This is a genomic window from Micromonospora sp. BRA006-A, from assembly GCF_033433935.1.
Classification (GTDB): Bacteria; Actinomycetota; Actinomycetes; order Mycobacteriales; family Micromonosporaceae; genus Micromonospora; species Micromonospora aurantiaca.
Map to the genome: position 1 here is coordinate 4719799 of NZ_JANCLW010000001.1, position 57671 is coordinate 4777469.

Consider the following 57671-nt stretch of genomic DNA (forward strand, 5'->3'; position numbering starts at 1 on the left):
CCGCCGGGGCGTTCCGGGCCGGCCGGCGGCGACGTCACGCTGCACGAGGTCGGCTGCACCGCCGAGCTGCGGCAGGTCACCGAGCTGGCCGACGGCGGCTTCGACATCGTCACGGTCGGGCGGCGGCGCTTCCGGGTCGCCGGGGTGGACGACTCCGCCGAGCCCTACCTCACCGCCGAGGTGGAGTGGCTGCCCGAGCCGGACGGCCCGGACGAGGTCTCCGACCTGCTGGCGGCCCGGGTGATCTCGGTGTTCCGGCGATATCTCGGCCTGATCCGGCCGGACCAGCAGGAGATCACCGAGCAGCTGCCGGAGGATCCGACGGTCCTGTCGCACCTGGTCGCCGCGACCGCCGCGCTGACCGTCGCCGACCGGCAGCGGCTGCTCGCCGCCGACGACACGGCCGGGCGGCTGCGCGCCGAGCTGCGTCTGCTCAACCGGGAGACGGCGTTGCTGCGGCAGGTGCGCGCGGTACCGGTGCCGCTCAGCGAGCTGGCTGGTCCCCCGGCGCCGAACTGAACCCGGGCGGGGGCGGGGGCGGCGGCCAGGCCGCGTCGGGCTCCGGCTCCGGCCGCAGCGACGGCCACCGCGACCAGCCCGCCAGCAGCGTGTACGTGACGGCGGCGCCGAACGCGGCGAGCAGCAGGTTCCCGTGCGGCACCGGAAGCGGGCCGTACCAGTCGACGCCGCCGGCACGCAGGTCGACGGGCTTGGTGAAGGCGGTGCCCGGCGGCGCGGTCTCCACCAGCCGCTGGAACGTCGACAGCCCGATCCGGCGGCCGACCTGCCAGGCCACCACCGCCGCGCCGAGACCGCCCAGCGTCACCGCGAGCAGGCCGGCCGGGCCGCGCCGGCGTCGCAGCAGCACCCACAGGGCGATCGCGGCGAGCACGCCGAAGCCGAGCGTCAGGAGGCTGAACCAGCCGTCCGCGGCGATCGGCTGCTCCGGCTGCGTGGTCGCGTAGACCGTGCCGGCGGCGGTCTGCCGGACCGGGGTGGCGGGCGCCGCCCACGCCCACAGCAGGCCCAGCGGCGCGCCGAGCGCGGTGAGCAGCGCGATCACGCCGAGCGTGGTGAGCAGCGGGCGGCCGGACCGGGTGGCGCCGGCGCCGGGTAGCTCCGCCACCACGCCGGGGTATCCGGCGAGCGGGTCGGCGCCCGGCGCGGTGACCGGCGTGCCGGCGGGTACCGGCAGGCCGCCGGGCCAGCCGGGCGGCTGAGCGTGCTCGGGCCACACGTCGCCGCCGGGCCGCGAAGCGTCGCCGGGCCGCGGGGCCTCGCCCGGCCGCGGGGCGTCGCCGGTACGCGCGTCGGTGCCGTCGGTGCGCTCGCGCGCCCGCTCGGGCTCAGGGGTGTCCGGACTCACCCGTTGATCCTCTCAGGCCCGGGCACGGTGCGGGGCGGTGGTCGCCGCTCAGCGCGCGAACGGTTCCAGCATCACCGCTGCCGCCTTGAGCCAGGCGTTGCGGGTCTCGGCCTGGAGCTGGTGGTACTCGATCGAGGAGCCGGTCTCCAGCGCCGGGTCGTAGGGCACCACGGCGACCGCCCGGGTCCGGGTGGCGAAGTGCCGTTCCAGGTCGTCCTGCAACGAGGTACGCCCCGGCGTGGGACAGGAGATCAGCGTGACCGCGTTGTCGGCCAGCTCGCCCATGCCCACCTCGTGCAGCAGGTCGAGCATCCAGTCCGCGCTGAACGCCGCGTCCTCGCGCGGCACGGTGGTCACCACGAGCTGGTCGGCGGCCTGCATGACGGTGCGCCAGTTCGGGCTCTCCACGTTGTTGCCGGTGTCCACGCAGACCACCTCGTGGGTGCGGCGCAGCAGCTCCAGCACCCGCTTGACGGTGAACTGGTCGAGCCGCTGGGCGAAGCGCGGGCTCTCCTCGCCGGCCAGCACGTCGTACGAGCCGTCGGAGGCGTGCCGCAGGTAGTCGTCGAGGTGCGACAGCAGCGTGTTGCCCTCGAGGATCTCGATCTGCGCCAGGTCGTGGATCAGGTGCCGGATGGTACGGGCGTGCCGGGCGCTGCCGGCCCGCAGACCGAGCGTGCCGCGCAGCTCGTTGTCGTCCCAGGCGAGCACGCCGCGCCCGCGCACGCTGCCCACCGTCGCGGCGGCGAGCACCGTCGCGGTGGTCTTGTGCACCCCGCCCTTGGGGTTGGCGAAGGCGAGCACCCGCGGGGTGCCCAGCTCGCGGCGCAGCACGCTGGTCGCCCGTTCCAGTTCCGGGTCCGTCTCCGGGGCACGCCACTGCACCTGGGCCGCGTCGACCCGGCCGGAGCGGCCCTCCAGCGGGCGGCGGGGCGCGGGCACCACCGGCTCCGGGGCGGGCGGCGTGTCCGGCCGGTAGCGGCCCCGGTCGAGCAGCGCGTAGCGGGACTCCGGCGGGGGCGGCGCGGGCCGGTAGCCGCCGTCCAGAAGGGAGTACCGGGACTCGGCCGGCGCCTCGGCCCGGCCGCGCGGCTCCGGACGGGCCGGGTCGGGCCGCCAGGACGGCTCCGGGCGCGGCTCGGCGGTGAGGGGCTGCTCGGGCGCGAACGACGGGTCGGGGCGCCAGGACGGGTCGGGCGGGTAGGGCTGCCCGGCGCGCCAGGACGGCTCCGGATCGCTGCGGTACGCCGGTTCGGCCCGGTAGGCGGGCTCGCCGTCGTGCCGGGGATCGGCGCGGAAGGCCGGATCGACCCGGAACGTGGCCTCGGCCCGGTAACCGGGCTCGGCGCCGTACGACCCGTCGGGGGCGCGGCCGACGGCGGTGGCGCGCCCGGTCCACCCGGCGCCCGCGCCACGACGGGGCAGCGGGTCGGGCGGCGGCGCCGGTTGCTCCTCGACGTGCCGGTCGGTGTCGGCGTGCTCCGCGCCGCGACCGCCGAGCCGGGCCCGGTCGAGCAGCGCCCGCCACCGCGGTGCCGGCTCGCCCTGCCGACCCCAGCCGGTCTCGCTGCCGTCCAAGGATTCGCCCTCCCCCAGCCCATCGATCTCCGCCTGACAGGCTACGAACGAAACCCTATTCGGACCACTCCCCGCGCCGCACATCGCCCGGTGGTCCGCCGCACCATGGGATCGGCCGGGTCGCCGCGTACCCCGATGTCTCAGGAGGTGGGAGCGGGATTGGGCGTCCCGGAGCCGGCGGCGGGCGCGGGGGCGCTGGGTGAAGGTCCGCTCACCGTCCGTGCGGCTTCCGACGAATCGCCCATTCCGCCTGCCTCGGCCGGTCCGGTGTCGGCCGGCGGCCGGACCACGTCCCGCTGTTCGGGCAGCGGCGGGGTGAACACGGTCCGGTCCAGGCGGCGCACCTCCGGCGCCGGGTCCACCACCCGGACGCCCGGACGCACGGTGAGCGCGCGCAGGGCGTCCGGCGCGGCACTCACGACCGCGGCATAGACGCAGGCGCAGCCGGTCCGGTAGGCCTCCGCCTCGCGGGCGGCGACCTCCGCGCCGCTGTCGTACACCCGGCGCAGGTCCGGATCGGCGGTGGTCGCGGCGGCGCGGGAGCGGTAGTCAGCGGCCTCCCGGTCCTTGCGCGTCGCGACACCGGCCATGCCGGCCACCACGTCCTGCGGCAGCCGCAGCGCCGCGATCCGGACGATCTCGGTCTGCCGGCCGCGCAGCGGCACCCGGGTCACCACCGCCGAGGCCCGCGTGCCGTCCAGCGCGGCCGCGGCACGCGCCGGGGTCAGATAGCCGTCGAACGACACCAGCGCGTAGCCGTCCGGCGCGTCGAGGCGGGCCAGTTCGTCCCCGGCGGCGCGCAGGTACGCCGGGATGCTCGCACCGTCGGTCACGCCGACCCTCGTCACCTCGCCCACGGTGCGGTCGCTCACCGGGCGGTCCCGCCGCTGCGCCACGGCCACCACCAGCACCACGAGTGCGCAGGCCAGCGCGACCCAGGTCAGCGCGGCGGACCGGGACCGGCGCGGCGGCGCGGGATCGTCGCTCACGTCAGTCGCGCAGGATCTCCAGCGCCCGGGCCAGGTCGTCCGGGTACTCGCTGACGAACGTCACCTCGTCGCCGGTGCCCGGGTGCGCGAAGCTCAGCGAGCGGGCGTGCAGCCACTGCCGGGACAGCCCCAGCCGGGCCGACAGCGTGGGGTCCGCGCCGTAGGTCAGATCGCCCACGCAGGGGTGCCGCATGCTGGAGAAGTGCACCCGGATCTGGTGCGTACGCCCGGTCTCCAGCCGCACGTCGAGCAGGCTGGCGGCGGGGAACGCCTCGAGCGTGTCGTAGTGGGTGATGCTCGGCTTGCCGCCGGAGACCACCGCCCAGCGGTAGTCGTGGTGCGGGTGCCTGTCGATCGGCGCGTCGATGGTGCCGCGCAGCGGGTCCGGGTGGCCCTGCACCACGGCGTGGTAGCGCTTCTCCACCTCGCGGTACTTGAACGCGCGCTTCAACGCGGTGTACGCGCGCTCGCTCTTGGCCACCGCCATGATCCCGGTGGTGCCCACGTCGAGCCGGTGCACCACGCCCTGCCGTTCGGCGGCGCCGCTGGTGGAGATCCGGTGACCGATGCCGGCCAGCCCGCCGATCACCGTGGGGCCGGTCCAGCCCGGGCTCGGGTGCGCCGCCACCCCGACCGGCTTGTCCACCACCACGATGTCGTCGTCGGCGTACACCACGGTCAGACCGGGCACGGCCTGCGGCACCACTGCCGGCGGCGCGGCCGGCGCGGGCAGCGTGACCTCCAGCCACGAGCCCGCCTTGACCTTGTGCGAGTTGGGCCGGGCCACGCCGTCGACGAGCGCGTCCCCGGCGTCGATCAGGCCGGCGGCGGCGGTGCGGGAGAGCCCGAACAGCCGGGACACGGCCTGGTCCAGGCGCATGCCGTCGAGGCCGTCGGGCACGGGCAGGGAACGGGTGTCGCCGCCGGCGGCGAAGGCGGAGGTCACGCGCTCTCCCGCTGCTCGGCCGGGGCGGTGTCGTCGCGCTTCTCGTCGCGCAGCCGGGAGCCGTCGCGCTGCCGGCCGGTCAGCTCCAGGAAGACCGCGAGCACCACGCCACACACCAGCGAGCTGTCGGCCAGGTTGAACACCGGCCAGACCTGGCCGTACGGGTCGAACAGGCTGATCATGTCCACCACGTGGCCGACGAAGTGGCCGGGCGCGCGGAAGATCCGGTCGATCAGGTTGCCCAGCGCGCCGCCCAGCACCAGGCCCAGCGACACCGCCCACGGCAGCGAGCGCAGCCGCAGCGCCATCCAGGTGATCCACCCGATCACCACGAACGTGATGATCGGGAAGACCCAGGTGTGGTCGGAGCCGATGCTCCAGGCCGCGCCGCTGTTGCGGGTGAGGCTGAAGTAGACGGTGCCGCCGAGCAGCGACACCGGCTCCCGGCCGGTCAGCTCGGCGAGCGCGAGCTGCTTCGTGCCGAGATCCGCCAGCAGCGAGAACAGGGACACGCCGAGCAGCAGGCCGACGGCCTTACGGCGGGGCGCGCCGGCGCCCGACTCGGTGGTGCCGGCCCCGGCGGGCGGTGCTGCGGTCATCTGCTCCCCATCGACGCTCGCGAGACGGTGCGGTCACCGTCTGCCGTACGGCCGCCGGGGAGCGGTGATCAGCGCCGCTCCTCCAGCTGCTTGCACGTCACGCAGAGGGTGGCCGACGGGAACGCGGCGAGCCGCTCCACCGGGATCGGGTTGCCGCACCGCTCGCACCAGCCGTAGCCACCCTCGTCGAGGCGCTCCAGCGCGCGCTCGACCTGCGTGATCCGTTCCTTGATGCTGTTGGCGAGAGAGATCTCCTGCTCCCGCTCGAACGTCTTGGTGCCCGTGTCGGCCTGGTCGTCCCCGGCCGAGTCGGTCAGCCGCTCGCGCTGCAGCTCGGTGATCTCGCTCAGCGTCTGATCGTACTCGGCGTTCAGCTCGTCCCGCCGTGCCGCCAGGGCGGCCCGGATCTTCTCGGTCTCCGCCGCGCTGCGGGTGGCCTTCGCCACCGGTTTGCGACCGGCGGTCCTGGTGTCGGCTGGCTTCGCCATCGTCAGCTCCCTCAGCCGCGTGGAGCGGCGGTCAGCGGTGCGTGGGCGGGGACGCCGGCGTCGGCGTCGTCCGCGTACGGAAGGGTGCACGGCGAGCGGGCCCGCCGTGCACTCCGGAGGTTGGCAAGAATACGGAACGTACAGGCGTCCGACAACGTGCCGCACCGTCGTCCCACGTATCCGCCCCGGACTGCCATCAATCGGGGCAAAAGGAACGGTAGCAGATCAGCCGGCCGTCTCCTCGCCGTACTCCCCGAACCACCTCGCCAACCGGCCCCGGCGGCTCACCGCCCGCAGCCGCCGCTCGGTCTCGTCCCGTACTCCGGCGGTGGCGACGATGAGCAGGCTGTCCCCGACCTTGAGCCGGGTGTCAGCGCCCGGCACGAAACCGACCCCGTCACGCAGCACCAGCGTCACCGCGGCGCCGACCGGCAGCCGCAGCTCGTCCACGTGCACCCCGGCCAGCCGCGACCCGGCCGGCACCTCCAGCTGGAGCAGGTCGGCCCGCATCCGTTCCAGCGGAGCCGTCTCCAGCAGGATCTCGCTCGCCTCGGCCGGCGCGGTCACACCCAGCCGCCGGGCCGCCGGCGCCAGCGTCCCGGCCTGGAGCAACGTGAAGATCACCACCAGGACGAAGACGGCGTCGAACAGGCGGTCCGCCCCCGGCACGTGCAGCGACAGCGGGATGGTCGCCAGCACGACCGGCACCGCGCCACGCAGCCCGGCCCAGGACAGGAACACCTGCTCGCGCAGGTTCACCCGGAACGGCAGCGCGGAGACCGCCACCGACAGCGGCCGGGCGAGCAGCAGCAGCGCCAGTCCGGTGATCACGGCCGGCAGCACCGCCGAGTCCAGCCGGCTCGGCGAGACCAGCAGCCCGAGCAGCACGAACAGGCCGATCTGGGCCAGCCAGGCCAGCCCGTCGGCGAACCCGAGGATCGCCTGGCGGTGCGGCAGCCGGGAGTTGCCGAGCAGCACGCCCGCGACGTACACGGCGAGGAAGCCGGAGGCGTGCAGCACCGAGCCGGCCGCGTACGCCAGCACGGTGAAGCCGACCACCGCGATCGGGTACAGGCCGGCCGACGGCAGCGCGGCCCGGCGCAGCGCGTACCGGCCGGCCAGCCCGGCGCCGACCCCGACCGCCGCGCCGGCGCTCAACTCGTAGCCGAGCAGCAGCACCTCGTACCACCAGGGGTGGGCGGCCTCGACCCCGGCGCGGGACAGCAGCAGCACCAGCAGCACGACCGGGGCGTCGTTCACCCCGGACTCGGCCTCCAGCGCGGCCACCAGCCGGGGCGGCAGGCGCAGCCGGCGCAGCGTGGCGAACACGGCCGCCGCGTCGGTGGAGGAGAGCACCGCGCCGTAGAGCAGCGACAGCCGCCAGTCCAGGCCGAGCAGCAGGTGCACCACCACGCCGACGACCACGATGCTGACCACGACACCGACCGTGGACAGCGCCGCGGCCAGGCCGAGCACCGGCCGCAACGTGGTCCACCGCGCGGTCAGGCCGCCCTCCGCGATGATCACGATGAGCGCGCAGAAGCCCAGCACCCGGGTCAGCTCGACGTCGTCGAACCGGATGCCCAGGCCGGCCTCGCCGAGCAGCACGCCGAGCGCCAGGTAGACCAGCAGACTCGGTACGCCGAGCCGGGTGGAGAACCGCACCGCGCCCACTGCTACGAGCAGCACGGCGGCGCCCACGAGCAGCGCGACGTCGAGCCCCGGGGTCATCGCCGACTGGCCCGACCGGACCTCACGCCGTGCTGCCGTCGCGCAGCCGGCGCAGCACCTCGGGCAGCCCGTCGTGCGGGCGCTCGACCAAGAACAGCTTGTCCCGGCTGGCCGCGCCGGAGCGCAGCGACACGGTCGACGGGCGGACGCCGAGGGCGTCGGCGAGCGCGCGCCGGGCCGCCTCGGTGGCGCGGCCGTCCACCGCCGGCGCGTGCACGGCGACGACGAGCGCGGGACCGTACGGCCCGTCGAACCGCCCGCCCACCCGGGCGCGGGCCGCCCCGGGCTTCACCCGCACCGCGACGGTGAGTGTGTCGTCCGCGATCGTCATGGTCAGCGCGGCCGGGCCTCGGCGAGCAGGGTGGTGGCGGCCTCGCAGTGCGCGCACGGGGTGAAGCCCAGCGCCACCGCCTCGGCGACCGGCAGCGGTTCGTCCTCCCGGCCCACGAGGTGCGGGCAGCCGGGCAGGTGGAAGCGGGGATGGCCGTCGACCACCAGCACGTCACCCGGCAGCCGGACCAGCCGGGCGACGTCACCGGTGGAGAGGTACTCGGCGGGCGGGTCGCCGTCGAACGCCTCGCCCGGCGCGGGCGAGGTGGGCCGGGCGGTCTCCGGCACGCGCGGGCCGGGCGGCGAGTAGGGCGCCGCGTCCGCGACCACCGGGTCCGCGTCCACCGGCGCGGTGTACCGCCCGGCGGGCTCGGCGTCGAACGCGGACGTGGACGGCGCGGCGGCGGGCTCGGCCTCGAACGCGTGTGTGTACGGCCCGGCTTCGGCGTCGAACGCCGGCGGGTACGGCCGGGCCTCGTACGGCCCGGCGGCGGGCTCGTACGGCCCGGTGTCGGACGGCTCGGCCGGCGGCGAGTACGCGGCCGGCGGCGGGGCGTCGTCCGGCTCGGTCACCGGCGATCCGGGCGGTTGCCGCCACCCGGATCCACCGGCGCCGGCCGTGGACGTGTGGTGCGGGACCGGGCTCACCGGCTCGTCCGGGGACGGGACGGTGTGCGCGGTCCGTGGTCGCGGTCCGGTCTCCCGGCCGGCCGTGGCCCTCGCCGCGGCGGCCTGGCGGGCGAACGCGACGAAGGCGACGGCGGACAGCAGGCTGGCCGCGATCGAGACGATGAGCAGGAGGCTCGATCCGCCGGCGAGACCGGCGATCAGCAGCACGACCGCGACGAGGATGAGCAGGATGCTGGCGGCTACCACGGCTCACCCCCGGCCGCGTCGTGTCGGTCTGGGCGGTCGGTGGCCGTCACGGGGACGGCCACCGACGCGGGATCAGCGGCCGGACTCGAGCGAGCCCGCGCGGCCACCGCCGTAGGAGCCGGCGAGGCCGGCCGCGGCGAGACCGTTGCTGCCGGTGGCACGGGTGCCCTCGGCGCGGTTCATCTCCACCTCGAGACCCTGGCCGCGACCGTCGAGGTCACGCAGCTGGCTCTCCAGGTACGCCTTGAGGCGGGTGCGGTACTCGCGCTCGAACTGCTTGAGCTCCTCGATGTGCTTCTGCAGCGCGGTGCGCTTGGCGTCCAGACCGCCCATGGCCTCCTGGTGCCGCTGGCGGGCGTCCCGCTCCAGGGCGTCGGCCTTGGCGCGCGCCTCCCGGGTGACCTCCTCGGCCTTCGAACGGGCCTCGGAGAGCAGCTGGTCGGCCTCGCGACGGGCGTCGGAGACGTGGTCGTCGGCGGTGCGCTGGGCCATCATGAGCACCCGCAGCGCCTGCTGCTCGCCGTCACCGGTCACACCGGCCGGGCCGCCCTGCGCGCGGACCTGCTCCAGCTCGGCCTGCATCGCGCGGGCCGCCTGCTCGGCAGCCGCCTTGTCGCGCTGCACCCGGTCGAGCTGGGCCTTGACGTCGTTGAGCTCCGCCGCGAGGCGGGCGTCACCGCCGGGGCCGGCGGGAGCGCCACCCCGACCGCCGCGCTCCACCTGGGCGCGCAGCTCGTTGTTCTCCTCGATCAGACGGGCCAGCTCACGCTCGACCTCGTCCAGGAAGGCGTCGACCTCCTCCTCGTCATACCCCCGCTTGCCGATCGGCGGCTTTTTGAAGGCGACGTTGTGGACGTCGGCCGGGGTCAGCGGCATCGAAACTCCTCGGGTCAGTTGCGGCCGCGAAAGCGCTCTGGTCAGGCAAACGCGAAGATCAGGCGCCTAAACACGAACTCCATCAGCACGAACAGGATAACCAGGAGCACAAGGGAGGCCAGGTCGATGCTCACGGTACCAATTCGCAGTGGTGGGATCACACGCCTCAACGCTCGCAGGGGCGGATCAGTGACGCTCCACACGACTTCCAGTCCCGCCGACGCTCCCCGTCCCGGTTGCCAGCGGCGACCATAGGCCAGCACCGCCCCGAGAACAAATCGCGCCAACAGGACAATTAGGAAGATGTACAGCAGCAGGTAGAGCACCTGGAACAGGATCGACAACACGGCAGGCGACGTCCCTCGGTCGTGCGGCTCAGCTCAGGCTGAAGAAGCCGCCCTCAGCGATCTTGGCCTTGTCCTCCGCGGTGACCTGGACGTTGGCCGGTGAGAGCAGGAACACCCGGTTGGTCACACGCTCGATCGTACCGCGCAGACCGAACGCGAGCCCGGCGGCGAAGTCGACGAGCCGGCGGGCGTCCGCCTCGTCCATCTCGGTGAGGTTGATGATCACCGGTACGCCGTCCCGGAAGTGCTCGCCGATGGTCCGCGCCTCGCGGTACGTGGTCGGGTGCAGCGTGGTGATCTGGTAGCGCTGCTCGTCCTCCGGCGCCACACGCTCCCGCTCGCGCGGCTGGGCCTGCGGCGCGAGGGCGAGATTGTCCCGGGTGTGGTAGGTCAGGGCACCAGAGGTGTCACCGCCGGAGGACCGGGTGATCGACCGCACGCTGGACCGCTCGGCCCGCTCCGGGCGCTCGGTCTCGGCCCGGTCGACGTCGGCGGCGCGGCTGGAGGCACGCTCGGACAGCCGGCCCCGCTCGCCGAGCCGGCCGCGGGTCGTCGGCGGCTCCTCGGCCTCGTCGTCGTCCTCGTCGGCGAACTCCTCGGCGTACCGGCTCGACCGGTAGCGCGACGAGTCCCGGTAGCCACCCTTGTCGTAGCCACCGTCCTCGTACGCCCGCTCGTCGTCCTCCTCGACGAGACCGAGCCAGACCCCCGCCTTGCGCAGTGCACCCATCCCCGCGCCCTTCCGTCCGCCGTGCGGCACGCGCCCCCGTGCCGTGTCGCTTGATCACGAGTGGACGATCATGCCCACCGGACCGGATCGGCAATCCCCTGACGTGCGGTTCGCGGTCCGCCCGTCACGGCCCCCGGCTACGGGAACGCCGTCCTGAACAACACTGATGTAATTTGCTTCCGTCGTGGTGAGGCTACCGCAGCGCAGGGCGCATTCCGAGCAACGCGCTGCCGACACGGACATGTGTCGCGCCGTGCCCGACCGCGCTCTCCAGGTCGCCGCTCATCCCCGCCGACAGCACCGTCGCGCCCGGATGGTCGGCCCGCAGCGCCGCCGCCACCTCGGCCAGCCGGGCGAACGCCCGGTCCGGCTCCCAGCCCAGCGGCGCCACCGCCATCAGGCCCGCCAGCCGCAGCCCGTCGGCGCCGGCCACCGCCGCGGCCACCGGGTCGAGCCCGCGCTGCGGATCGGCCGCGCCGGGCAGCGCCCCGCCCCGGGCCGGGTCGCCGTCGATGCTCACCTGCACCAGCACGTCCAGCGGCCGGTCCCGGACCGCCCCGGCGGCGGCGTCCAGCGCGGCGGCCAGCCGGACGCTGTCCACCGACTGGACCACGTCGGCGTACCGGACCACCGAGCGCGCCTTGTTGCGCTGCAACTGGCCGATGAAGTGCCAGCGCGGCGCGGCGCCGGCGTCTGCCACCGCCTCCGCCTTCGGCGCCGCCTCCTGGTCGCGGTTCTCCCCGACGTCGGTCACGCCGAGCCCGGCCAGCGCGACCACGTCCGCCGCCGGGTACGTCTTGGTCACCGCGACCAGGGTGACCTCGTCGCGCTGCCGCCCGGCGGCCGCGCAGGCGTCGGCGATGCGGGCCCGCACCCGGGCCAGCCCGGCCGCCAGCTCGGCGCGCCGCTCGGGCCGCACCGCCGTCTGTGACTCCGTCATCGGCGCGGCTCAGGACCCGTTCTTGAGGAAGTCGGGCACGTCGACGTCGTCGAAGAGCACCCGGCGCGACGGCTGCTGCGGCGCCGGCATGGTGGCCGGCGGGCTCACCGGAGCGTTCGGCTGGGCCGGCGGGTTCTGGTTGCTCTTGCGCGGCGGCTCGACCGCCTTGTACGCCGGCGCGCCCCCGTCGAAGCCCGCCGCGATCACTGTCACCCGCACCTCGTCGCCGAGCGCGTCGTCGATGACCGCGCCGAAGATGATGTTCGCGTCCGGGTGGGCCGCGTCGGTGACCAGCTGCGCCGCGTCGTTGATCTCGAACAGGCCGAGGTCCGAACCGCCGGCGATGGACAGCAGCACGCCGCGCGCGCCGTCCATGCTCTGCTCCAGCAGCGGGCTGGAGATGGCCGCCTCGGCCGCCTCGACGGCGCGGTTCTCGCCCCGGGCGCTGCCGATGCCCATGAGCGCGCTGCCGGCGCCGCTCATCACGCTCTTCACGTCGGCGAAGTCCAGGTTGATCAGGCCCGGCGTGGTGATCAGGTCGGTGATGCCCTGGACACCGGAGAGGAGCACCTGGTCGGCGGTGCGGAACGCGTCCATCATGGAGATGTTGCGGTCGCCGAGCGCGAGCAGGCGGTCGTTCGGGATCACGATGAGCGTGTCGCACTGGTTGCGCAGCTCCTCGATGCCCGCCTCGGCCTGGACCTGCCGGCGCTTGCCCTCGAACGAGAACGGCCGGGTGACCACACCGATGGTGAGCGCGCCGAGCTTGCGGGCGATGTTCGCCACGACCGGCGCGCCGCCGGTGCCGGTGCCGCCGCCCTCGCCGCAGGTCACGAACACCATGTCGGCGCCCTTGAGGACCTCTTCGATCTCGTCGCGGTGGTCCTCGGCGGCGTTCTTGCCGACGTCCGGGTTGGCGCCCGCGCCCAGTCCCCGGGTCAGCTCCCGGCCCACGTCGAGCTTGACGTCGGCGTCGCTCATCAGCAACGCCTGCGCGTCGGTGTTGATCGCGATGAACTCGACGCCCTTGAGCCCAACCTCGATCATCCGGTTGACGGCGTTGACGCCGCCGCCCCCGATGCCGACGACCTTGATGACCGCCAGGTAGTTGTGCGGAGGTGTCATCTCCGGTCCTTTCCCTTCGAGATTGGCATGGGCCGACCCCACACGGCTTGGCCGGATCAGCGGCCTCCGACGGGTGAACCCTCACCCTCTACTAGAGGCTTAGAGTTATGTCAACCACTGATCTCTTCGGGGCAACGTATGCGCCGCCGCGCCAGGAGCCAAGGACCTGTTCCGGCGTGTCGCCGACCGAGCGACAGGGGACACATCGCCCGCTCGCTGAGCCGCGGGTCACTCGAACGTGACCACGTCCGGCGCGCTGACGTCGATCCGGTCCGCCTTACGGCTCAGCAGAGCGGTCGCCACCGTCGACTTGTCGGTGCCCCGGGAGGCGTCACCCCAGAACACCTGACGCTCGCCGCGCAGCAGCAGCGTGATCCGGGCCAGCCCGGCCACGTCCACCGCTACCAGCTCCGCGCGCAGCTTCTGCTCCAGCGCGGCGAGCACCGCCAGCCCGGCCCGCGTACCCGGGTCGTCCGGGCCGGGCCGGGCGACCCGGACCTGCGGCAACCCGTCCGGCGCCCGGTCCAGCCGCTGGAACACCACGCCCGAGCCGTCGATCACCACGAAGCCCTCACCCTGCGGCACCGCCGCCACCGGCGTGCGTTCCCGCACCCGGATCACGAGCGTGCCCGGCCACTCCCGTTCCACAGTGGCGTTCGCCACCGGTGGCAACGTGCCGACCTTGCGCGCGGTCGCGTCCAGGTCCACCCGGGCCAGCGGCGCGTTGTCCGGCACCGCTGCGGCGTCGCGGATCTGCACCGGGGTGACCAGCCGCGCGCCGACCACCCGTACCTCACGGACGCCGAACAGGCCGGTGCCCAGCACCGTCCACGCGACCAGGCCCGCGACGACGAGCACCGCGGCGGCGACCGCCCACGGCAGCGCCGCCCGCATCCGCCGCTGCCGGGCCCGGGCCATGAACCGGCGGGTCGACGGCGGCACCGCGTCCGCGTTCGCCCGCACGAGCTGCCAGCGCCGAGCCGGGCTGCGCCGCCCGGCGCCGCCGTCCGGTCCGGGGGTACGGCCGCGGGCCGGACCGGGACTCATCCGGCCGGGGTCGCCGCGCCGTCCGGGTCGACGCCGGCGCCGAGCCCCGTGCCCCCGCCGGAGCGGGCGAGCAGGGCGTCGAGCAACTGGTCACCCATCAGCGAGATCGGCGGCGCGCCCATGGTCACCACCACGTCGCCGGCGCGTGCCCGCCGGGCCACCTCGCCCGGCACGTCGTCCCACGCCTCGACGAACACCTTGCGCTCGGCCGGCAGCGGCACCTCCTGGATCAGCGCTGCCGAACCCTCGCCGGGGCGGCGCGTCTCACCGGGGCCGAAGACCTCCAGCAGCACCACCTCGTCGGCGATGCCCAGCGCGGCGGCGATCTCCGCCTGGTTGTCCCGGGTCCGGTAGAGCCGGTACGGCTGGAACACCACGATCAGCCGGCCGTCGCCGGCCACCTCACGCAGCGTCTGCAACGCCAGCGTCATCGAGGTCGGGTGGTAGGCGTACTCGTCGTAGACCAGCACGCCGTCCGCCGCGCCCTTGCGCTCGAAGCGCCGCCGCACGCCGGGGAACGCGCCGAGCGCGGCCTCCGCCGCGGCCACCGGCAGTTCCAGCAGGTACGCGGCGAGCACCGCGGCGGCGCTGTTGAGCGCCATGTGCCGGCCCGGTACGGGCAGCCGGATCTCGCCCAGCGGCCGGCCCTCGACCTCGGCCTGGAAGCGCACCCCGTGCGCGGACGACACGACCTCGCTCATCCGCAGGTCCGCGTCGGCGGCCTCGCCGTACGTCCAGACCCGGCGGCCCTCGGCGCGCAACGTCTCGGCCAGCCGGCGCCCGCCCGCGTCGTCGGCGCAGGTGATCACGAAGCCGGCCGGGTCGGTGAGCCGGGCGAACTCGGCGAACGCCGCCTCCAGGGTGGCCAGGTCGCCGTAGGTGTTGAGGTGGTCCGCCTCGATGTTCGTGATGATCGACACGAACGGGCGGTAGATGAGGAAGGAGCGGTCGCTCTCGTCCGCCTCGACCACGAAGTGCTCGCCGGTGCCGTGGTGCGCGCCGGAACCCACCTCGGAGATCTCGCCGCCGATCACGAACGACGGGTCGGTGCCGGCCTGCTGGAGCACCATGGTGACCATCGAGGTGGTGGACGTCTTGCCGTGGGTGCCGGCGACCGCCACCGTCCGGCGGCCGGTCATCGCCGCGGCGAGCGCCTCGGAGCGGTGCAGCACCCGCAGCCCGCGCCGGCGCGCCTCGACCATCTCCAGGTGGTCCTGCGGGATCGCCGAGGAGTAGACCACCGTGTCCACCCCGTCGAGGTTGGACGCCTCGTGGCTGGAGTGGATGGTGCCGCCCAGCGCCCGCAGGCCGGCCAGCGACGGCCACTCCCGCAGCTCGCTGCCGGAGACCGGCAGGCCCCGGGTGAGGAACAGCCGGGCCAGCCCGGCCATCCCGACCCCGCCCACCCCGATCAGGTGGATCCGGCCCAGGTCCTCCGCCGTCATGGTGCCGGCGGGCGTGAACTGCGCGGTGTTCATCAGACGTACCTTCCCGTCGCGGTTGCCCTCATCAGCGGGAGACCGCCTCGTAGACGAAGTTCAGCAGCGCCACGTCGCCGTCGCGGCGGCCGTAGCCGGCTGCGGCGTGGCTCATCGCGTACAGCCGCTGCGGATCCCGGATCAGCGGGATCACCGTCCGCTCCAGCCACGCCGGGGTCATCTCGGCGTCGTCGACGAGCAGACCGCCACCCGCCTCCACCACCGGCAGCGCGTTGCGCTTCTGCTCCTGGTTGCTGTGCGGGTAGGGCACGTAGATGGTGGGGAGGCCGATCGCGGCCACCTCGGCGCAGGTCATCGCGCCGCCCCGGGCCAGCATCAGGTCGGCCGCGGCGTAGCCCAGCTCCATCTCGGACAGGTACGGCAGCGTGACGTACGGCACCGGCAGGTCGGTGGGCACGGAGACCGGCTCGTTGCGGGCGCCGATCACGTGCAGCACCTGCACACCGTTGCGGGCCAGCTCCTTCGCCGCGCCGGAGACGGCCAGGTTGATCGAGCGGGCGCCCTGCGAGCCACCGGCCACGAACAGCACCGGCAGGTCGGGACGGAGTCCGAAGTGGGCGCGGGCGGCGTCACGCAGCGCGGCCCGGTCCAGCCCGGCGATGCCCCGGCGCAGCGGCACACCGACCACCCGCGCGTCGCGCAGCGCCTCGGCCTGGGCCGGCTGGTGCGGGAAGCCCACCGCGACGTTCTTGGTGAACTTCATCCCGAGCCGGTTCGCCACGCCCGGCGGCACGTTCACCTCGTGGATGACGATCGGCAGCTCCCGCCGCCACGCGGCCAGGTAACCCGGCACCGAGACGTACCCGCCGAAGCCGACCACGGCGTCGGCCTGGACCTCGTCGATCACCTTGCCCGCCGCGCGCGCCGCCTTCCACATCCGGTCCGGGGTACGCACCAGGCTCATGTTGACCGATCGGGGCAGCTGGTAGGCCGGGATCTGCCGCAGGTCGTAGCCGGCCGGCGGGATCAGCTCGTTCTCCAGCCCCTTGGGTGTGCCCAGACAGGTGATCCGGACGCTCGGGTCGTGTCGGCGCAGGCAGTCGGCGAAGGCGAGCAGCGGGTAGATGTGCCCGCCCGTACCCCCTCCGCAGAGCACCACCGAACGCAGCGGACCCATCAGCGTCTCCTCTCGCTCGCCGCGCCGGCGCGCGCCCGGTCGGACCGGGCGCCGCGCGGCGCGGCCTGGTCGTCCTGCCGCCGCTGACGGGACCGGGGCACGGACCCTCGGTCGGCCGGGGGCGGCGCCGGTCGGCGGCGCCGGCCGGGAAGCGGCGGCAACGGGGCCCACACTAGTCGGACCCATCGGGCGGGCGGACGGGCATGCAGCGCTCGCGCCGCGTCCGGCTCGGCGCGGGCGAACGAGGCGAGCATGCCGATCGCGGCGAGCGTCACCACGAGGGCGCTGCCGCCGTCGGAGATGAACGGCAGCGGTACGCCGGTCAGCGGCAGCAGGCCGGTCACGCCACCGATGTTGATGACCGCCTGGCCGACCAGCCAGGCGGTCACGCCGGCGGCGGCGAGCCGGCGGAACGGGTCCTCGACCCGGCGGGCGATCCGCATCCCGGTGTACGCAAGCACGGCGAACAGCACCAGGATCACCGTGCAGCCGACCACGCCCAGCTCCTCCGCGATGATGGCGAAGATGAAGTCGTTGTGGGCCTCGGGCAGCCAGCCGTACTTGAAGCTGCTCTGGCCCAGGCCGACACCGAACCAGCCGCCGTTGCCGATCGCGTAGCGGGCCTGCACGAGCTGGTAGCAGTAGTCCAGCTCCTGCTCGAAGCAGGTCCGCGGGGAGGGCGGGTCGAGCCACATGGTGAGGCGGCCGAGCCGGTAGTTGTCGGCGCCCCGGGAGCCGGAGCCGGCCCCGAGCGAGGCCGCGGCCACCAGCAGGCCGATGCCGGCCAGGCCGATCGCGGTCAGCGCGGCGAAGACCCGGCCCCGCACGCCGGCCGCCCAGAGCATCCCGACCACGAGCGCCAGCAGGCAGAGCATGCTGCCCAGGTCGTTGTAGCCGACAAGCACGAACAGCAGGCCCACCACCGGGAACAGCGGAGTGGCCAGTTCCTTCCACCAGCCGAGCGCGGCGCCCTTGCGGGCCAGCACGTGCGCCGCCCACAGCACCAGCGCGAACTTCGCCACCTCGACCGGCTGCACGGAGATCGGGCCGAGGTAGAGCCAGAGCAGTTGCGCCTTCAACGGCCCGATCGACGTCACCCCGAACAGCGAGTTCATCGCCACCAGCAGGTTGAGCAGGAGCAGCAGCGCCACCGCCACACCGAGCGCCGGCCGGCTGACCGCCCGGAACGTGCGCGCGGGCAGCCGCTGGCAGGCCCAGAACGCGCCGATGCCGATCACCGCGAAGACGGCCTGCTTGGTCAGCGACGCCGACGCGTCGCCGTCCATGACGTAGTCCCGCACGCTCGTCGCGGAGAAGACCATGGTGAGGCCGATCAGCAGCAGCAGGCCGGCGCTGGACAGCAGCAGGTAGTACGAGGCCAGCGGCCGGGCCAGCAGGCCGCGCAGCGCGGCCAGGCCACCGGCCGGATCCCAGCGCGCCGCCGGCGGTTCGGCCGGTGGCGTGGCAGCCGGGGCACGGCGGGCCGGCGGGTCGCTGGTCACCTGGATGTCTCGTCCCTCCCCCACAGGCCCATCATGGCCGTTCGACCCGCCCGCCCGTGGCGCAACCGCCCGGTCGGCGTGTCGGATCTGAAGGAAGGGCCCCTTATTAACAGACGTCTGTTAATAAGGGGCCCTTCCTTACACCCGAGCCGTCAGCTGACCGCGGCGAGGAACTCGCTGTAGAACAGGCCCAGCGCGATGGCCACGCCGATACCGGCGATGATCCAGAACCGGACCACGATGTTGACCTCGCTCCAGCCCGCCAGCTCGAAGTGGTGCTGCAACGGCGACATCCGGAACACACGCTTGCCGGTGGTACGGAAGGAGATGATCTGGATGACCACGGACATCGTGATGATCACGAAGAGGCCGCCCAGGATCGGCAGCAGCAGGATGGTCCGGGTGGACATCGCCATGCCGGCGATCAGGCCGCCCAGCCCGAGCGCGCCGGTGTCGCCCATGAAGATCCGCGCCGGGGACGTGTTCCACCACAGGAAGCCCACGCAGGCGCCGGCCGCCGCGCCGGCGATCAGCGCGATCTCCAGCGGGTCGCGCACGGCGTAGCAGTACGACTCGGTGTAGTTCGGGTCGGCGCACCAGTGCCGGTACTGCCAGAACGCGATAAGCGCGTACGCCGCCAGCACCATCACCGAGGCGCCGGTGGCCAGGCCGTCCAGGCCGTCGGTGAGGTTGACGCCGTTGGTGGCCGCCATGACCACCATGATGATGACGATCACCGCGCCGATCTTGCCGATCTCCAGCGCCGGAATGTCCCGGATGAAGCTCAGCGTGGTGCTGCCGACGGTCTCGGTGTTCGTCGCGTTGCCGCCGGCGTCCGTCATGCTCGACGGGAAGTAGACGGCCACCGCGCCGAAGACCGCGCCGACCAGGATCTGCCCGGCCAGCTTGCCCCGCTTGTTGAGGCCGCCGCTGTGCCGCTTGCGCACCTTCAGGAAGTCGTCGATGAAGCCGACCGCGCCGGAGAACACCATCAGCCCCAGCAGCACCAGCGCCGTGATGGTCGGCTCGACCTGCGCGATCTGCGCGTCCGGCAGCGTGGTCAGGGCCAGGTGACCGGCCACGTACGCGATGACCGTGGCCAGGATGAAGACCACGCCGCCCATGGTCGGCGTGCCCTTCTTGCCCTCGTTGCTGGCGAGCCCGAGGTTCGATCGGATCGGCTGGCCGGCCTTGAGCCGGGCGAACACCTTGATCGCGATCGGCGTGCAGAACAGTGAGATCAGGAACGCGACCCCGATGGCGACGATGACCGCCCTCATGCGGCGCCGCCCTCCGTCGTACCCTCCGGGGCGTCCGCGCGCAGCGCGTCGGCCACCTCCCAGGTCCGGTACCGGGAGCCCTTCACCAGCACCACGTCCCCCGGACGCAGCTCGCTCCGCAGCACCTCGACGGCCGCCGCCTGATCGGTGAGCAGCACCGACTCTCCTCCCCAGTTACCTACCGCTGTCGCGCCCTCGTGGATCGGCGCCGCCGGCTCGCCCACCACGAGCAGCCGGTCCACTCCCAGTTCGGCCGCGAGCCGGCCGACCTGCTGATGCCCCTGACGTTCGAAGTCACCCAGCTCGGCCATGTAGCCGAGCACCGCGACGGTACGCCCGTCGCCGCGCATGCTGGCCAACGCCCGCAGCGCCACGCCGGTGGAGGCCGGGTTGGCGTTGTACGAGTCGTCGATCACTGTCACCCCGTCGGGGCGTTCGAAGACGTCCATCCGCCGGGTCGAGACCAGGCCCAGCTCGTTCAGCGCCGCCGCCAGGTCGGGCAGCGGCAGGCCCAGCTCCCGGCCGACCGCCGCGGCGGCGAGCGAGTTGGAGACCTGGTGCCGGCCGGTCAGCCCGAGCCGCACCGGCGCGCTGCCCTCCGGGGTGACGAGGGTGTACGAGGGCCGTCCCCGGCCGTCGAGCGTCACGTCCACGGCGCGCACGTCGGCCCGCTCCGACTCGCCGTAGCGCACCACCCGGGCCCGGGTACGCGACGCCATCGCGTCCACCCGCGGGTCGTCGGCGTTGAGCACCGCCAGCCCGTCTTCGGGCAGCGCCTCGACCAGCTCCCCCTTGGCGAGCGCGATGGTCTCCACCGAGCCGAACTCACCCAGGTGCGCCACGCCGACGTTGAGCACCACGGAGATCCGCGGCGGCACCACGTCGCACAGGTATCGGACGTGCCCGACCCCGCGGGCGCCCTTCTCCATCACCAGGTAGCGGGTCTCCGGGGTGGCCTGCAACGCCGTGTACGGGTGCCCCAGCTCGTTGTTGAACGAGCCGGGCGGCGCCACCGTCGGGCCGAGCCGGACCGCGAGCTGGGCGATCAGGTCCTTGGTGGTGGTCTTGCCGGACGAGCCGGTCAGCCCGATCACCGTCAGCCCGGGCAGCCGGTCCACCACCGCGCGGGCCAGCCGGCCCATCGCGTCGAGCGCGTCGCCGACGAGCACCATCGGCACGCCCGGCACCTCCCGGGTGCCGAGCACCGCCACCGCGCCCGAGGAGATCGCGCCGGCCGCGTAGTCGTGGCCGTCCACGCGTTCGCCGGGGAAGGCGACGAACAGCCCGCCCCGGTTGACCTTGCGGGAGTCGAACTCGACGGTGCCGGTGACCCGGGCGTCCGGCTCGGCGCCGACGAGCCGGCCGTCGACGGCGGCGGCCACCTCGGCCAGCGTCAGCGGGATCACCGCAGCCCCACCAGGTCACCGAAGCGGGCGCGCAGCGCCGCCGCCAGCTCCACCCGGTCGTCGAACGGCAGCACCTCGCCGCCGATCTCCTGGCCGCGTTCCTGGCCCTTACCAAGCACCGCCACCACGTCACCCGGTTCGGCCACCCGGACCGCCTCCTCGATCGCCGCCCGCCGCCCGGGCACCTCGATGACGCGGGCCGGGGTCGCGGCGGCGTACGCGCCCGCGAGCACCTCGGCCCGGATCGCGGCCGGATCCTCGGTCCGCGGGTTGTCGTCGGTCACCAGCACCACGTCGGCGCCGCGCGCGGCCACGCCGCCCATCACCGGCCGTTTGCCCCGGTCCCGGTCGCCGCCGGCGCCGAGCACGCAGATCAGCCGGCCCTCGGTCAGGCCGCGCAGCGCGGTGAGCACCGCCTCGATCGCGTTGGCCTTGTGCGCGTAGTCGACCACGCCGCGTACCGGGGCGTCGCCGCTGACCAGTTCCAGCCGGCCGGGCACGCCACCGCAGGCGGCCACGCCACGCGCCGCCGTCTCCGGGTCCACCCCGGCGGCGACCAGCAGGGCGACCGCCAGCAGCGCGTTCGCCACGTTGTGCCGGCCGGGCAGCGCCACGCCGGTCGGCAGCGTCAGCCCGTCCGGGCCGTGCAGGGTGAACCGCTGCGCGTAGCCCTCGCCGTCGATGCCCTCGGCCCACCAGGTGGCGTCCGGGTCACCGGCCGCCGAGTAGGTGACGGTGCCGGGCTTGTGCAGCGGGCGCAGCGCCGGGTCGTCGTGGTTGAGCACCTCGACCCGGCAGCGTCCGTCGAACAGCTTGGCCTTGGCCGCGAAGTAGTCCGCCTCGTCGGCGTGGAAGTCCAGGTGGTCGGAGCCGAAGTTGGTGTAGCCGCCGACGTCGAACCGGACGCCGCCGACCCGGCCCATCGCGAGCGCGTGGCTGGACACCTCCATCACCACCGTGTCCACACCGTGCTCGCGGGCCACCGCGAGCATGGCGTGCAGATCGGTGGCCTCCGGGGTGGTCCGGACGCTGTCGATCACCAGGTCGCCGAGGCGGGTCTCCACGGTGCCGATCAGCCCGGTGACGTGCCCGGCGGCGCGCAGCCCGGACTCGACCAGGTAGCTGGTGGAGGTCTTGCCGGCGGTGCCGGTCACCCCGATCACGGTCAGACCGGCGGTCGGATCGCCGTAGACGGTCGCGGCCACCTCGCCGAGCGCGTCGCGCGGGTCGTCGACGACGAGCACGGGCAGGCCGGTGCCGGCGGCGAGCGCCGCGCCGGCCGGGTCGGTCAGCAGGGCCACCGCGCCCGCCTCCGCCGCCGCGGCGGCGAACTCCGCGCCGTGGCGCCGGGCGCCGGGCAGGGCGGCGTACAGGTCGCCGGGGCGTACCTCCTGGCTGGCGTGGGTCACGCCGGTGACGGCCGGTTCGTCGGCCTCCTCCGGCAGAGTCGCCGCCACGCGGGCGGCGAGGTCGCCGAGCCGTACGGGACGCACGGTTGTGGGACGTGGATTGCCGGGCACGGCGTCAGACCCTACCCGGTCGTCCGGTTCCGACCGCACAGCCGCCCCGGTGGTTCGTCGCCACTCACCGATGATGTCCCGCCGCCCCCGCTCAGCGCGGAAAGACCTCGAACTTCGGGGACTTGCTGGTCAGCGACGGCGGCACCCGGTAGTGGCGGAGAGTGAAGCCCATCATCTCCCGGAACGCGGGCGCGGCGACCGCGCCGCCCTCGCCGCCGGGGCTCCAGACGAACACCGCCACCACGTACCGGGGGTTCTCCGCCGGGGCCATGCCGATGAACGATCCGACCGGCCCGGGCTGCTCCTTGCCGTTCTCGTAGCGCAGCCCGGTGCCGGTCTTGCCGGCCACCCGGTAGCCGGGCACGGCGGCGGCCAGCCCGGTCGCCTGGCCGTCCGGGCCGTCGACGGTGGTGACCGCCTCCATCATCTTTCGCAGCGCCGCCGCGTTGTCGGGGCTGAGCACCGAACGGGTGGTGGGCGCGGCGGCGGGGCTGCGCTTGCCGTCCGCGCCGATGGTCTCCTTGACCAGGTGCGGCTGCACGTATGTGCCGTTGTTGGCGATCGTGGCGTACGCGGCGGCCATCTGCAGCGGCGTGGCGTCCACGCTGTGCCCGATCGGCACCGACCCGTACGCCGAGCCGCTCCACTGGTCCGGCGGGAGCAGCCGGCCGGATGCCTCGCCGGGCATGCCCTCACCGGTCGCCGCGCCCAGCCCGAACCGCTTCTGGTAGTCGAACAGCCGGTCCTTGCCCAGCTTCTCGGCGATCTCGATGGTGCCGACGTTCGACGAGAAGGCGAGCATGCCGGGGATGCTCATGGTGCGGCCGCCGGCCGGGTGGGTGTCGCGGAAGGTGACACCGCCCCGGACGATCGTGTCGGAGACCGGGAACTTGGTGTCCGGCGTGATCACGCCCTCCTGGAGCGCCGCGCCGTAGGTGATCGCCTTGTGGATCGAGCCGGGGTCGACCACGAACGTGGTGGCCGCGTCGTCCCGGTCCGCCGGGGAGCCGACCTTGGTGGGGTTCGCCGCGTCGTACGTCGGCTGGCTGGCCTGCGCCAGCACCTCGCCGCTCGGCACCTCGATGATCACCGCGGCGCCGACGCTGCCCTTCACCTTGGCCGTCTGCTTCGCCAGGATCCGCTGCGTCATGAACTGGAGGTCCCGGTCGAGGGTGAGCTTCAGGGAGCTGCCCGGCTGCGGCTGGGTGGTGCGGCTGTAGCCGCCCGGGATGGGTGCGGCCAGGTCACCGAGGCCCACCTCGTAGGTCCGCTTGCCGGCCTGTCCGCGCAGCACGTCGTCGTACTTGGCCTCCAGCCCTTCCAGGCCGTTCATGTCCTGGCTGACGAAGCCGAGCAGGTTGGCGGCCAGGTCGCCGCCGGGCACCTCGCGCCGCTCGTCGCGGTGCACGTTGATGCCGGCCAGGTCGAGCTCCATGATCCGCTTGGCGGTGCCGATCTCCACACCGCGGGCCAGGTAGACGAACTGCAACGGGGTGTCGGTGCCGGGCAGGGTGCGCTTGCGCATCTTCTCGGCCAGGTCGGACACGGGCACGCCGAGCAGCGGGGAGAGCAGGCGCGCGGTGGCGAACCGGTCCTTGACTCGGGTCGGGTCGGCGAACACGTACCGGGCCTCGACGCTGTGCGCCAGCGGCTCGCCGTCGCGGTCGAGGATCGCCCCGCGCGGGGCGGGCAGCTCGACCACGGCGAGCCGGTTGGGCAGGCCGCCGTCGGCGTACGCCGGGGTGTCCACGGTCTGGAGGTAGACCAGACGCACGCCGATGCTGGCGAACAACGCCAGCGCCAGCACGGTGCCGAGCCTCAGCCGCCGGCGCGGGTCGCCGAGTCGCGGCGGCCGGCGCGGCTTGCGTACCGGCCGGCGGGGCTGCGCGGCCGGGCGGCGCGGCTGGGACCGGCGGCGCGGCGGCGGCGCGTCCTCCTCGTCGTCGAACGGTTCCCGGACCGGCCGGGACGAGACGGTCCGCACCACGCCGGCCCGGCCGCCCGCGGCGGTGGACCGGCGGCCGGACCGGGCGCCGTCGGTGGCGGGCTCACGCGTGCCGGCCCGCCCGGCCCGGCCGCCGTCGAGCACCTGCAACGCGGGCCGGAACGGGTCGCCGGACCGGTTGCTCCGGGGGGTACGCCGTTGCTCGGCGCCGCCGCCCTCGCGCACGGTCCGCCCGCGCGGGGTGTACGCCCGGGCGTCGGAGATCCCGCCGAGGCCCGGCTCGCGCGGCTCCGACCCCCGCGACGATCCGCGCCGGGAGCCCGTGGCGTCCCGGCGCGGATCATCCGATCTCGGCGGCATGGCTCAGCCTCCGTTGCCCTGCGGGCTGGTGACCGACGGGGCGCCCTGCGCGGGGTGCGGCACCCCGATGGTCTGGCCGTCCGGCAGCCGGATGTAGGCCGGATCCTCGGACTCGACCAGGCCGAGCCGCCGGGCGTTGGCGGTCAGGTTGCCGGGCGCCTCCTGCTTGGCGATCTCCTTGCGCAGCTCCTGCTCGTCCACGTCCAGCTTGGCCTGCTGCTGCTGGAGCTTCTCCAGCTTGAACGCGTTCTCGTTGATCTTGGTGTTGACCGCCAGGATGCCCAGCACCCCGCCGACCACCAGCACCAGGATCAGCGCGACGAACGGGGCCCGGGGCACCCGGATCGGCGCCGGCGGGGCGACCCGCAGGCGCGGCGCGGGCGCACCGGTGACCCGGGTACGCTCGGCCGGCCGCAGCGCGGCGCTGCCCTGCGTCGGAAACTCGCGCGCCCCCCGGGCGCGAGCCTGCTCCCGGCGGTCGGTCGCGGTCGTGTCCCGCGTGGTGCGCTGCGCCGCGGTCCGGCCCCCCGACCGCGGTGCGCGCTGCCCGACGGCTCCCCGGCCGTCGCGCTTCTCGACGTTCATGTCCCCTCCCCCTCCTCGTCCGTCCCGTTCGCGTCCCCCGGGGCCGACCGCGGATCCTCGCCGGACCCCGGTGACCCCGCCCCCGGTTGGTGCATCGCCTTGACCCGGCGGCGGTACCGTTCGCGGTCGGTACGCCCCTGCCGGGCCGCCTCCGGGTCGAGCCTCTCCGCGGCCCGCAGCCGCACCGAGGCGGCACGCGGGTTCGCGGCCACCTCCGCCTCCCCGGGCAGCTCGGCGCCCCGGCTCAACAGCCGGAACGTCGGGCCCGACCCGGGCAGCTCGACCGGGAGGTCGACCGGGCCCTTACTGCGGACCCGGTCGGCGAGCGCGTGCTTGGTGAGCCGGTCCTCCAGCGAGTGGTAGGACAGGACCACCATGCGGCCGCCCACTGTGAGCTTGTCCAGAGCGGCCGGCAGCGCCGTCTCCAGCGCTGCCAGTTCTCTGTTTACCTCGATCCGTAAAGCCTGAAACGTTCTCTTTGCCGGGTGTCCACCGGTTCGCCGGGCCGGCGCCGGAATGGCGTCCCGGACCAGCTCGGCCAGCCGGGCCGACGACGTGATCCGGGCGCGCTCCCGTTCCCGGATGATCGCCGAGGCGATCTTCCCGGCGAACTTCTCCTCGCCGTACACCCGCAGCAGGCGGGCCAGGTCCGGGTGGGAGTAGGTGTTCACGACCTCCTCGGCGGTCACCCCCCGGGTCTGGTCCATCCGCATGTCCAGCGGCGCGTCCTGCGCGTACGCGAACCCGCGGTCGGGCGCGTCCAGTTGCAGGGACGAGACGCCGAGGTCGAAGAGCACCCCGTCGATCGCCGGGTAACCGAGCCGGTCGAGCACCTCGGGCAGCTCGTCGTAGACGGCGTGCTCCAGGTGGATCCGGTCGGCGAACCGGGCCAGGCGGACCCGCGCGTGGGCGAGCGCCTCGGTGTCCCGGTCCAGGCCGATCAGCACCGTGTCCGGATGCGCCGAGAGCACCGCCTCGGCGTGGCCGGCCAGGCCGAGCGTGGCGTCGACGTGGACGGTGCGACCGGGCCGGCCCAGTGCGGGGGCCAGCAGCTCGAGACACCGCTCGAGCAGCACCGGCACGTGCGTGCCGCGTAGCTCCCCCATCTCGACCCCCACCCCGTTCGCCAACCGTTCCGTCACGTGTCCGTCGTCGCCACGACGCCTCGCCATACCGCCAGATCCCCATCCGCTCCCGCCCGCCGGAGGCCGCGGCCCTCCGTGTCGGATCGTGCGCCTGGCACCGGGGAAGGGGTGCCAGGAACTCGAAAGCGGCTGGAGATCTCGCAGTACGTCGGGCGCCGTCACGCCCTACAGACCGCCGGGCAGCACCCCCTCCTCGATGTCGGCGAAGTCGTCTTCGCTCTCCGCGAGGTAGGCCTCCCAGGCCGCCCTGTCCCAGATCTCCACCCGGGTGCTCGCTCCGATCACGACCAGATCCCGGTCCAGTGCCGCGTACGACCGCAGGTGGCCGGGAATCGTGACCCGCCCCTGCTTGTCCGGCACCTCGTCGTGCGCGCTGGCGAAGAAGACCCGGCTGTAGGCCCGGGCCGCCTTGCTCGTCATCGGCTGCGCGCGCAACTGGTCCGCGATCCGCTGGAACTCGGGCATCGGGAAGACGTAGAGGCAGCGCTCCTGCCCTTTGGTGATCACGACACCCCCCGCCAGTTCGTCCCGGAACTTCGCCGGCAGGATCAACCGGCCTTTGTCGTCCAGACGCGGAGTGTGGGTGCCGAGGAACATCGGCCCAACCCCCTCGCCCTGAGCGGCGTTCGCGGCGCCGCTGACCCCCCGGGCCGGTGTGGCCCTCCCGGCCTCACCATCGCGCCCCACTCTACTCCACTTCCCTCCACCTGCAACCAGAATCGCCCGCGCGGCGTGGCGTTTCCGCGCGCAAAACCGCACGTCAACGCGGGTGGGGCGGAGTGGAGGGGGTGGGGCACGCCCCACACCGTCCGCTACCCGACATCGACCGCCGCCGTCCGGCCCCGCGCGCTCCGCCCGTCCGCCGGGCCGTCCCCGGCCGAACGGTTCGCCGTCGGCGGCGATCTGGTGGAGGTGGCGGTCCGGTAACCTCGCTCGCGTGACGGACGCGAAGATGCCCTTGCGGGCAAAGGTGGCCAGCTCCGTGTCGCGCACCGCCGCGGCGCTGTCGCGGGCCGCGGGCCGTGGCGACGGCTCGGTGATCGGCGGCTGGATCGGCCTCAAGATCGACCCGGACCTGCTCGCCCACCTCTCGGCCGGGCGGGCCATCGCCCTGGTGTCCGGCACCAACGGCAAGACCACCACCACCCGGCTCACCACCGCCGCGGTCGGCGTGCTGGGCCGGGTCGCCACCAACTCCTTCGGCGCGAACATGCCCACCGGCCACACCTCGGCGCTGGCAAAGGCCGGCAGCACGCCGTACGCGGTGCTGGAGGTGGACGAGCACTACCTCGCCCAGGTGCTGGAGGCGACCGAGCCGCACGTGGTGGCGCTGCTCAACCTCTCCCGCGACCAGCTCGACCGGGCCAAGGAGGTCGCCATGATGGCGCAGCTCTGGCGCGCCGCCCTGGTCCGGCACCCGCGGATCCGGGTGGTCGCCAACGCCGACGACCCGATGGTGGTGTGGGCCGCCTGCCCGCCGGCCGACCCCGCCCAGGGCCACGTGCCGCCGCACGTCACCTGGTTCAGCGCCGGGCAGCGCTGGCACGACGACTCCTGGGTCTGCCCCGAGTGCGGCTCCACCATCCAGCGCTCCGGCGAGCAGTGGTGGTGCACCGGCTGCCCGCTGCGCCGCCCCGAGCCGAACTGGACGGTCGAGGACGACGGCGTGCTCGACCCCACCGGCGCCTGGCACAAGATCCGGCTCCAGCTCCCCGGCAAGGTCAACCTCGGCAACGCGGCCACCGCGCTGGCCGTCGCCGCCGAGTTCGGCGTACGCCCGGTGGACGCGGTCTCCCGGCTCGGCACCGTCACCTCGGTGGCCGGCCGCTACGCCCAGGTCGACCGCGACGGGCGCAACATCCGGCTGCTGCTGGCGAAGAACCCGGCGAGCTGGCTGGAGGCGTTCGACATGGCCGACGTCGCGCCGACACTGCTGTCCATCAACGCCCGCGACCCCGACGGGCTGGACACCTCCTGGCTGTTCGACGTGGACTTCTCCCCGCTGACCGGCCGGCAGGTGCTGATCACCGGCGACCGGGCGTACGACCTGGCGGTGCGGCTGGAGGTGAACGGCGTGCCGTTCCAGCACGTCCGCAGCTTCGACGAGGCCGTCCGCGCGGTGCCGCCGGGCCGGCTGGAGGTCATCGCCAACTACACCGCCTTCCAGGACATCCGAGCGGAGCTGGACCGTGTCAACTGAGAGCCTGCGCATCGTCTGGATCTATCCCGACCTGCTGTCCACCTACGGCGACCGGGGCAACGCGCTGATCCTGGCCCGCCGGGCCCAGCTGCGCGGCATGCCGGTCGAGGTGCTGGAGGTCCGCTCCGACCAGCGGCTGCCCGCCACCGCCGACATCTACCTGATCGGCGGCGGCGAGGACGGCCCACAGGCGCTCGGCGCCCAGCGCCTGATCGCCGACGGCGGCCTGCACCGGGCGGTGGCCCAGGGTTCGGTGGTGTTCGGCGTCTGCGCCGGCTACCAGCTGCTCGGCACCTCCTTCTTCGCCAAGGGCACCCGCTGCGCCGGCCTGGAGCTGCTCGACCTGTCCTCCGACCGGGGCCCCACCCGGGCGGTGGGCGAGCTGGCCGGCGAGGTCGACCCGCGCCTGGGCATCCCGCACCTGTCCGGGTTCGAGAACCACGGCGGCCGTACCCACCTCGGCCCGGGCGTGTCCCCGCTGGCCCGGGTCACCACGGGCGTCGGCAACGACGGCGCCACCGAGGGCGCGTGGCGGGGCAAGCTGCTCGGCACCTACTCGCACGGCCCGGCGCTGGCCCGCAACCCCGACCTGGCCGACCTGCTGCTGCGCTGGGCGACCGGCATCCACCAGCTCCCCCCGCTCGACGACACCTGGGCCGACCGCCTCCGCTCCGAGCGCCGCACCGCGGTGGCCGCCGCCCCGAGGCCGTGACCGACGCCGCCCGGCCGGGGCGGCGACCGGTGGCCCGCCGGCTCGCCGGGTTGCTGCGGCAGCCCTCGGCGCGCCGCTTCGGGCTGCTCCTGCTGCTGCTCGCCGGGTTCGGCGTGACGCTGCTGCTGGTGCCCCGGCCGGACCCGGCCGACCTGCCCCGGCTCGCCGACTCGCTCGGCGGCTACGGCCCGCCCGCGGCGGTGATCGGCGGTGCGCTGCTGCTGGTGGCGCTGGTGCCGCGGACGTTCGTCACGCTGGCCGCGGGCGCGATCTTCGGCCCCGTGCAGGGCGCCGCGTACGCGCTCGGCGCGGCGCTGCTCGCGGCGGCCATCGGCTTCACAGTGGGCCGGGTGCTGGGCCGCGACTTCGTCGCCGAGCGGGTACGCGGCCGGCTGGCCCGCCTCGACGGCTGGTTCGCCCGGCAGAGCGTCTTCGGCGTGATCACCGTACGGCTGCTGCCGATCGCCGGGTTCGGCCTGGTCAGCTACGGCTACGGCACCACCGCCGCCCGGGTGATGCCGTTCCTGGCCGGCAGCGTGATCGCCTCCGCCCCCACCGCCATCGGCTACGCGGCGATCGGCGCGGCAGTGACCACGCCCGGTTCGATCAACTGGTACGCGGCCGCGCCCGCCAGCCTCGGCCTGATCGCCAGCGTGCTGATCATCCACCGCTGGTGGCGGGCCGAGCGTCGCCGGTCTGCCGGACCAGCCGGCTGACCCGGCGGCGACGGCGGCCGACACGGTCGGGCCGGCGGGTCGAGGCGCGTCCCGCGAACGGGACGCGCCTCCGGCACACGGCGAACGGTCAGGCGACGACCGAGACCATCCGGCCCTTCACCACGATCACCTTGCGCGGCTCCTTGCCGGCCAGCGTGCCGGCGACCGCCTCCAGCGCGGCCGCGCGGACGGTCTCCTCGGACGCGTCGGCGGGCACCTCGATCCGGCCCCGGACCTTGCCGTTGACCTGCACCGGGTACGTGACCGACTCGGCCACCAGCAGGGCCGGGTCGGCGACCGGGAAGTCCGCGTACGCCAGCGACGTGTCGTGGCCCAGCTTGCGCCACAGCTCCTCGGCCATGTGCGGGGCGAACGGGGCGACCATCAGCACCAGCGGCTCGGCCACCTCGCGCGGCGTACGCGCCAGCCGGGTCAGGCCGTTCGTCAGCTCGATCAGCTTGGCGATGGCGGTGTTGAACCGGATCCCGTCCATGTCGGCGCGGACCCCGTCGATCGCCTTGTGCAGCAGCCGCCGGGTCGCCTCGTCGGCCGGTTCCTCGGTGACCCGCAGCTCACCGGTCTGCTCGTCGACGACGGTGCGCCAGACCCGCTGCAGGAACCGGTACGAGCCGACCACGGCCCGCGTCTCCCACGGGCGGGACACCTCCAGCGGGCCCATCGACATCTCGTACACCCGGAACGTGTCGGCGCCGTACGCCGCGCACATGTCGTCCGGGGTGACCACGTTCTTCAGCGACTTGCCCATCTTGCCGTACTCGCGCCGGACCTCGGTCTCGCCGTGGAACCAGCGGCCGTCGACCTCGACGACCTCCTCCCCGGGCACGTAGGCGCCACGCGGGTCGACGAACGCGTACGCCTGGATCATGCCCTGGTTGAACAGGCGGCGGAACGGCTCGAACGACGACACGTGGCCCAGGTCGTACAGCACCTTGTGCCAGAAGCGCGCGTACAGCAGGTGCAGCACGGCGTGCTCGGCGCCGCCGACGTACAGGTCGGTGCCCCCGCAGTCGCCGTCGCGGCGCGGACCCATCCAGTACGCCTCGTTCTCCGGGTCGGCGAAGCGCTGCGAGTCGGTCGGGTCCAGATAGCGCAGCTCGTACCAGCAGGAGCCGGCCCACTGCGGCATCACGTTGGTCTCGCGGGTGTAGCGCTTGGGCCCGTCGCCCAGGTCCAGCTCGACCTCGACCCAGTCGCGCCGCCGCGACAGCGGCGTCTCCGGGTTGCTCTGCGCGTCCTCCGGGTCGAACGTCTTCGGGGAGAAGTCGTCCACCTCGGGCAGCTCGACCGGCAGCATCGACTCGGGCAGCGCGATCGGCGCCCCGGTCTCGTCGTAGACGATCGGGAACGGCTCGCCCCAGTAGCGCTGCCGGGAGAACAGCCAGTCGCGCAGCCGCCAGGTGACCGCGCCGGCGCCGTGCCCGTTCGCCTCCAGCCACTCGATGATCCGCGCCTTGGCGTCGGCGACGCCCAGGCCGTCCAGGTCGATGCCGCGCTCCGGCGCGGCGCTGTTGATCGCCGGGCCGTCACCGGTGTACGCCTTGCCGTCGAAGCCCTCCGGCGGCTGCACGGTCCGCACGATCGGCAGCTCGAAGACCTCGGCGAAGTCCCAGTCCCGCTCGTCCTGGGCGGGCACCGCCATGATCGCGCCGGTGCCGTATCCGGCCAGCACGTAGTCGGCGATGAAGATCGGGATCTGCCCGCCGGTCACCGGGTTGGTGGCGTAGGCGCCGACGAAGACGCCAGTCTTCTCCTTGCTGTCCGCCTGCCGCTCCACGTCCGTCTTGGCCGCGGCGGCCTTCCGGTACGCCTCGACGGCCTCACGCGGGCCGGCGTGCCCGCCGGTCCAGGCGTCCTTCGTCCCCTCCGGCCAGGCGGCCGGCGTCAGCACGTCGACCAGCTCGTGCTCGGGCGCCAGCACCATGTAGGTGGCGCCGAAGACGGTGTCCGGCCGGGTCGTGAACACCCGCACCGGGGCCGCGTCCGTCGGGAAGTCGATGTGCGCGCCGGTCGACCGGCCGATCCAGTTGCGCTGCTGCAGCTTGATCGGCTCCGGCCAGTCCAGTGTGTCCAGATCCTCCAGCAGCCGGTCCCCGTACGCGGTGATCCGCATCATCCACTGCTTCAGGTTGCGCTTGAAGACCGGGAAGTTGCCGCGCTCGGAACGACCGTCGGCGGTGACCTCCTCGTTCGCCAGCACGGTGCCCAGCCCCGGGCACCAGTTCACCGGCGCCTCCGAGACGTACGCCAGGCGGTGGTCGTCGACGACGCGCCGCCGCTCCCCCACGGACAGTTCGGCCCACGGGCGCCCGTCCGGGGTGGCGCGGGTGCCGCCCTCGAACTCGGCGATCAGCTCGGCGATCGGCCGGGCCTTCTTCGCGTCCGCGTCGTACCAGGAGTTGAAGACCTGCAGGAAGATCCACTGCGTCCAGCGGTAGAACTCGGTGTCGATGGTCGCCACCGACCGCCGCTCGTCGTGGCCCAGACCCAGCCGGCGCAGCTGCTCCCGGTACCGCTCGATGTTGGCCTCGGTGGTGGTCCGGGGGTGGGTGCCGGTCTGCACCGCGTACTGCTCGGCGGGCAGGCCGAACGCGTCGAAGCCCATCGCGTGCAGCACGTTGCGCCCGGCCATCCGCTGGTAGCGGGCGTAGCAGTCGGTGCCGATGTAGCCCAGCGGGTGCCCGACGTGCAGGCCGGCGCCGGACGGGTACGGGAACATGTCCAGCACGTACAGCTTCTCGGCGCCCGCGCGCGGGTGGCCCGGGTCGGCCAGCGGACCGACCGGGTTCGGCGCGTGGAAGGTGCCCTCCCGCGCCCAGGTGTCCTGCCAGCGGTGCTCGATCTCGTCGGCCAGGGCGGCGGTGTACCGGAACGGGGGGATGTCGGTCGCCGGTGCGGCTGCCTCACTCATGGCGTCTCCTCGGCGCGGATCGATTCGAAGGAATTGTGGGCGGTCTGCTGCGGGCACAAAAAAGCCCCTCGCGCAGGAGGGGCGGCCGTGCTGTCGCGCGTTCAGCGCATCAACACGGCTCGGTAAGAAGCAGGAAGAACCCGGCCATGCAGGCAGTGTACCTCGCACCCCCGGCGGCGGCGCGCCCGTTCCACCCGCGGCGGCCGGTCCCCCGGTCCGGCGAATATTCCGGGCGTAACCGACTGACCACCTGCGGGAGTCGGCAGTAACGACAAACATGGTTAGCCTGAGATACCAATGAGATTTCTGCGGCAGACGAGGCTCGGCGTCGCGAACCCAACGGCGGGTCCAGGTGCTCTATAAAGAGCTGCCGTCCAGGCGACGAGGAGGAGGCCCGTGACACAACAGACCTGGGACGAGGTGGGCGGTCTGCTGCCGCACGACGAGTTCCGCGCTGCCAGCGAGGCCATCGTGGCCAACATCGAGCAGGTCATCGAGGGCAAGACCGCCACCGTCCGGCTCGCCCTGGCGGTGCTGCTGGCCGAGGGCCACCTGCTCATCGAGGACGTGCCCGGCGTCGGCAAGACCAAGCTCGCCAAGGCGATGGCCCGGTCCATCGACTGCTCGGTCCGGCGGATCCAGTTCACCCCCGACCTGCTTCCCAGCGACGTCACCGGCGTCAGCGTCTACAACCAGGAGACGCACGACTTCGAGTTCCGCCCCGGCGCGGTCTTCGCCAACCTGGTGGTCGGCGACGAGATCAACCGGGCCTCGCCGAAGACCCAGTCGGCGCTGCTGGAGTGCATGGAGGAGCGGCAGGTCACCGTCGACGGGGTCACCTACCAGTTGCAGACGCCGTTCATGGTGATCGCGACGCAGAACCCGATCGAGATGGAGGGCACCTACCCGCTGCCCGAGGCGCAGCGCGACCGGTTCACCGCCCGCATCGCCATGGGCTACCCGGACCCGCGCGCCGAGCTGGCCATGCTCGACGGGCACGGCGCCACCGACCCGCTGCCCGGGCTGCGGCCGGTCTCCGACGCGGCCACCGTCCGCCGGCTGATCGGCCACGTCCGGCAGGTGCACGTCGCCGACGCCGTCAAGCAGTACGCGATCGACCTGGTCACCGCCACCCGGGAGGCGCCCGACCTGCGGCTGGGTGCGTCCCCGCGGGCCACGCTCCAGTTGCTGCGCACCGCCCGCGCGGTGGCCGCCCTGGAGGGCCGCGACTACGTCCTGCCGGACGACCTCCAGGTCCTCGCGGTGCCGGTGCTGGCGCACCGGATCATCCCGACCGCGGACGCGCAGCTGGCCCGGCGTACCACCGACGCGATCGTCTCCGAGCTGGTGCACCGCCTGCCGCTCCCGCACGACCGGCAGCGCTCGCCGTACGACACCCGGCCCGGCGGCGGCAACAACGGCCGCGGGCCGTACGAGCCGCGGAGGCCGTGACGTGCGCGACGGCCTGCGTGGGCTGACCACCCGCGGCCGATCCTTCCTGGCGGCCGCGGTGGCCGCCGCGATCTCCGCCGGCATCCTCGGCGAGAAGGACCTGCTCCGGGTGGCGGTCCTGCTCGCCGTGCTGCCGCTGCTGGCCGCCGCGTACGTCGGACGCAGCCGGTACAAGCTGGCCTGCAACAGGTCGCTGGAGCCGCACCGGGTGCCGGTCGGGGCCAGCTCCCGGGTGGTGCTGCGGCTGCAGAACCTGTCCCGGCTGCCCACCGGCACGCTGCTGCTGGAGGACCGCCTGCCGTACGCGCTCGGTAGCCGGCCCCGGGTGGTGCTGGAGCGGCTCGGCGCGCACCAGGCCAGCTCCGTGGCGTACACGGTCCGCGCGGACGTGCGCGGCCGCTACGAGGTGGGGCCGCTGGTGATCCGGCTGACCGACCCGTTCGGCCTGTGCGAGCTGACCCGGTCGTTCCCCAGCACCGACCACCTCACGGTGATCCCGCAGGTAACCCCGCTGCCGTCGGTCCGGCTACCGGGGGAGTACGCCGGCAGCGGCGACAGCCGGGCCCGCTCGGTGGCGGTGCACGGCGAGGACGACGCCGCCACCCGGGAGTACCGGATGGGCGACGACCTGCGCCGGGTGCACTGGAAGTCCACCGCCCGTACCGGTGAGCTGATGGTGCGCCGCGAGGAGCAGCCGTGGGAGAGCCGGGCCACGGTGGTGCTGGACACCCGCGCCGCCGGGCACCGGGGTGAGGGCCCGACAGCCAGCTTCGAGTGGGCGGTCTCGGCCGCCGCCAGCATCGCCGTGCACCTGCGCGAGGCCGGCTACAAGCTGCGGCTGGTCACCGGCAACGGCGCCGACGTCGGCGCCACCGAGGCAGGCGGTGAGGGACTGCTGCTCGACCACCTCGCCGACGTGCACCTGGACCGGCGCGGCGAGATCACCACGCTGGTGCAGCAGGTCCGGCAGCGGGCCGACGGCGGTCTGATCATCGCGCTGCTCGGCACGCTCGGCACCGCCGAGGCGGAACTGCTGGCCGGGCTGCGCGGCAACGGGGCCACCTGCGTGGCGTTCCTGCTCGACAGCAACACCTGGCTCAACCTGCCCCCGAACGCCCGGACCGAGGCGGAACGGGCGCACGGCGCCGCCGCGCTCGCGCTGCTGCAGAGCGGCTGGCGGGTCATCGGGGTGGAGCACGGCACCCGCCTGCCGATGCTGTGGCCGCAGGCCGGGCGGGGCTCGCAGGGCTTCGCGCTGCGGGCGGCCATGGCCGAGACGGTGGCCGGCGGACGACGATGACCGGAGGGATGGTCCTGTGACCCCGCACCGCAACATCGGGTTCGTCGCCGCGGCGGCGACGCTGCTGTCGGCGGCCCCGCTGTCGGCGATCTTCGAACGCTGGACCTGGCTGATCCAGGCCGCCGTCGTGGTCGCCGTGGTGGCCGGCTCGGCCGCGTTGAGCCGGCTGGGCCGGATGCCGCTGTGGGGGCAGGTGCTGGCCATGCTGGCCGGGCTGACCCTGGGCCTGACGTGGGTCTTCCCCGGCGGCACCGAACTGCTCGCGTTCGTACCGACCCCGGCGACGTTCGCCCACTTCGGCGACCTGCTGCAGACGTCGTTGCAGGACATGCGCTCGTACGGCGTGAAGGTGCCGGACGTCGACTCGCTGCTGTTCCTGGCGGTGCTCGGCATCGGCGCGGTCGCGGTGGTGGTGGACGTGCTCGCGGTCGGGTTGCGCCGTCCGGCGCTGGCCGGCCTGCCGATGCTTGCCATCTACTCGGTGCCGGTCGCGGTCTACGTGGACAGCGTCCCGGCCACCCCGTTCGTGGTCGGTGCCGCCGGTTACCTCTGGCTGCTGGTCACCGACAACGTCGACCGGGTACGCCGGTTCGGCCGCCGGTTCACCGGCGAGGGCCGTGACGTGGACGTCTGGGAGGCGTCCCCGCTCGCCGCGGCCGGACGGCGGCTCGCCGTGGTCGGCGTGATCGTGGCGGTGGCGCTGCCGCTCGCAGTGCCCGGGATGACCGGCGGGCTGCTGAACAACGTCGGCGCCGGGCCCGGCGAGGGCAACGGGCGCCCGGGTCAGGGCGGCAGCTCGGGCCGGGTCGACCTGTTCGCGGCGCTCAGCGGCCAGCTCAACCAGAGCGAGGAAATCGAGCTGGTCAAGGTCAGTACCAACGAGACGACCCCGTTCTACCTGCGCCTTGGCGTGGTGGACGACCTGCGGCCGAGCGGCTTCCAGGCACGCGTGCCGACCGGGAGGTCGGTCGCCCGGTCCCTGTCCGACCCGGGGGACGACGCCCCGCGCGGCGTCGACCGGCAGCGCTACCGCGCCACAGTCGAGGTGACGAAGAACCTGAACATGCCGTTGCTGCCGGTCTACACCGAGCCGGTCAAGACCGAAGACCTCAACGGCAACTGGCTGTACGACACGAATCAGCAGGTCGTCTTCTCCAACCGGGACAACGCCCGCGGCAAGAGCTACTCGTTCGACTACGTCCGGTCCACCTTCAGCCCGGCGGCACTGCGGGCGGCCCGCTCGCTGCCCTCGGACAGCCCGGTGATGCGGCAGCAGACCGAGCGGCCGTCCGTCCCGGCCGTCGAGGAACTGGTCGCCGAGCTGGTGAAGGACAAGCCGAACGACTACGACAAGGTCCGGGCGATCTACGACTACTTCTCCGTGGACAACGGCTTCACCTACGCGCTGTCCACCCGCAACGGCAGCAGCGGGGAGGACATCACCGACTTCCTCGCCACCAAGGTCGGCTACTGCCAGCAGTACGCCGCGGCGATGGCCTGGCTGGTCCGGGCCGCCGGCATCCCGGCCCGCGTGGCCGTCGGCTTCACGAACGGCAGCAAGGCCGACAACGGCACGTACGTGCTGACCAACCGCAACCTGCACGCCTGGACCGAGGTCAACTTCAACGGCATCGGCTGGGTGCCCTTCGACGCCACCCCGGCGGCGGCCGTGCCCGGCTCGGTCCGCTCCGCCTGGGCGCCGGACATCGACGCCCCCGAGGAGGTCACCCCGTCGGCCGGCAGCACCAGCGCTCCCGACACGGCCGGCCCGTCCGCCGGGCCGAACGAGGCGGACCGGCTGGACAAGGACACCGACCAGGGCCTGACGCTGAACCAGGGCGGCCCGGCCGAGCGGAGTCCGGTCTGGCCGTGGTGGCTGGCCGGTGCGCTGGCGCTGCTGGCGCTGCTCGCCGTACCGGCCCTGCGCCGCTCCGCGCTGCGCCGCCGCCGGCGCGTCCGGGCGGTCCCGCCCGCAGCAACCGCGCTGCCGGTGCCGGGCCAGCGCGGCGAGGCGCGGCCGGTCGTCGTCGGCGTGGACGCCGAGGCGGCCCGCGCTGACGCGCACGCCGCCTGGGACGAGCTGCTCGACACGCTCGTCGACTTCCACGTCCGGGTGGACCGCACGGAGACCCCACGGGCCACCGCCGAGCGGCTGGCCCGGGAGGCACTCGCCGAGCGGGGGGACGCCGCGACCGGGGTACGCCTGCTCGGCCGCGCCGAGGAACGCGCCCGCTACGCCCGTGACCCGCTGACCGACGCGGAGCTGCAGCCGGCGCTGCGCACGGTCCGGGGAGCGCTGGCGGCGGGCGCGGACCGCCGTACCCGGCTGCTGGCCGCGCTGCTGCCCCCGTCGGTGCTGCAGCGTTGGCGCACCGCCCTGGCCGAGCGGTCGGCGAAGGTGGTGACCACGAGCGGTCAGGTCCGGCAGCGCATGACCCGCTGGAGCCCGCGCCGCCTCCTGGCCCACCGCCCCACCCGCTAACCCACCCGCCCGCCCGCCCGGCCCCGCCCGCCCCTCGACGGTGATCAAGGAGCTTGGGTCTTCAGCGAGGCTGGATTCGGACACAAACTCCTTGATCACCGCGGACACCCACGAGATCTTGGTACGAAACGGCCCCCATAGGGGCCCTGTCGTACCAAGATCTACGGCGGCTCCCGGGATACGGGCAGCGAATCCCGCCTGCCGGGCATGGCTGATCAGGTGAGCTGGACACGCCGCCCCGCCCGGCCCGACGATCTTGCCGTTTGCGCCCGGGCGAAAGGGGCATTCGGGGCATCGCTCGGGCCGAAAGTGCAAGATCGCGGGTCAGGGCGGTGTGGTGCCTGCTGGTGAGTGGCGGGGAGTTGAGGTCGATCGCGGGCATGACTGAGCGCGGGCCCTCGCCTGCGCTCAACCGGCGACCGGCAGCAAGACGCTCCGGCGGCGCTCGCCGGCCTGTTACGGAGGCGCCGCCGGTTTCCCGCCCCGGGCCAGGGGCGGGACGCGGTCAGCGGTGGCCCTCCGGGCGCTGCCGCCAGCGGTCCTCCATCCGATCGAGGAAGGAGCCCCGGCGACCACCACCACTGCGGCCACGGGGACGACGCCGGCTCGTTGTGCCGCCGACCACGTGCAGGTCGGGCGACTGGGATCGGCGGTGCGACTGCACCGCGTAGCCCAACGAGGCCAGCATGACGACGAAACCCGCCACGGCCACCGCGGGAATCTTGATCACGGCACCGTAGATCAACAGGGCCAGACCAGCGACGACCACGCCGGCAGCGACGAGCACGCGACGCCGCGCGTGGAAACGCGGGTCGCTGGCGCGCACGGCCGAGGCGAACTTGGGGTCCTCGGCAAGCGACCGCTCGATCTGCTCGAACAGCCGCTGCTCGTGCTCCGAGAGCGGCACGGCACTCCTCCCCGGTCACGTTGGTCGGCCCGGGCGGGCCGACAGACCGTGGCAGCCAACCGGCTGCTTACCCGCAAGTCTACGAGGGCCCCCGCGCGTCGGAAAGCGGGACGACCTACGGCCGGGTCGGTTTTTCGACTTGTCGTGTATCACGACGGCCGAGAAGACTGGCCGGACCTATGACGGACCGCCCGAATCGGGCAGCCGCCGCGTCGGCCGCCGCCTCCGCCTCGCGCCAGCCGCGCTCGGGCGCACCGAGGGTGAGCTGCTGCGGGGTCTGCCCGGCGGGGGCGAGACCTTCCATCCGGACCCCGACCAGCCGAACCGGCTCGCCCGGGGCGAGCGCGCCCCACAGTGCCCAGGCCGTGTCGAACATCTCCCGGGCGGTGTCGGTGGGTACGGCGAGGGTGCGGGAGCGGCTGATCGTCCGGAAGTCGGCGAAACGGACCTTGAGCGACACGGTACGGCCCACCTGCCCGGCCGCCCGTAGCCGAGCGCCGGCCTTGTCGGCGAGCGCGAGCAGGGACCGCCGGATCTCGTCCGGGTCGGTCACGTCGGTGTCGAACGTGACCTCCGCGCCGATCGACTTCTCCACCTGTTCGGGGGTGACGCCGCGCGGGTCACGCCCCCAGGCCAGCTCGTGCAGGTGGGCGGCGGACGCCTCGCCCACGGCCCGGCGCAGCAGGCCGGCCGGCGCTTCGGCGAGGTCGCGTACGGTGCGCAGGCCGAGGCGGCGCAGCGCGTCCGCGGAACGCTCCCCCACGCCCCACAGCGCGGACACCGGCAGCGGGTGCAGGAACTCCAGCACCTGGGCGGCCGGGACCACGAGCAGGCCGTCGGGTTTGGCCCGGGTGGAGCCGAGCTTCGCCACGAACTTGCTCGGCCCCACGCCCACCGAACAGGTCAGTCGCTGTTCCTCGGCGACCCGGCGGCGGATCAGCGCGGCGATGTCCGCGGGCCGGCCGAACAGCCGCCGGGCGCCCGCCACGTCGAGGAACGCCTCGTCCAGCGACAGCGGCTCGACCAGCGGCGTGACGTCCCGGAAGATCCGCATGACCGCCCGCGACGCCTCGGTGTAGGCGGTGAAGTCGGGCGGGAGGTAGACCGCGCCGGGGCACAGCGCGCGGGCGCGGGCGGTGGGCATGGCGCTGCGGACGCCGTACCGCCGGGCCTCGTAGCTGGCGGAGCTGACCACGCCGCGCGGCCCGACGCCGCCCACCACCACCGGCCGGCCGCGCAGCTCGGGGCGGCGGCGCACCTCCACGGAGGCGTAGAACGCGTCCATGTCGACGTGCAGGATGGTGCAGCCGGTGTCGTCGGCGTCCGGCCCGAAGCGGGGGTCACCGCCTCGGGGCAACAACTGGCTGCGGCCCATGCCAGCAGGCTAGCCCGCCGGTCCGACAACCCCACCGCCCAGCCCACGGCCACCGGGGCGCCACCCCACGCACCGGCCAGGACCGGGCCCGGTCAGCCCCGGACCACCAGCAGCGGGACCGTCATCTCGGCGGCGGTGTCCGCGCCGTGGTACGCCACCAGCCGCGACGCCATCGGCGGTTCGGAGCGGGTGGCGACCACGGCGTACGTGTCCCGGCAGACCACCACCACGTCGCCGATCCGGGTCAGGTGTGCCTCGGGCACCGGCCCGAACCAGCCGGTCGCCACCGCCTCGGCGCGGGTCAGCACCTGCGCGGCCGGGCCCAGCACCTCGGTCCAGGCGGCCACCACGTCGGCTTCGGCGCCCGGCTCGACGTGCAGGTAGCGGACCCGGGGCTCACCGGCGACCACCCGTATCCCGGCCCGCAGCCGGGGGTCGGTGTCCAGGTCGATCCGGTGCCCGGCGGGCACGTCGAGCTGGCCGTGGTCGGCGGTGACCAGCAACGCGGCGTCCGGCGGCAGCCCGTCGACGAGCCGGGCCAGCAGTGTGTCCACGTCGGCGGCGGCGGTCCGCCAGGGCGCGGAGTCCACGCCGCTGAGGTGTCCGTGCCGGTCCAGGTCGGGGTGGTAGCCGGAGACGAGTGCGGGCCCGTTCCCGGCGGCGAGCGCCGCCAGCATCCGGGCGGCGAGCACGTCGACGCCTGCTGCGCCCCGGTAGTCGCCGCCCCGGTTGGCGGCGAGCGTGAGGCCGCTGCCGGCGAACTCGGGGCGGCTGACCACGGTCACCGCGACCCCGGCGGCACGCGCCCGCTGGTACCAGGTGGGCACCGGCTGCCAGCTCTCCGGGTCCGGGTCGCCGGCCCAGTCGACGTGGTTGAGCACCCGGTCGGTGCCGGGCACCCGGACCGTGAAGCCGAGCACGCCGTGCGCGCCCGACGGGGTGCCGGTGCCGAGGCTGACCAGGCTGGTCGGGGTGGTGGACGGGAAGCCGGTGGTGAGCGGCCGGCCGGCGGTGGCGGCCAGGCCGGCGAGCGTCGGGGCGTACGGGGCGGCGGTGGGGATCTGGTACCAGCCGAGGCCGTCGACGAGCAGCACCGCGATCCGGCGTACCCCGGGCAGGCGCGGGGCCAGGCCGAGCCGGTCGGCCGCGCCCGGCACGCCGAGCAGCGCCAGCGCGCTGGGCAGAACGTCGGTCAGGGCGCCGCCGTCGTAGCGCGGCACCACCCGGTCCAGCGGGCCGGGAGCCGGGCCGGGAACCGGGCCGGTCATGCCGGGCGGCGGGCGAACAGGTGCAGCTGGGCGGCGAGATCCCGGTACGGGGACCGGGCGGCGAGGGCGCGCTCCAGCTCCACCAGGGCGGCCTGCTGGCCGTCGGCCACCGCGGCCGGGAGAAGGTCGGCGAGCACGCGTACCCCGTGGATCTCCTCCACGACGAGGCCGGCGGCGGTGAGCAGCGCGGTCGCGTCGGCGGCGTCGTAGCGGCGGCGCAGCGTGTCCCGGCCGCCGGTGGTGCCGTGCGGGTCGGCGGCGAGCGCGGCGGCGGCGTCCAGTTGCCCGTTCATCGCCCGGCCGAACACGGCGGCGGCCCGGCCGGCGACGAGCACGCTCGCCGCGCCGCCCGGTCGCAACGCGGTGACCAGCGCGGACATCACCGGTTCCGGGTCGTCGACCACCTCGAGGACGGAGTGGCAGAGCACCAGGTCCACGGTGGCCGGTTCGACGAGTCCGGTGAGCGCGTCGGCGTCGCCCTGCGTCGCGCGTACCCGATCGGCGACCCCGGCCTCGGCGGCCCGGCGGGTCAGCGCGGCGAGCGCGTCGGGGCTGGCGTCGACCACAGTGACCCGGTGACCGGCCTCGGCGAGCGGGACGGCGAAGCCGCCGGTCCCGCCGCCGACGTCGAGCACGGAGAGTCGTTCGCCGGCCCGCCGGTCCAGCTCGGCCCGGAGCACCGACCAGATGACGGCGGTGCGGGGGGTGAGGGTTCGGATCTGCTCCACGCGCCGAGCCTAGTCACCCCCCGGCCCGGGTTCAGGACTCGCCGCCGCCGGCGGGGTCGTCCTCGGCGCGGGAGCGCTGGTGGTTGGCCACCGGGCCGTCGGTCACCTGGTATTCCCGCGGCTCGGCCTCGTGCGTGGGCGCCCAGTCGGCGCCGAGGCGGGTCCGTCGGGCGTTCGCCACGCCACCGGCGTTCGTGCGGTGAAAGGTCATCGGTTCATCCCCCATACCCCGGGTGGGCCACTCTGCCCACCCGCGTCGGGAGTCTCCCGCCTCCGGCTCGGAGAAACCGTAATGTGGATCACTCCATCAACGGAAATCCCTGGATGCCGGCGTGACGGGGGGCTCGATCGCGTCCAGCCGGTCCGCGGTGAGGTTCGTGACGCCCTCGTGCCGCTGCAGCCGGCCCCGCACCACGAGTGCTCCACTGGTGCGGGCGACTCGACGGTATCTCTGCCACAACCCCGGGGAGCAAGTGACATTGAGCATCCCGGTCTCGTCCTCCAGGTTGAGGAACGTGACGCCGCCGGCGGTCGCCGGGCGCTGCCGGTGGGTGACGATCCCGCCGACCCGGATCCGCTGCCCGGGCGGCACCTGGCCGAGGCGGGCGATCGGCACCGCGCCCAGCTCGTCGAGGCGGTCCCGGATGAACCGGGCCGGGTGGCTCTCCGGGGACAGGCCGGTGGCCCAGACGTCGGCGACCAGGCGGTCCACCGCGGCCATGCCGGGCAGGGTGGGCGGGTCCGCGCCGGTCACCGTGCCGGGCAGCCGGCCGGGCCGGTCCTGGGCCGCCGCGCCGGCCGCCCAGAGGGCCTGCCGCCGGGTCAGCCCGAAACAGGCGAACGCGTCGGCGGTGGCCAGCGCCTCCAGCTGCGCGGCGGTGAGACCGACGCGGCGGGCCAGGTCCGGCATGTCCCGGTACGGCCCGTGCGCGGCGCGTTCCGCCTCGATCCGCTCGGCCACGTCCTCGCCGAGGGTACGGACGCTGCCCAGCCCGAGCCGCACCGCCGGGCCGCCCAGCCCCCAGGCGTGCGGCGGCTCGCCCGGCACGCTGCCCCACCGGGTCTCCGGCGTGGACTCCAGCACCGCCTTGGCGCCGCTGGCGTTGATGTCCGGCCGGCGCACCTCCACGCCGTGCCGGCGGGCGTCGTCGGCGAGCGTCTGCGGCGAGTAGAAACCCATCGGCTGCGCGTTGAGCAGCGCGGCCAGGAACGGGCCCGGGTGGTAGCGCTTGAGCCACGAGCTGGCGTACACCAGGTAGGCGAAGCTCATCGCGTGGCTCTCCGGGAAGCCGTAGCTGGCGAACGCGGTGAGCTTGCGGTACACGTCGTCGGCCAGCTCGCCGCTGATGCCCCGCGCGGCCATCCCGGCGTAGAGCCGGTCGGCGATCTGCGCCATCCGCTCCACCGACCGCTTCGCCCCCATGGCCCGGCGCAACTGGTCGGCGCCGGCCGCGTCGAACCCGGCCAGGTCGATGGCGAGCTGCATGAGCTGCTCCTGGAACAGCGGTACGCCGAGCGTCTTCTCCAGCGCGTTGCGCATCAGCGGGTGCGCGTACGTGACCGGCTCCTGGCCGTTCTTGCGCCTGATGTACGGGTGCACCGACCCGCCCTGGATCGGGCCGGGCCGGATCAGCGCCACCTCCACCACCAGGTCGTAGAACTCGCGCGGCTTGAGCCGGGGCAGCGTGGCCATCTGGGCGCGGCTCTCCACCTGGAACACGCCCACCGAGTCGGCCCGGCAGAGCATGTCGTAGACCTCGGGGTCGTCCAGCGTCATGTCGCCCAGGTCGAGCCGGGAGCCGATCAGGTCGTAGCCGTAGTGCAGCGCCGACAGCATGCCGAGACCGAGCAGGTCGAACTTGACCAGGCCGACGGCGGCGCAGTCGTCCTTGTCCCACTGGAGCACGCTGCGGCCGGGCATCCGGCCCCACTCCACCGGGCACACCTCGATCACCGGCCGGTCGCAGATCACCATGCCGCCGGAGTGGATGCCCAGGTGCCGGGGGAAGGTCTGCAGCTCGTTGGCGTACGCGACCACCTGCTCCGGGATGTCCGCCACGTCGACCGCGGCGACCGAACCCCACCTGTCGATCTGCTTGCTCCAGGCGTCCTGCTGGCCGGGTGAGAAGCCGAACGCCTTCGCCACGTCCCGCACCGCCGACCGGGGCCGGTACGAGATGACGTTGGCGACCTGGGCGGTGTGCTCCCGGCCGTAACGGGCGTAGACGTGCTGGATCACCTCCTCCCGGCGGTCGGACTCGATGTCCACGTCGATGTCGGGCGGCCCGTCGCGTTCCGGGGCGAGGAACCGTTCGAACAGCAGCCGGTGCCGGACCGCGTCCACGTTGGTGATGCGCAGCGCGTAGCAGACCGCCGAGTTGGCCGCCGAGCCCCGGCCCTGGCAGTAGATGTCCTGCGCGCGGCAGAACGCGACGATGTCGTAGACCACCAGGAAGTAGCCGGGGAAACCGAGATCCTCGATCATCCGCAGCTCGTGTTCCAGCTGCGCGTACGCCTCCGGGTGCGCCTCGGGCGGGCCGTAGCGCTCCCGGGCGCCGTCCATGGTCAGCCGGCGCAGCCAGCTCATCTCGGTGTGCCCGGGCGGCACCGGGTACGCCGGCAGCTGCGGCGCCACGAGCTGCAGGTCGAAGGCCAGTTCCGCGCCGTACTCCGCGGCCCGCGCCACCGCGCCCGGGTACGCGGCGAACCGCGCCGCCATCTCCGCGCCGCTGCGCAGGTGGGCGGTGGCCGCGGCGGGCAGCCAGCCGTCGATCTCGTCGAGGCTGCGCCGGGCCCGGACCGCCGCGACGGTGGTGGCCAGCCGCCGCCGTCCCGGGGTGGCGTAGTGCACGTTGTTGGTGGCGACGGTGGGCAGCCCGGCGGCGGCGGCCAGCTCGGCGAGCGCGTCGTTGCGGTCGGCGTCGACCGGGTGGCCGTGGTCGGTCAGCTCCACCGCCACCGTCTCCGCGCCGAACAGCGCGGTGAGCCGGTCCAGCTCGCGGGCCGCCGCGTCGACGCCCTCGGTGAGCAGCGCCGCGGGCACGTGCCCCTTGCGGCAGCCGGTGAGCACCAGCACGTGGTCGCGCAGTTCGGCGGCGATCTCCTCCAGTTCGCCGTAGACCGGGCGGCCCTTCTCCCCGCCGCGCAGCTGAGCCCGGGAGATGGTGGCGGCCAGGCGCGCGTACCCCTCGTGGCCGTGCGCGAGCACCAGCAGGTGCCGGCCGAGCGGGTCGGGTTCGCCGTTCTGCGGGCCGGGCAGCCCGAGGGACAGCTCCGCGCCGAAGATCGTCGGCAGCCGCAGCGCGCGGGCCGCCTCGGCGAAGCGCACCACACCGTAGAAGCCGTCGTGGTCGGTGACGGCGAGCGCGGTGAGCCCGAGCCGGGCCGCCTCCTCAGCCAGTTCCTCCGGGTGGCTGGCCCCGTCGAGGAAGCTGAAGTTGGAGTGCGCGTGCAGCTCCGCGTACGGCACCACGCCGTCCGGGCGGTCCAGCTCCGGCGGCTGGTATTCCTGGCGCTTGCGGCTCCAGGCCGGTGAGTCGCCGCCGTCGGCGTCGACAGCGAGCGGGTCGACCACGTGCAGGTGCCGCTCGCCCCCGGCCCGGCCGGAGAGCACCTGCTCCAGCTTCGACCAGGGCATCTTCGGGTTGTGGAAGCTCACCGGCGCCTCCCCCGGCGCTCAGTCATAGATCGCCTCCACCAGCCACCGGCCGCCCTCGACCGCGAGCAGCAGGGCGGCGCCGTCGGCCAGGCTCACCTGGAACCGGGCCCGGCGGCGCGCCTCGGCCGGCGCCCACCAGCGCTCGTCCACCGGCCACGGTCCGGCCCAGCCGGTGATCTCGGCCGGACGGCCGTCGCCGACGGTGAGCCGGGCCGGTGCCGCGCTGACCGTCAGCCGCGCGCTCACCACGACCGGCTCCCCGGCGGCGTCACGCACGTCGGCCGGCAACGGGGCGGGCAGCACCACGGCCGGCGCGGGCGGCGGGATCCGCCCCGGCCACGGCGGCTCGGCCACCGCCCGGCCCCGCCCGGCCCGCCGCCTGGCACCACCCCCAGCCGGTACGACGACCGAGGCGGACGCGGCACCCGGAGCGGGCGCGGCGGCCGGCAGGGGTGGCGGGCCGGGGCGGGCGGGCACCCGCTCGTCGCCCCACGGGACCAGACGCACCTGGTCGGCCGGGGACCGCCCGCCGCCGAGCACGGCGGTGACCACCGCCTCGGGACCGAGGATGCCCTGCACCCGGCTCAGCGCCCGGTGCGCCCGTTCCCGCTCCTCACCGGTCTCCCCCCACAGCCCGGGTTGCAGGCCCGCCTGGGCGAGCACCCCGTCCGGCACCAGCCGCAACCGGACGATCCCGGCGGTGGGCCGGGCCGGACGCGTCCCGCCCCGGCCGTTGCTGCTGGAGAGCCAGCCGTCGAGCTGCCAGCGGACCCGGTCGGCGATGGCCGCGGCGGTGAGCAGGCCGTCGTGCCGCCACACCCGGTGCAGCTCCTGGCCGTGCGCGGTGACCGCCTCGATGCCGAGACGGGTGCAGGCCAGGCCGTACCCGGCCAGCCGTTCGTGCAGCCGCTCGGCGAGCATGCGGGCGGCGAACGCGGCGGCGTCGACCCGATCGACCGGCTCGTCGTAGTCGGCGGTGACGGTCAGGTCGGCGGGCGGCTGCCGGACCGCCAGCGGACGGTCGTCCCGGCCACCGGCGAGCCGGTGCGCCAGCGCCCCGTCGAAACCGAACCGGGCCAGCACGTCCCCGGCCGGCAGCGCCGCGAAGTCGCCGAGGGTGCGGACGCCGAGCCGGCGCAGCAGGTCGGCCAGCGCGGGCCGGCCGAGCGCCTCGACCGGCCGGGCGGCCAGGAACTCGCGGGTGCCGCCGGGGGCCACGATCCGGCCCTCCCGGGCGGCCAGCCCGGCCGCGAACACCCCGTCGGCGATGCCGGCCTGGCTCTCCACCGCGCAGCTCTGCGCGACGTGCTCCACGATCCGCTCGGCGGCCGCCTCCTCGCCGCCGAGGTAGCGGCTCGGCCCCCGGGCCGCCGTCGCGCAGGCGCCGGGCCGGATCACCTCGACGCCGGCGACCACCTCCTCCACGGCGGCCACCACCGGCTCGAACGCCCGCACGTCCCGCCCGGGGTCGTGGTCGACCACAGTCAGGTGCGGGCAGCGCCCCTGCGCCTCGCGGCGGCGCAGCCCGCGCCGGATCCCCTCGGCGCGGGCCCGCTCGGAGCAGGCGATCACCCGGTTGGCGTGCAGCACCACGACCGGGTCGGTGGCGGGCACCCCGTCGACGATCTCGGCGGCGAGGACCGGCCAGTCCGGGCACCAGAGCAGCAGCGTCCGCTGCGGCTCGCCGCTCACGCCGGACCGGCCGCGGCGAGCGTACGGGTGGGTGGGGCGACCACGCGCAGCCGGCGCGACGGCGCGGCGGGCGGGACACCGAGCCCCGCCGAGCGGGGGATCACCCGGGTCAGCTCGTCGCCGGGCAGCCACACCTTGATCTCCTTGGGGCGGGCGGCGGCACCCCGGCCCCGGGCCGAGACGGTCACCTCGCGGCGGCGCAGCCGCCCGCGACCGGCGCCGAGCCCCTGCCAGACGCCCCGGACCACCTGGAGCGTGACGTCCGCGCCGTCCCACCGCCCGTACGGGACGAGCACGCTTCCGCGCTGCCGGGCGCGGGCGGCCAGCCGGGTGGCGACCGAGGCGGAGACGGTGGCCGGCACGGCGGTGACCACCACGTCGACCCCGTCGATGAGCGCGGCGACCACTGTGGGCCACTCCGGCCCGGGGTCGGGCACCAGGGCCAGCCGGTCCAGGGCGATGCCCGCCTCGGCGGCGGCGCCGGCCCCGAAGGTGGGTACGCCGACCACCGCGCACCACGAGCCGGCCCGGGACGCCTCGGCGAGCAGCGCGAGGATCAGCGAGGTGGCGCCGCTGCGCCGGGGCTGGCCGGCGCCGACCGCGACGGTGCTGCCACGCCGCAGGCCGCGGTTGGGCAGCAGCCCGGTCAGCTCGGCCCGGACGGGCAGCACCCGGTGGCCGCCGGCCGGGTCGGGCGCGCTCGCCGGACGGACCAGATCGGCCAGGGCGGCGGAACCGACCACCATGCGGCCCGCCATCGGACCAACCCCCCGTCGTGTTTCGCCACGGGCCCGCCCGTGGATGGTGCTGTGGATCGTGTCGTGCGCGGCACGCGTGTGCCGTGGGTGCGGCGCCCGGCCACCCGGGGTCCCGCCGGTGGCGGCCGGGCGCCACGAATCAGGCGGCGGCTGCTCCGGGCCGGGGCGGGGAGCCGGAGGCGCCGGGCCGCAGCGGGCGGGGCAGTCCGTCGAGCGCCGGCTGGTGGGCCAGGCCGAGCGCGGTCTCCACCACCGTCACGAACTCCTCGGCGGCGCGCAGCAGGTCGTCGGCCTCGCGGGCGGTGACCACGCGGGGGATGCCGGCCTCGGCGGCGGCCCGCTTGCTCGCGCCGGCGGCGAAGTAGGCGGCCCACTCGTCCAGCTCGGGGGCGACGGTGGCGAGCAGCACCCAGACGCTGGTGACCCGGTGCCGGCGGGTGGGCGCGGGACGGGCCCGGGCGGCGAGCACGGCGGCGGCGGCGCGCAGCGCCGCGAGGTGGGCGGCGGCGTACCGGAGGCCGTCGGGTCGGGTGCGGGCGGCCTCGGCCAGCCCGTCGCGGGCCACCGCGAGCAACTGGGCGGGGGTGCGGTGCGGCAGCACGTGCGCGGGCACCGTGGGCGCCTGGGCCGGACTGGTCGGCATGGGTCTCTCCTCCGCGTGTGGCCGGGGCGGGCGGTCGCGCGACGGGGAACGTCGCCCGGTCGCCCGGAGCGGTCGGTGCGGAGGAAGACGCACCTTTCAGGTGGCGGCCGGCCGGATGTGGACGCTTCCCCACACCCACACCCGGCCGGCGTGCCGGCGGGTCCGTCGCCCGCCGCCCGGGGGTCGTGGGCGGCGGGCGACGACCTGCCTGACGGGCCCGGACTCGCGACTGTCCGAGACCCGGTGCGGCCCGCGGTGCCGCACCTCCCGGAAGCCGGTGCCGCGAAACACCGCTTCCGGAGCGTGATGAACGGTGTGCGGCGACCGTGTCGGCGGGGAACCGATCGTGAGTCAATCGAACACTCGTTCTAACTACCCTGACAGTACACCTCCCCACCGACGAAAACGCAACGTGTGACGCGCCGGGGCCGGAGCGAAGGCGACTGGATTCTCAGCCGGCGCACAGCCCCGGCAAAGACGAACCGGAACTCGCCGGTCCAGGGTTCCCTCATGAGCGTGAGTCGTACCCACGAGAACCTCCGATGACCGCCACCGCGACCGCGCGCGCTCTGCCCGCCGCCCCCCGCTGGTGGGCCGACGTGGCCGGCGGCCTCGCCGGGCTCAGCCTGCTGGTGGTCACCGCCCTGTGGACCGCCGACCGCGGGGTGCAGGAGCTGCTGGCCGGAGCAGCGGCCGGGTTCACCTCGCTCGGCCGGCTGGCCGGCCTGGTCAGCGCCGACCTGATGCTGGTCCAGGTGATGCTGATGGCCCGGGTGCCGCTGCTGGAGCGCCGCTTCGGGCAGGACCGGATCGCCCGCTGGCACCGGCTCACCGGCTTCGCCTCGTTCCACCTGCTCCTGGCGCACGTGCTGCTGACCGTGCTCGGCTACGCCGGCACCGCCCGGCGGGGCGTGCTCGCCGAGACCTGGGACCTGGTCGTCACGTACCCCGGGATGCTGTTGGCCACCGCGGCGCTGGCGCTGCTGACGCTGGTGGTGGTGACCTCGGTCCGCGCGGCCCGGCGGCGGCTGCGCTACGAGTCCTGGCACCTGCTGCACCTCTACGCCTACCTGGGCGTCGCGCTGGCGCTGCCGCACCAGCTCTGGACCGGCGCCGATTTCCTCGCCTCGCCGCTCGCCCGCGCCTACTGGTGGACGGTCTACCTGCTGGCGCTGGCCAGCGTGCTGGTCTGGCGGCTCGGCCTGCCCGCCTGGCGCTCGCTGCGCCACCGGATCGAGGTGGCCGCGGTGGTCGCCGAGGCACCCGGGATCACCTCGGTCTGGCTGCGCGGGCGGGACCTGCACCGGCTGCCGGTACGGGCCGGACAGTTCCTGCTCTGGCGGTTCCTGGACGGTCCCGGCTGGTCCCGCGCCCACCCGTACTCGCTGTCCGCCCCGCCGCGGGGGGACCTGCTCCGGATCACGGTCAAGGACTTGGGCGACGGCAGCGCCCGGGTGGGCGCCCTGCGCCCCGGCACCCGGGTGCTGATCGAGGGGCCGTACGGGCGGCTCACCGGCCAGCACTGGCGGGGTCACGGAATCACGCTGCTGGCCTGCGGTGTCGGGCTCACCCCGCTGCTGGCGCTGCTCTGGGAGCTGCCGTACGCGCCCGGCGAGGCGGTGCTCGTCCACCGCGTCCGTACCGCGGACGACCTGGTCTTCTCCACCGAGCTGGACCGGCTCGTCGCCGAGCGCGGGCTGGTGGTGCACCGCCTGGTCGGTCCCCGGGCGGCCCGGCCGTCCTGGCTGCCGGCGTACGCCGAGGGGCTCTCCGACGCCGAGGCGCTGCGCCGGCTCTCCCCCGACGTGGCCGGACACGACGTCTTCCTCTGCGGCCCGGACGGCTGGGTAGACGCCGTCCGCGCCGCGACCCGCGCGGCCGGGGTGCCCGACGCGCACGTCCATCACGAACGCTTCGCCTGGTGACAGGCGCGAAGGGAGGATCCGTGCGACGGATCACCATCTGGTTGCTGTCCACCGTGGCCGCGCTGGTGCTGCTGTTCAGCTACCGGACCAGCACCATGGGAGCGGGCGGGGAGACCGGCGCGGTCGCCACCGGGAACGGCCCCGGCGGCGGCTCCTGGAGCGGCACGGCCGACGGCGCCACCCCGTCCGCCGGCACCCCCACCGGCGGGGGCGACGCCGGCCGGGGCAGCGGCACCGCCACCGGGTCGGTGGCGCAGACCCGGTGGGGTCCGGTGCAGGTGCGGATCACCGTCGCCGACGGGAGGATCACCGACGTCACAGCGGTGCAGGTGCCCGACGGCAACCGGCGGGACCAGGAGATCAACGACTACGCGGTGCCGATCCTGCGGCAGGAGGTCCTGGCGGCGCAGAGCGCGGAGATCGACAGCGTCTCCGGCGCCACCGTCACCAGCGACGGCTACCGGGAGTCGCTCCAGTCCGCCATCGACGCGGCGCACCGCAAGTGAGCGGGCCGGACCGGCGGGCCTGGGTCGAGCACGTGATGGGCCTGCCGGTGAGCGTGCACCTGCGCGGACCGGGAGTACGCGACCCGGCGGTCGAGGAGCGGGTGGCCCGCGTCCTGGCCGAGCTGCGGGCCGCCGACGCGGTGTTCAGCACGTATCGGCCGGACAGCGTGCTGGGGCGGCTGCGCGGCGCACCGCCCGGCCCGGCCGCCACCGCCGACCCGCTGGTGCGCGAGGTGGCCGGGCTGTGCGAGACGGCCCGCGCGCGCACCGGCGGATGGTTCGACGCCCGCCGCCTGCCGCTGCCCCTGGGCGGCACCGGCTTCGACCCGTCCGGCCTGGTCAAGGGGTGGGCGGTGGAGCGGGCCGCCCGGCACCTGACCGACCTGGCGGGGCACGACCTGTGCCTCAACGCGGGCGGGGACGTGCTGCTGCGGGCCGCGCCGGACCGGCCGCCCTGGCGGGTCGGCGTCGAGGATCCGGACCGGCCCGACCGGCTGTTCGACGTGGTCGAGCGCAGCGACGGCGCGGTCGCCACCTCCGGCACCGCGCGGCGCGGGACGCACATCACCGACCCGCGCGCCGGCCGGCCGGCCGAGGCCGTCCGGTCGGTCACCGTGGTCGGCCCCGAACTGCTCTGGGCCGACGTGTACGCGACAGCGGCGGTCGCCCGCGGCCCGGACGCGCTGGACTGGCTGGCGACCCTGGACGGGTACGCGGCCCTGCTGGTGGACTCCACCGGCCGGGTCCGGGCCACGCCCGGCTGGCCCGGGGCGTCGCCACGCTGACCGAGCCCGCCGACCGGTTCCGGCAGCCGGCCCAGCGGGAATCGGCGTGGGTGGCTGCCGGCCGAACGGGCACGGCAGGAAGAATGGGTGCATGCAGCCACACCCGAACGTGCAGGCGGTGCAGCGCGCGCTCGACGACGCGGGCGCGCGGAACGGATCGGGCGAGGCCAGCCTCGTCCGACTGCTGCCCGACGCGGTGCACACCGCCGCCGCGGCGGCCGAGGCGCTCGGTGTCGCCGTCGGCGCCATCGCCAACTCGCTGATCTTCGACGCGGACGACGCGCCGCTGCTGGTGCTCACCTCCGGCGCGCACCGGGTGGACACCGCCGGGCTGGCCGCCACGCTGGGCGTGACCCACCTGCGCCGGGCCACCCCGGAGTTCGTCAAGCGGCACACCGGGCAGGTGATCGGCGGCGTCGCACCGGTCGGCCACCCCGCGCCGCTGCGCACCGTCGTGGACACCGCCCTGGCCGGGTACGACGAGGTGTGGGCCGCCGGCGGCGTACCCCGGGCGGTGTTCCCCACCACGTACGCGGAACTGCTGCGGATCACCGCCGGCACCCCGGCCGAGGTGGCGTGAACCCCGGACTCGTCACGCTGCACGTGTGGCGTGTGCCCCGCCGGACCGTACCCGGCGTGCTGGGCCGGATGGCCACCCACCCGGCCCGGCTGCGCCGGCTGCCGGGCGTCCGCTTCGCCAAGCTGCTCGGCACCGGCACCGGGACCGGCACCGGCTTCGGCCCCGGCGACGCCGACCTGACCCGGTGGGCCGCGCTCGTGGTGTGGGACTCCCCCGCCGACGCGGCCGGCTTCGACGCCTCCCCGGTCGCCCGCTCCTGGGCCCGGATCGCCGGCGCCGCGGTACGGGTCGACCTGCGCCCGCTGACCAGCCGCGGCCGGTGGTCCGGCCGGGAGCCGTTCGGCGCGCCGTCCGGCGGACGGGTCACCGGGCCGGTGCTGGCGCTGACCCGGGCCCGGCTGCGGGCCCGCCGGGCGGCCACGTTCTGGCGCGCGATCCCGCCGGTCGCCGCCGAGCTGCACACCGCGCCCGGACTGCTCGCCCGCTTCGGCGTCGGCGAGGCGCCGCTGGGCTGGCAGGGCACGGTCAGCGTGTGGCGCGACCCGGCGGACCTGGTCGCGTTCGCGTACCGTTCCCCGGAGCACCGCGCCGCGATCACCCGTACCCCCAGCGAGGGCTGGTACGCGGAGGAACTGTTCGCGCGGTTCGCGGTGGGCGACGTGGTCGGCGACCGTACGGTGCTGGGCTGGGCCGCCGCCGAAGGCGACCCGGAAACATCGAGAGGGTACGCATGAGGCTGGTGCGGTGGACACCGGACGACCTGGTCCGGCGGCTGGACGACGTGGTGGCCGTCTACGGCGAGGCGATGGGCTACCGGCCCGACCTGCTGGAGGCCCGCCGCGGCTACATCGCCACCCACGTGCGACGGCCCGGTTTCCGCGCCGTCGCCAGCCTGACCAGCGAGGGTCACCTGGCCGGTTTCGGGTACGGCTACCGGGGCGCCACCGGGCAGTGGTGGCACGACCAGGTGCACCGGGCGCTGAACGCGCAGGACCGGCAGCGCTGGCTGGCCCACCCGTTCGAGGTGGTGGAGCTGCACGTCCGGCCGCCCGCGCAGGGGCACGGCCTGGGCGCCCGCCAGTTGCGCGCGCTGCTCGCCGTGGCCGAGGGCGACACCACGCTGCTGTCCACGCCGGAGGCCGACGAGGAGAAGTCCCGGGCCTGGCGGCTGTACCGCCGGTTCGGCTTCGTCGACGTCCTGCGGCACTTCCACTTCCCCGGCGACGAGCGGCCGTTCGGCGTGCTCGGCCGGGACCTGCCGCTGCCCCCGCCGGACGCGGCATGAGCGCGGTGATCCGCTCCCGGCTGCCCTGGGCGCTGCTGGCCGTGCTGGTGCTCGCCCAGATCTGCTACCCGCTCACCGGCGGCGCGACCCGGGCCGGGCTCACGGTGGCCACAGTGGTGCTCGGCTGGCTGCTCTCGGTCGGCCACGCGCTGCTCACCCGGGGCGTCCGTACCGCCGTCGCGCTGGTCGCGGTCGTCACCGGCGGCGGGTTCGCGGTCGAGGCGATCGGCGTGGCCACCGGGTTCCCGTTCGGCAGCTACGACTACTCCGGTGAGCTGGGCCCGAAGCTGGCCGGAGTGCCGCTGATCATCCCGCTCGCCTGGACCTGGATGGCCTGGCCGGCCTGGCTCACCGCGGTCCGGTTGGTCCGTTCCCGCCTCGCCCGGATCGCGCTCTCGGCGGTCGGGCTGGCCGCCTGGGATCTGTTCCTCGACCCGCAGATGGTGGCCGAGGGCTACTGGACCTGGCTCGACGCCACCCCGGCGCTGCCCGGGCTACCCGGCATCCCGGTCAGCAACTACCTGGGCTGGCTGGGCTTCGCGGTACTGCTCGCGGTCGCGCTGCGCCCGCTCGCCGGCCCGTCGGTGGACCGGGTCGACGGCCGGGACGCCCCGATGTTCGCGCTCTACCTCTGGACGTACGCCTCCAGCGTGCTGGCGCACGCGGTGTTCCTGCGGCTGCCGGCGTCGGCGCTGTGGGGCGCGGCCGGGATGGCGGTGGCGGCGGTGCCGCTGGCGGTCACGCTGTGGCGGGCCCGCCGGCGGGACCGGACCGGCACGCCGGAGCCGGCGCCGCGCGTCGACGCCCCGGCATGATCGCCGTCCTCGCGCTGGCCGTGGTGGTCGCCGCGCTGGCCGGGCACACGCTGGTCAACGCGTACGCCTGGCTGCGCCGCCCCGGCGCCGGACCGGCCGAGGTGACCGAGCCGGTGGCGGTGCTGCTGCCGCTGCGCGACGAGGCCGAACGGGTCACCCCGTGCCTGCGCGCGCTGCTCGCCCAGCGCGGCGTACCGGACCTGCGGATCGTGGTGCTCGACGACGGCTCGACCGACGGCACCGCCGACGTGGTCCGCGCGGTGGCCGGCGACGATCCCCGTCTCACGCTGCTCACCGGCGTCGCCCCGCCGCCGGGCTGGCTGGGCAAGCCGCACGCCTGCTGGCAGCTCGCCACCCGGACCGGCCCGGAACCGGCGGTGCTGGCCTTCGTCGACGCGGACGTGGTGCTCACCCCGTACGCGGTGGCGGCGGCGGTGACCGAGTTGCGCGCGGCCGGCGCGGCGCTGCTGTCGCCGTACCCCCGGATCGTGGTGCGGACGGCGGCCGACCGGCTGGTGCAGCCGTTGTTGCAGTGGTTGTGGCTGACGTTCCTGCCGCTGCGCGCGATGGAACGCTCGCGGCGGCCGTCGCTGGCCGCGGCGGGCGGGCAGTTCCTGGTCGTGGACCGGGCCGGCTACCTGCGGGCCGGCGGGCACGCGGCGGTGGCCGACAAGGTGCTGGAGGACATCGAGCTGGCCCGGGCGGTGAAGCGGGCCGGCGGGCGGATCGCGCTGGCCGACGGCTCCCGGCTGGCGTCCTGCCGGATGTACGACACCTGGCCGCAGCTCCGCGACGGCTACACCAAGTCGCTGTGGGCGACGTTCGGGCACCCCGCCGCCGCGGCGGCCGTGCTGGCGCTGCTGGTCGCGCTCTACGTCGCGCCGCCGCTGCTGGTGCTCGGGGCGCTGCTCGCCGGCGCGCCGGCGGTGGCCGCCGTGGCGTTCCTGGCCTACCTGGCCGGGGTCGCCGGGCGGGTGGTCAGCGCCCGCGCCACCGGCGGACGGGCGTGGCCCGACGCGCTGGGCCACCCCGTGTCGGTCGTGGTCCTCGGTTGGCTGACCGTCCGGTCGTACCATCTGCGGAAGCGACACCGGCTCACCTGGCGGGGTCGCCCGGTCACCTAGGAGGGGCACGCCATGGCGCGCATCGTGGTCATCGGCGCCGGGGTGGGCGGGCTAGCCACCGCCGCCCGGCTCGCGGTCACCGGGCACGAGGTCACCGTCCTCGAACGGGCCGGCACGGTCGGGGGGAAGCTCGGCCGGTACGCCCACCACACCCCGGAGGGGGTGTGGCACTTCGACACCGGGCCGAGCCTGTTCACCCTGCCGCAGGTCTTCCACGACCTGTTCGAGGCGACCGGAGCGAAGCTCGACGAGTACCTCGACCTGGTCCCGCTGGACCCGATCGTGCGGCACGTCTTCCCCGGCGGCGGGCAGGCGCTCGACTCCTGCGCCGACCCGGACGAGTTCGCCGCCCGGATCGGCGCCGCGTTCGGGGACCGGTCCGCCGCCGACTGGCGCGGGCTGTGGCGGCGCGCCGGCCGGGTGTGGGCGGCCTCGCACCGGGACATCCTGCGCCGTACCGTCGACTCGCCCCGCGACCTGGCGGCGCTGGCCTGGCGGCTGGGCGACCTGGCCGCCATCGGCCCCGGCCGCAGCCTGCGCGGGCTGGGCCGCCGCCACCTGTCCGACCCGCGGATGCGGATGCTGCTGGACCGGTACGCCACGTACACCGGCGCCGACCCGCGCCGCGCCCCGGCCGCGCTCGTCGCCGTCCCCTACGCCGAGCTGGCGTACGGCGGCTGGTACCTGCGCGGCGGGCTGGGCACGCTCGCCGACGCGCTGCTGTCGCGCTGCCTGGACCTGGGTGTGGTGGTACGCACCGACGCCACAGTCACCCGCATCGACGCCGCGGGCGGGCGGGTGCACGGGGTACGCGTGGCCGGGGCGGCCGCGCCGATCCCGGCCGACGTGGTGGTGGCGAACGTGGACGCGCTGACCCTCTACCGGAACCTGCTGCCCGACCCGCGCCGGCTGGCCGCGCTCACCGACCGCAGCCTGGCCGGGTTCGTGCTGCTGCTGGGCGTACGCGGCGACTCCGGGCTGGCCCACCACAACGTGTTCTTCCCCCGCGACTACGACGCCGAGTTCGACGCCGTGTTCGGCGACCCGGGTCGCGGGGTGCGGGCCCGCCCGGCGCCCGACCCGACCGTGTTCGTCACCGCGGCCGACGACCCGGCGGTCCGCCCGGACGGCCACGAGGCGTGGTTCGTGCTCGTCAACGCGCCCCGGCACGGCACCGCCGCGAGCGCTGTGGACTGGCGGCGGCCGGGCCTGGCCGAGGCGTACGCGGACCGGATCCTGGACGTGCTGGCCGAACGCGGCGTCGACGTGCGGGACCGGCTGGTGTTCCGGGAGATCCGCACCCCGACCGACCTGGACGCGGCCACCGGCGCGCCGGGCGGGGCGATCTACGGCACCGCGGGCGGGCTGCTGCGCCCGGTCAACCGGGGCCCGGTGGCCGGGCTCTGGCTGGTCGGCGGCTCCAGCCACCCGGGCGGCGGGCTGCCCATGGTGGCGTTGTCCGCGGAGATCGTCGCCGAGGCGGTCGGCCCGGCCTGGTGAGGGT

Annotated in this window: 50 protein-coding genes and 1 pseudogene (1 of these 51 running past the window's edge); 16 read left to right on the top strand and 35 right to left on the bottom strand. The window is 74.8% G+C overall.

What is annotated here, in order from left to right; translation table 11 throughout:
• Positions 1-519, top strand: partial view of an LON peptidase substrate-binding domain-containing protein gene (locus tag NMK34_RS21335; protein ID WP_318334912.1) — the 3' portion only. Its footprint begins 186 nt before the window's first position; the window shows 519 of its 705 coding nt (coding positions 187-705); its start codon lies off the left edge, out of view; the stop codon is at positions 517-519.
• On the opposite strand, the gene NMK34_RS21340 is transcribed toward NMK34_RS21335, so the two are convergent.
• From NMK34_RS21340 to mraZ, 25 genes and pseudogenes are all read right to left on the bottom strand, one after another.
• Entirely contained in the window at positions 485-1237 is a 753-nt protein-coding gene (locus tag NMK34_RS21340) for a DUF2567 domain-containing protein (RefSeq protein ID WP_412098961.1), read from the bottom strand. The two genes, NMK34_RS21335 and NMK34_RS21340, sit on opposite strands and share 35 nt — an antisense overlap.
• A 177-nt stretch (positions 1238-1414) precedes the next feature.
• A complete protein-coding gene (locus NMK34_RS21345) occupies positions 1415-2944 on the bottom strand; it encodes an ATPase (protein WP_318334914.1) in 1530 nt (509 codons plus the stop codon).
• Positions 2945-3084: 140 nt separating this feature from the next.
• On the bottom strand, positions 3085-3933 hold the full coding sequence (locus NMK34_RS21350; RefSeq protein WP_318334915.1) for a hypothetical protein: 849 nt from the start codon (positions 3931-3933) through the stop codon (positions 3085-3087).
• Position 3934: 1 nt separating this feature from the next.
• On the bottom strand, positions 3935-4879 hold the full coding sequence (locus NMK34_RS21355; protein ID WP_135241274.1) for an RluA family pseudouridine synthase: 945 nt from the start codon (positions 4877-4879) through the stop codon (positions 3935-3937).
• Positions 4876-5478 carry a signal peptidase II gene (gene lspA / locus NMK34_RS21360; protein WP_194801225.1) on the bottom strand — a complete coding sequence of 201 codons (603 nt, stop codon included), beginning with the start codon at positions 5476-5478 and terminating at the stop codon, positions 4876-4878. Before lspA ends, NMK34_RS21355 begins: the two co-directional genes overlap by 4 nt.
• Positions 5479-5546: 68 nt before the next feature.
• Positions 5547-5966 carry a TraR/DksA family transcriptional regulator gene (locus NMK34_RS21365; protein WP_302907720.1) on the bottom strand — a complete coding sequence of 140 codons (420 nt, stop codon included), beginning with the start codon at positions 5964-5966 and terminating at the stop codon, positions 5547-5549.
• 225 nt (positions 5967-6191) lie between these two features.
• Positions 6192-7697, bottom strand: coding sequence for a potassium/proton antiporter (locus tag NMK34_RS21370; RefSeq protein ID WP_318334916.1), 1506 nt, complete (start codon positions 7695-7697; stop codon positions 6192-6194).
• Positions 7698-7719: 22 nt separating this feature from the next.
• Positions 7720-8028 carry a DUF167 domain-containing protein gene (locus NMK34_RS21375; protein WP_318334917.1) on the bottom strand — a complete coding sequence of 103 codons (309 nt, stop codon included), beginning with the start codon at positions 8026-8028 and terminating at the stop codon, positions 7720-7722.
• A 2-nt stretch (positions 8029-8030) separates the two neighbouring features.
• Positions 8031-8225: pseudogene (locus NMK34_RS21380) on the bottom strand (hypothetical protein); the annotation flags it as partial.
• Positions 8226-8975: 750 nt separating this feature from the next.
• The gene (locus NMK34_RS21385) at positions 8976-9779 is read right to left on the bottom strand and encodes a DivIVA domain-containing protein (RefSeq protein WP_135241278.1); all 804 of its coding nucleotides are present in this window, start codon (positions 9777-9779) and stop codon (positions 8976-8978) included.
• Between the two features lie 41 nt (positions 9780-9820).
• Complete coding sequence (locus NMK34_RS21390) at positions 9821-10126, bottom strand: YggT family protein (protein WP_013287596.1); 306 nt, start codon at positions 10124-10126, stop codon at positions 9821-9823.
• A gap of 28 nt (positions 10127-10154) precedes the next feature.
• Positions 10155-10856: a cell division protein SepF gene (locus tag NMK34_RS21395; protein WP_318334918.1), complete on the bottom strand. Its 702-nt coding sequence runs from the start codon at positions 10854-10856 to the stop codon at positions 10155-10157.
• Positions 10857-11049: 193 nt separating this feature from the next.
• Positions 11050-11796 carry a YggS family pyridoxal phosphate-dependent enzyme gene (locus NMK34_RS21400; RefSeq protein WP_318334919.1) on the bottom strand — a complete coding sequence of 249 codons (747 nt, stop codon included), beginning with the start codon at positions 11794-11796 and terminating at the stop codon, positions 11050-11052.
• Positions 11797-11805: 9 nt separating this feature from the next.
• On the bottom strand, positions 11806-12921 hold the full coding sequence (gene ftsZ / locus NMK34_RS21405; RefSeq protein ID WP_030500246.1) for a cell division protein FtsZ: 1116 nt from the start codon (positions 12919-12921) through the stop codon (positions 11806-11808).
• 228 nt (positions 12922-13149) lie between these two features.
• Positions 13150-13968, bottom strand: coding sequence for a cell division protein FtsQ/DivIB (locus tag NMK34_RS21410; protein ID WP_318334920.1), 819 nt, complete (start codon positions 13966-13968; stop codon positions 13150-13152).
• On the bottom strand, positions 13965-15446 hold the full coding sequence (murC, locus tag NMK34_RS21415; RefSeq protein ID WP_318334921.1) for a UDP-N-acetylmuramate--L-alanine ligase: 1482 nt from the start codon (positions 15444-15446) through the stop codon (positions 13965-13967). Before murC ends, NMK34_RS21410 begins: the two co-directional genes overlap by 4 nt.
• A gap of 31 nt (positions 15447-15477) precedes the next feature.
• On the bottom strand, positions 15478-16584 hold the full coding sequence (murG, locus tag NMK34_RS21420) for an undecaprenyldiphospho-muramoylpentapeptide beta-N-acetylglucosaminyltransferase (RefSeq protein ID WP_318334922.1): 1107 nt from the start codon (positions 16582-16584) through the stop codon (positions 15478-15480).
• Positions 16584-17999, bottom strand: a complete 1416-nt coding sequence (locus NMK34_RS21425) for a putative peptidoglycan glycosyltransferase FtsW (RefSeq protein WP_318336393.1) — start codon at positions 17997-17999, stop codon at positions 16584-16586. Before NMK34_RS21425 ends, murG begins: the two co-directional genes overlap by 1 nt.
• Positions 18000-18238: 239 nt before the next feature.
• On the bottom strand, positions 18239-19366 hold the full coding sequence (gene mraY, locus NMK34_RS21430; RefSeq protein ID WP_091420798.1) for a phospho-N-acetylmuramoyl-pentapeptide-transferase: 1128 nt from the start codon (positions 19364-19366) through the stop codon (positions 18239-18241).
• Entirely contained in the window at positions 19363-20772 is a 1410-nt protein-coding gene (locus tag NMK34_RS21435) for a UDP-N-acetylmuramoyl-tripeptide--D-alanyl-D-alanine ligase (protein WP_318334923.1), read from the bottom strand. The genes mraY and NMK34_RS21435 overlap by 4 nt, the downstream gene beginning before the upstream one ends.
• Positions 20769-22331: a UDP-N-acetylmuramoyl-L-alanyl-D-glutamate--2,6-diaminopimelate ligase gene (locus NMK34_RS21440; RefSeq protein WP_318334924.1), complete on the bottom strand. Its 1563-nt coding sequence runs from the start codon at positions 22329-22331 to the stop codon at positions 20769-20771. Before NMK34_RS21440 ends, NMK34_RS21435 begins: the two co-directional genes overlap by 4 nt.
• A gap of 52 nt (positions 22332-22383) precedes the next feature.
• Positions 22384-24597 (bottom strand): penicillin-binding protein 2, encoded by a 2214-nt coding sequence (locus NMK34_RS21445; protein WP_318334925.1) that lies wholly within the window; start codon positions 24595-24597, stop codon positions 22384-22386.
• Positions 24598-24600: 3 nt separating this feature from the next.
• Positions 24601-25182, bottom strand: coding sequence for a hypothetical protein (locus NMK34_RS21450; RefSeq protein ID WP_318334926.1), 582 nt, complete (start codon positions 25180-25182; stop codon positions 24601-24603).
• The gene (gene rsmH, locus NMK34_RS21455; RefSeq protein WP_318336394.1) at positions 25179-26288 is read right to left on the bottom strand and encodes a 16S rRNA (cytosine(1402)-N(4))-methyltransferase RsmH; all 1110 of its coding nucleotides are present in this window, start codon (positions 26286-26288) and stop codon (positions 25179-25181) included. The genes NMK34_RS21450 and rsmH overlap by 4 nt, the downstream gene beginning before the upstream one ends.
• Positions 26289-26492: 204 nt before the next feature.
• A complete protein-coding gene (gene mraZ / locus NMK34_RS21460) occupies positions 26493-26924 on the bottom strand; it encodes a division/cell wall cluster transcriptional repressor MraZ (protein WP_073831045.1) in 432 nt (143 codons plus the stop codon).
• A gap of 355 nt (positions 26925-27279) precedes the next feature.
• Here mraZ and NMK34_RS21465 point away from each other — a divergent pair, with 355 nt between their 5' ends.
• Genes NMK34_RS21465 through NMK34_RS21475 form a run of 3 tightly spaced genes read left to right on the top strand, consistent with a single transcriptional unit; the run spans position 27280 to position 29955 of the window.
• Complete coding sequence (locus NMK34_RS21465) at positions 27280-28527, top strand: MurT ligase domain-containing protein (RefSeq protein ID WP_120573665.1); 1248 nt, start codon at positions 27280-27282, stop codon at positions 28525-28527.
• Entirely contained in the window at positions 28517-29239 is a 723-nt protein-coding gene (locus tag NMK34_RS21470) for a type 1 glutamine amidotransferase (protein ID WP_091420812.1), read from the top strand. The genes NMK34_RS21465 and NMK34_RS21470 overlap by 11 nt, the downstream gene beginning before the upstream one ends.
• Positions 29240-29268: 29 nt before the next feature.
• Positions 29269-29955: a TVP38/TMEM64 family protein gene (locus NMK34_RS21475; RefSeq protein WP_412098962.1), complete on the top strand. Its 687-nt coding sequence runs from the start codon at positions 29269-29271 to the stop codon at positions 29953-29955.
• A gap of 88 nt (positions 29956-30043) precedes the next feature.
• Here the strand turns inward: NMK34_RS21475 and leuS are convergent, their stop codons facing one another.
• A complete protein-coding gene (leuS, locus tag NMK34_RS21480) occupies positions 30044-32884 on the bottom strand; it encodes a leucine--tRNA ligase (protein ID WP_318334928.1) in 2841 nt (946 codons plus the stop codon).
• 396 nt (positions 32885-33280) lie between these two features.
• Here leuS and NMK34_RS21485 point away from each other — a divergent pair, with 396 nt between their 5' ends.
• Genes NMK34_RS21485 through NMK34_RS21495 form a run of 3 tightly spaced genes read left to right on the top strand, consistent with a single transcriptional unit; the run spans position 33281 to position 38118 of the window.
• Positions 33281-34336 (top strand): AAA family ATPase, encoded by a 1056-nt coding sequence (locus NMK34_RS21485; RefSeq protein WP_013287615.1) that lies wholly within the window; start codon positions 33281-33283, stop codon positions 34334-34336.
• A 1-nt stretch (position 34337) separates the two neighbouring features.
• The gene (locus tag NMK34_RS21490; RefSeq protein WP_318334929.1) at positions 34338-35636 is read left to right on the top strand and encodes a DUF58 domain-containing protein; all 1299 of its coding nucleotides are present in this window, start codon (positions 34338-34340) and stop codon (positions 35634-35636) included.
• 16 nt (positions 35637-35652) lie between these two features.
• Positions 35653-38118: a DUF3488 and transglutaminase-like domain-containing protein gene (locus NMK34_RS21495; protein WP_318334930.1), complete on the top strand. Its 2466-nt coding sequence runs from the start codon at positions 35653-35655 to the stop codon at positions 38116-38118.
• Positions 38119-38623: 505 nt separating this feature from the next.
• Here the strand turns inward: NMK34_RS21495 and NMK34_RS21500 are convergent.
• From NMK34_RS21500 to NMK34_RS21540, 9 genes are all read right to left on the bottom strand, one after another.
• Complete coding sequence (locus NMK34_RS21500) at positions 38624-39025, bottom strand: DUF3040 domain-containing protein (protein ID WP_128139017.1); 402 nt, start codon at positions 39023-39025, stop codon at positions 38624-38626.
• Between the two features lie 115 nt (positions 39026-39140).
• Positions 39141-40400, bottom strand: coding sequence for a DNA polymerase IV (locus tag NMK34_RS21505; RefSeq protein WP_318334931.1), 1260 nt, complete (start codon positions 40398-40400; stop codon positions 39141-39143).
• A 92-nt stretch (positions 40401-40492) separates the two neighbouring features.
• Positions 40493-41668 carry an alkaline phosphatase family protein gene (locus NMK34_RS21510; RefSeq protein WP_318334932.1) on the bottom strand — a complete coding sequence of 392 codons (1176 nt, stop codon included), beginning with the start codon at positions 41666-41668 and terminating at the stop codon, positions 40493-40495.
• Positions 41665-42396 carry a methyltransferase domain-containing protein gene (locus tag NMK34_RS21515; protein WP_318334933.1) on the bottom strand — a complete coding sequence of 244 codons (732 nt, stop codon included), beginning with the start codon at positions 42394-42396 and terminating at the stop codon, positions 41665-41667. The genes NMK34_RS21510 and NMK34_RS21515 overlap by 4 nt, the downstream gene beginning before the upstream one ends.
• A 31-nt stretch (positions 42397-42427) precedes the next feature.
• On the bottom strand, positions 42428-42607 hold the full coding sequence (locus NMK34_RS21520; protein WP_013287622.1) for a hypothetical protein: 180 nt from the start codon (positions 42605-42607) through the stop codon (positions 42428-42430).
• Positions 42608-42703: 96 nt separating this feature from the next.
• Positions 42704-46054, bottom strand: a complete 3351-nt coding sequence (locus tag NMK34_RS21525; protein ID WP_318334934.1) for an error-prone DNA polymerase — start codon at positions 46052-46054, stop codon at positions 42704-42706.
• Between the two features lie 18 nt (positions 46055-46072).
• On the bottom strand, positions 46073-47746 hold the full coding sequence (locus NMK34_RS21530) for a DNA polymerase Y family protein (protein WP_318334935.1): 1674 nt from the start codon (positions 47744-47746) through the stop codon (positions 46073-46075).
• Positions 47743-48504, bottom strand: a complete 762-nt coding sequence (locus NMK34_RS21535; protein WP_318334936.1) for a hypothetical protein — start codon at positions 48502-48504, stop codon at positions 47743-47745. The genes NMK34_RS21530 and NMK34_RS21535 overlap by 4 nt, the downstream gene beginning before the upstream one ends.
• Before the next feature lie 139 nt (positions 48505-48643).
• Positions 48644-49147 carry an SAV_6107 family HEPN domain-containing protein gene (locus NMK34_RS21540; protein WP_318334937.1) on the bottom strand — a complete coding sequence of 168 codons (504 nt, stop codon included), beginning with the start codon at positions 49145-49147 and terminating at the stop codon, positions 48644-48646.
• Between the two features lie 542 nt (positions 49148-49689).
• On the opposite strand from NMK34_RS21540, the gene NMK34_RS21545 reads away from it, so the two are divergent.
• The 9 genes from NMK34_RS21545 (at position 49690) to NMK34_RS21585 (ending at position 57667) form a co-directional block, all read left to right on the top strand.
• A complete protein-coding gene (locus NMK34_RS21545) occupies positions 49690-51072 on the top strand; it encodes a ferredoxin reductase family protein (RefSeq protein ID WP_318334938.1) in 1383 nt (460 codons plus the stop codon).
• A gap of 20 nt (positions 51073-51092) precedes the next feature.
• On the top strand, positions 51093-51578 hold the full coding sequence (locus tag NMK34_RS21550; protein WP_318334939.1) for an FMN-binding protein: 486 nt from the start codon (positions 51093-51095) through the stop codon (positions 51576-51578).
• Entirely contained in the window at positions 51575-52363 is a 789-nt protein-coding gene (locus NMK34_RS21555; protein WP_318334940.1) for an FAD:protein FMN transferase, read from the top strand. The genes NMK34_RS21550 and NMK34_RS21555 overlap by 4 nt, the downstream gene beginning before the upstream one ends.
• A gap of 91 nt (positions 52364-52454) precedes the next feature.
• A complete protein-coding gene (locus NMK34_RS21560) occupies positions 52455-52943 on the top strand; it encodes a YbaK/EbsC family protein (RefSeq protein ID WP_135241301.1) in 489 nt (162 codons plus the stop codon).
• Positions 52940-53677, top strand: a complete 738-nt coding sequence (locus NMK34_RS21565) for a monooxygenase (RefSeq protein ID WP_318334941.1) — start codon at positions 52940-52942, stop codon at positions 53675-53677. The genes NMK34_RS21560 and NMK34_RS21565 overlap by 4 nt, the downstream gene beginning before the upstream one ends.
• The gene (locus tag NMK34_RS21570; RefSeq protein ID WP_318334942.1) at positions 53674-54228 is read left to right on the top strand and encodes a GNAT family N-acetyltransferase; all 555 of its coding nucleotides are present in this window, start codon (positions 53674-53676) and stop codon (positions 54226-54228) included. The genes NMK34_RS21565 and NMK34_RS21570 overlap by 4 nt, the downstream gene beginning before the upstream one ends.
• Positions 54225-55043: a carotenoid biosynthesis protein gene (locus tag NMK34_RS21575; protein ID WP_318334943.1), complete on the top strand. Its 819-nt coding sequence runs from the start codon at positions 54225-54227 to the stop codon at positions 55041-55043. Before NMK34_RS21570 ends, NMK34_RS21575 begins: the two co-directional genes overlap by 4 nt.
• Positions 55040-56167, top strand: coding sequence for a glycosyltransferase family A protein (locus NMK34_RS21580; protein ID WP_318334944.1), 1128 nt, complete (start codon positions 55040-55042; stop codon positions 56165-56167). Before NMK34_RS21575 ends, NMK34_RS21580 begins: the two co-directional genes overlap by 4 nt.
• A 12-nt stretch (positions 56168-56179) precedes the next feature.
• Positions 56180-57667, top strand: coding sequence for a phytoene desaturase family protein (locus NMK34_RS21585; protein WP_318334945.1), 1488 nt, complete (start codon positions 56180-56182; stop codon positions 57665-57667).
• The last annotated feature ends 4 nt before the right edge of the window (positions 57668-57671 follow it).

Bases quoted from the DNA above. Each gene is read 5' to 3' on its own strand.
- lspA (WP_194801225.1), bottom strand. From the start codon at position 5,478: ATGACCGCAGCACCGCCCGCCGGGGCCGGCACCACCGAGTCGGGCGCC.
- NMK34_RS21365 (WP_302907720.1), bottom strand. From the start codon at position 5,966: ATGGCGAAGCCAGCCGACACCAGGACCGCCGGTCGCAAACCGGTGGCG.
- NMK34_RS21370 (WP_318334916.1), bottom strand. From the start codon at position 7,697: ATGACCCCGGGGCTCGACGTCGCGCTGCTCGTGGGCGCCGCCGTGCTG.
- NMK34_RS21375 (WP_318334917.1), bottom strand. From the start codon at position 8,028: ATGACGATCGCGGACGACACACTCACCGTCGCGGTGCGGGTGAAGCCC.
- NMK34_RS21385 (WP_135241278.1), bottom strand. From the start codon at position 9,779: ATGCCGCTGACCCCGGCCGACGTCCACAACGTCGCCTTCAAAAAGCCG.
- NMK34_RS21395 (WP_318334918.1), bottom strand. From the start codon at position 10,856: ATGGGTGCACTGCGCAAGGCGGGGGTCTGGCTCGGTCTCGTCGAGGAG.
- NMK34_RS21400 (WP_318334919.1), bottom strand. From the start codon at position 11,796: ATGACGGAGTCACAGACGGCGGTGCGGCCCGAGCGGCGCGCCGAGCTG.
- ftsZ (WP_030500246.1), bottom strand. From the start codon at position 12,921: ATGACACCTCCGCACAACTACCTGGCGGTCATCAAGGTCGTCGGCATC.
- NMK34_RS21410 (WP_318334920.1), bottom strand. From the start codon at position 13,968: ATGAGTCCCGGTCCGGCCCGCGGCCGTACCCCCGGACCGGACGGCGGC.
- murC (WP_318334921.1), bottom strand. From the start codon at position 15,446: ATGAACACCGCGCAGTTCACGCCCGCCGGCACCATGACGGCGGAGGAC.
- murG (WP_318334922.1), bottom strand. From the start codon at position 16,584: ATGGGTCCGCTGCGTTCGGTGGTGCTCTGCGGAGGGGGTACGGGCGGG.
- mraY (WP_091420798.1), bottom strand. From the start codon at position 19,366: ATGAGGGCGGTCATCGTCGCCATCGGGGTCGCGTTCCTGATCTCACTG.
- NMK34_RS21445 (WP_318334925.1), bottom strand. From the start codon at position 24,597: ATGCCGCCGAGATCGGATGATCCGCGCCGGGACGCCACGGGCTCCCGG.
- NMK34_RS21450 (WP_318334926.1), bottom strand. From the start codon at position 25,182: ATGAACGTCGAGAAGCGCGACGGCCGGGGAGCCGTCGGGCAGCGCGCA.
- rsmH (WP_318336394.1), bottom strand. From the start codon at position 26,288: ATGGGGGAGCTACGCGGCACGCACGTGCCGGTGCTGCTCGAGCGGTGT.
- mraZ (WP_073831045.1), bottom strand. From the start codon at position 26,924: ATGTTCCTCGGCACCCACACTCCGCGTCTGGACGACAAAGGCCGGTTG.
- NMK34_RS21465 (WP_120573665.1), top strand. From the start codon at position 27,280: ATGCCCTTGCGGGCAAAGGTGGCCAGCTCCGTGTCGCGCACCGCCGCG.
- leuS (WP_318334928.1), bottom strand. From the start codon at position 32,884: ATGAGTGAGGCAGCCGCACCGGCGACCGACATCCCCCCGTTCCGGTAC.
- NMK34_RS21505 (WP_318334931.1), bottom strand. From the start codon at position 40,400: ATGGGCCGCAGCCAGTTGTTGCCCCGAGGCGGTGACCCCCGCTTCGGG.
- NMK34_RS21510 (WP_318334932.1), bottom strand. From the start codon at position 41,668: ATGACCGGCCCGGTTCCCGGCCCGGCTCCCGGCCCGCTGGACCGGGTG.
- NMK34_RS21520 (WP_013287622.1), bottom strand. From the start codon at position 42,607: ATGACCTTTCACCGCACGAACGCCGGTGGCGTGGCGAACGCCCGACGG.
- NMK34_RS21535 (WP_318334936.1), bottom strand. From the start codon at position 48,504: ATGGCGGGCCGCATGGTGGTCGGTTCCGCCGCCCTGGCCGATCTGGTC.
- NMK34_RS21540 (WP_318334937.1), bottom strand. From the start codon at position 49,147: ATGCCGACCAGTCCGGCCCAGGCGCCCACGGTGCCCGCGCACGTGCTG.
- NMK34_RS21545 (WP_318334938.1), top strand. From the start codon at position 49,690: ATGACCGCCACCGCGACCGCGCGCGCTCTGCCCGCCGCCCCCCGCTGG.
- NMK34_RS21560 (WP_135241301.1), top strand. From the start codon at position 52,455: ATGCAGCCACACCCGAACGTGCAGGCGGTGCAGCGCGCGCTCGACGAC.
- NMK34_RS21570 (WP_318334942.1), top strand. From the start codon at position 53,674: ATGAGGCTGGTGCGGTGGACACCGGACGACCTGGTCCGGCGGCTGGAC.
- NMK34_RS21575 (WP_318334943.1), top strand. From the start codon at position 54,225: ATGAGCGCGGTGATCCGCTCCCGGCTGCCCTGGGCGCTGCTGGCCGTG.
- NMK34_RS21580 (WP_318334944.1), top strand. From the start codon at position 55,040: ATGATCGCCGTCCTCGCGCTGGCCGTGGTGGTCGCCGCGCTGGCCGGG.
- NMK34_RS21585 (WP_318334945.1), top strand. From the start codon at position 56,180: ATGGCGCGCATCGTGGTCATCGGCGCCGGGGTGGGCGGGCTAGCCACC.